The sequence below is a fragment of the Xanthomonas cissicola genome (assembly GCF_008801575.1).
Lineage (GTDB): Bacteria > Pseudomonadota > Gammaproteobacteria > Xanthomonadales > Xanthomonadaceae > Xanthomonas > Xanthomonas cissicola.
Genome location: NZ_VZPL01000029.1, coordinates 1 through 57671, shown reverse-complemented (window position 1 = coordinate 57671; position 57671 = coordinate 1). Strand labels below are relative to the sequence as shown.

Annotated in this window: 49 protein-coding genes, 2 other RNA genes and 2 pseudogenes; 23 read left to right on the top strand and 30 right to left on the bottom strand. The window is 66.3% G+C overall.

What is annotated here, in order from left to right; genetic code table 11:
* Nucleotides 1-381: 381 nt before the first annotated feature.
* The 4 genes from F7R02_RS13755 (at nt 382) to wecB (ending at nt 5307) form a co-directional block, all read left to right on the top strand.
* The gene (locus F7R02_RS13755; RefSeq protein WP_078589094.1) at nt 382-1524 is read left to right on the top strand and encodes a glycosyltransferase family 4 protein; all 1143 of its coding nucleotides are present in this window, start codon (nt 382-384) and stop codon (nt 1522-1524) included.
* Nucleotides 1521-2693 carry a glycosyltransferase gene (locus F7R02_RS13750; RefSeq protein WP_276526724.1) on the top strand — a complete coding sequence of 391 codons (1173 nt, stop codon included), beginning with the start codon at nt 1521-1523 and terminating at the stop codon, nt 2691-2693. Before F7R02_RS13755 ends, F7R02_RS13750 begins: the two co-directional genes overlap by 4 nt.
* A gap of 66 nt (nt 2694-2759) precedes the next feature.
* Complete coding sequence (locus F7R02_RS13745) at nt 2760-4169, top strand: undecaprenyl-phosphate glucose phosphotransferase (RefSeq protein ID WP_005932958.1); 1410 nt, start codon at nt 2760-2762, stop codon at nt 4167-4169.
* A gap of 19 nt (nt 4170-4188) precedes the next feature.
* A complete protein-coding gene (gene wecB / locus F7R02_RS13740) occupies nt 4189-5307 on the top strand; it encodes a non-hydrolyzing UDP-N-acetylglucosamine 2-epimerase (protein ID WP_078589090.1) in 1119 nt (372 codons plus the stop codon).
* A gap of 88 nt (nt 5308-5395) precedes the next feature.
* Here wecB and F7R02_RS13735 read toward each other — a convergent pair whose 3' ends face one another.
* The 16 genes from F7R02_RS13735 to F7R02_RS26375 all read right to left on the bottom strand — a co-directional run bounded on the left by F7R02_RS13735 (nt 5396) and on the right by F7R02_RS26375 (nt 24683).
* Nucleotides 5396-6664, bottom strand: a complete 1269-nt coding sequence (locus tag F7R02_RS13735; protein WP_078589088.1) for an O-antigen ligase family protein — start codon at nt 6662-6664, stop codon at nt 5396-5398.
* Entirely contained in the window at nt 6661-7401 is a 741-nt protein-coding gene (locus tag F7R02_RS13730) for a WecB/TagA/CpsF family glycosyltransferase (RefSeq protein WP_208789122.1), read from the bottom strand. Before F7R02_RS13730 ends, F7R02_RS13735 begins: the two co-directional genes overlap by 4 nt.
* 38 nt (nt 7402-7439) lie before the next feature.
* On the bottom strand, nt 7440-8519 hold the full coding sequence (locus F7R02_RS13725; RefSeq protein WP_005929055.1) for a glycosyltransferase family 4 protein: 1080 nt from the start codon (nt 8517-8519) through the stop codon (nt 7440-7442).
* A 3-nt stretch (nt 8520-8522) separates the two neighbouring features.
* Nucleotides 8523-9854, bottom strand: coding sequence for an O-antigen ligase family protein (locus F7R02_RS13720; RefSeq protein WP_078589086.1), 1332 nt, complete (start codon nt 9852-9854; stop codon nt 8523-8525).
* On the bottom strand, nt 9851-11107 hold the full coding sequence (locus F7R02_RS13715) for a hypothetical protein (protein WP_003482103.1): 1257 nt from the start codon (nt 11105-11107) through the stop codon (nt 9851-9853). The genes F7R02_RS13720 and F7R02_RS13715 overlap by 4 nt, the downstream gene beginning before the upstream one ends.
* Nucleotides 11094-12122 (bottom strand): class I SAM-dependent methyltransferase, encoded by a 1029-nt coding sequence (locus F7R02_RS13710; RefSeq protein WP_078589084.1) that lies wholly within the window; start codon nt 12120-12122, stop codon nt 11094-11096. Before F7R02_RS13710 ends, F7R02_RS13715 begins: the two co-directional genes overlap by 14 nt.
* Complete coding sequence (gene asnB, locus F7R02_RS13705) at nt 12115-13956, bottom strand: asparagine synthase (glutamine-hydrolyzing) (protein WP_078589082.1); 1842 nt, start codon at nt 13954-13956, stop codon at nt 12115-12117. The genes F7R02_RS13710 and asnB overlap by 8 nt, the downstream gene beginning before the upstream one ends.
* A gap of 52 nt (nt 13957-14008) precedes the next feature.
* Nucleotides 14009-15355 (bottom strand): hypothetical protein, encoded by a 1347-nt coding sequence (locus tag F7R02_RS13700; RefSeq protein WP_078589080.1) that lies wholly within the window; start codon nt 15353-15355, stop codon nt 14009-14011.
* On the bottom strand, nt 15352-16104 hold the full coding sequence (locus F7R02_RS13695) for a TylF/MycF/NovP-related O-methyltransferase (RefSeq protein WP_003482096.1): 753 nt from the start codon (nt 16102-16104) through the stop codon (nt 15352-15354). The genes F7R02_RS13700 and F7R02_RS13695 overlap by 4 nt, the downstream gene beginning before the upstream one ends.
* Before the next feature lie 337 nt (nt 16105-16441).
* Nucleotides 16442-17395 (bottom strand): NAD-dependent epimerase/dehydratase family protein, encoded by a 954-nt coding sequence (locus F7R02_RS13690; RefSeq protein ID WP_005921813.1) that lies wholly within the window; start codon nt 17393-17395, stop codon nt 16442-16444.
* On the bottom strand, nt 17395-18696 hold the full coding sequence (locus F7R02_RS13685; protein WP_223301004.1) for a hypothetical protein: 1302 nt from the start codon (nt 18694-18696) through the stop codon (nt 17395-17397). The genes F7R02_RS13690 and F7R02_RS13685 overlap by 1 nt, the downstream gene beginning before the upstream one ends.
* Before the next feature lie 60 nt (nt 18697-18756).
* On the bottom strand, nt 18757-19986 hold the full coding sequence (locus F7R02_RS13680) for a lipopolysaccharide biosynthesis protein (RefSeq protein WP_003482089.1): 1230 nt from the start codon (nt 19984-19986) through the stop codon (nt 18757-18759).
* The gene (locus tag F7R02_RS13675) at nt 19983-21755 is read right to left on the bottom strand and encodes an ABC transporter ATP-binding protein (protein WP_235857273.1); all 1773 of its coding nucleotides are present in this window, start codon (nt 21753-21755) and stop codon (nt 19983-19985) included. Before F7R02_RS13675 ends, F7R02_RS13680 begins: the two co-directional genes overlap by 4 nt.
* Nucleotides 21752-22240: a lasso peptide biosynthesis B2 protein gene (locus F7R02_RS13670; protein WP_078589078.1), complete on the bottom strand. Its 489-nt coding sequence runs from the start codon at nt 22238-22240 to the stop codon at nt 21752-21754. Before F7R02_RS13670 ends, F7R02_RS13675 begins: the two co-directional genes overlap by 4 nt.
* Nucleotides 22241-22577: 337 nt before the next feature.
* The gene (locus F7R02_RS13660; protein ID WP_078589076.1) at nt 22578-24503 is read right to left on the bottom strand and encodes an asparagine synthetase B family protein; all 1926 of its coding nucleotides are present in this window, start codon (nt 24501-24503) and stop codon (nt 22578-22580) included.
* 24 nt (nt 24504-24527) lie between these two features.
* Nucleotides 24528-24683, bottom strand: a complete 156-nt coding sequence (locus F7R02_RS26375; protein WP_164513525.1) for a hypothetical protein — start codon at nt 24681-24683, stop codon at nt 24528-24530.
* 145 nt (nt 24684-24828) lie between these two features.
* Between F7R02_RS26375 and F7R02_RS13655 the strand changes: the two genes are divergently transcribed.
* The 4 genes from F7R02_RS13655 to F7R02_RS13640 all read left to right on the top strand — a co-directional run bounded on the left by F7R02_RS13655 (nt 24829) and on the right by F7R02_RS13640 (nt 27814).
* Entirely contained in the window at nt 24829-25701 is an 873-nt protein-coding gene (locus tag F7R02_RS13655) for a class I SAM-dependent methyltransferase (protein WP_235857272.1), read from the top strand.
* A gap of 144 nt (nt 25702-25845) precedes the next feature.
* Complete coding sequence (locus F7R02_RS13650; protein WP_235857271.1) at nt 25846-26049, top strand: PqqD family protein; 204 nt, start codon at nt 25846-25848, stop codon at nt 26047-26049.
* A gap of 23 nt (nt 26050-26072) precedes the next feature.
* Nucleotides 26073-26993: an HPr kinase/phosphorylase gene (locus tag F7R02_RS13645; protein ID WP_078589074.1), complete on the top strand. Its 921-nt coding sequence runs from the start codon at nt 26073-26075 to the stop codon at nt 26991-26993.
* Nucleotides 26990-27814, top strand: a complete 825-nt coding sequence (locus F7R02_RS13640) for a sulfotransferase domain-containing protein (protein WP_003482072.1) — start codon at nt 26990-26992, stop codon at nt 27812-27814. Before F7R02_RS13645 ends, F7R02_RS13640 begins: the two co-directional genes overlap by 4 nt.
* 15 nt (nt 27815-27829) lie before the next feature.
* Here F7R02_RS13640 and F7R02_RS13635 read toward each other — a convergent pair whose 3' ends face one another.
* From F7R02_RS13635 to F7R02_RS13620, 4 genes are read right to left on the bottom strand one after another with little or no spacing between them, the layout of a single operon-like run.
* The gene (locus F7R02_RS13635; RefSeq protein WP_016849753.1) at nt 27830-28309 is read right to left on the bottom strand and encodes a GNAT family N-acetyltransferase; all 480 of its coding nucleotides are present in this window, start codon (nt 28307-28309) and stop codon (nt 27830-27832) included.
* A 44-nt stretch (nt 28310-28353) separates the two neighbouring features.
* Nucleotides 28354-28941 (bottom strand): phage tail protein, encoded by a 588-nt coding sequence (locus tag F7R02_RS13630; RefSeq protein ID WP_003482068.1) that lies wholly within the window; start codon nt 28939-28941, stop codon nt 28354-28356.
* 24 nt (nt 28942-28965) lie between these two features.
* Nucleotides 28966-29517 (bottom strand): phage tail protein, encoded by a 552-nt coding sequence (locus F7R02_RS13625; RefSeq protein ID WP_003482067.1) that lies wholly within the window; start codon nt 29515-29517, stop codon nt 28966-28968.
* 24 nt (nt 29518-29541) lie between these two features.
* Nucleotides 29542-30087, bottom strand: a complete 546-nt coding sequence (locus tag F7R02_RS13620; RefSeq protein WP_016849752.1) for a phage tail protein — start codon at nt 30085-30087, stop codon at nt 29542-29544.
* Between the two features lie 369 nt (nt 30088-30456).
* Between F7R02_RS13620 and F7R02_RS13615 the strand changes: the two genes are divergently transcribed.
* From F7R02_RS13615 to F7R02_RS13605, 3 genes are all read left to right on the top strand, one after another.
* Nucleotides 30457-31644: a nucleotidyltransferase family protein gene (locus tag F7R02_RS13615; RefSeq protein WP_005912544.1), complete on the top strand. Its 1188-nt coding sequence runs from the start codon at nt 30457-30459 to the stop codon at nt 31642-31644.
* A gap of 485 nt (nt 31645-32129) precedes the next feature.
* The gene (locus F7R02_RS13610) at nt 32130-32516 is read left to right on the top strand and encodes a BlaI/MecI/CopY family transcriptional regulator (RefSeq protein WP_003482061.1); all 387 of its coding nucleotides are present in this window, start codon (nt 32130-32132) and stop codon (nt 32514-32516) included.
* Nucleotides 32517-32519: 3 nt separating this feature from the next.
* Nucleotides 32520-34274, top strand: coding sequence for a M56 family metallopeptidase (locus F7R02_RS13605; protein ID WP_078589072.1), 1755 nt, complete (start codon nt 32520-32522; stop codon nt 34272-34274).
* Nucleotides 34275-34592: 318 nt separating this feature from the next.
* Here the strand turns inward: F7R02_RS13605 and F7R02_RS13600 are convergent.
* A non-coding RNA gene (locus F7R02_RS13600) (sX9 sRNA) lies at nt 34593-34669 on the bottom strand.
* A 577-nt stretch (nt 34670-35246) separates the two neighbouring features.
* Nucleotides 35247-35441 (bottom strand): annotated as a pseudogene (locus F7R02_RS27535) (hypothetical protein); the annotation flags it as partial.
* Nucleotides 35442-35488: 47 nt separating this feature from the next.
* On the opposite strand from F7R02_RS27535, the gene F7R02_RS13590 reads away from it, so the two are divergent.
* Both F7R02_RS13590 and F7R02_RS13585 read left to right on the top strand, forming a co-directional pair.
* Nucleotides 35489-35998 (top strand): hypothetical protein, encoded by a 510-nt coding sequence (locus F7R02_RS13590; RefSeq protein ID WP_078589070.1) that lies wholly within the window; start codon nt 35489-35491, stop codon nt 35996-35998.
* Between the two features lie 32 nt (nt 35999-36030).
* Nucleotides 36031-37212 (top strand): saccharopine dehydrogenase family protein, encoded by a 1182-nt coding sequence (locus F7R02_RS13585; protein ID WP_167521030.1) that lies wholly within the window; start codon nt 36031-36033, stop codon nt 37210-37212.
* Nucleotides 37213-37351: 139 nt separating this feature from the next.
* Here F7R02_RS13585 and F7R02_RS13580 read toward each other — a convergent pair whose 3' ends face one another.
* A complete protein-coding gene (locus F7R02_RS13580; protein ID WP_078589066.1) occupies nt 37352-38137 on the bottom strand; it encodes a DUF1868 domain-containing protein in 786 nt (261 codons plus the stop codon).
* A gap of 10 nt (nt 38138-38147) precedes the next feature.
* Entirely contained in the window at nt 38148-40805 is a 2658-nt protein-coding gene (locus F7R02_RS13575; RefSeq protein WP_172397191.1) for a TonB-dependent receptor, read from the bottom strand.
* 102 nt (nt 40806-40907) lie between these two features.
* Here F7R02_RS13575 and F7R02_RS13570 point away from each other — a divergent pair, with 102 nt between their 5' ends.
* Nucleotides 40908-42065 carry an ROK family protein gene (locus F7R02_RS13570; protein ID WP_078589062.1) on the top strand — a complete coding sequence of 386 codons (1158 nt, stop codon included), beginning with the start codon at nt 40908-40910 and terminating at the stop codon, nt 42063-42065.
* 153 nt (nt 42066-42218) lie between these two features.
* Entirely contained in the window at nt 42219-44408 is a 2190-nt protein-coding gene (avrBs2, locus tag F7R02_RS13560; protein WP_172397190.1) for a type III secretion system effector avirulence protein AvrBs2, read from the top strand.
* Between the two features lie 489 nt (nt 44409-44897).
* Here the strand turns inward: avrBs2 and F7R02_RS13550 are convergent, their stop codons facing one another.
* Nucleotides 44898-46361: a ribonuclease H-like domain-containing protein gene (locus F7R02_RS13550; protein ID WP_078589060.1), complete on the bottom strand. Its 1464-nt coding sequence runs from the start codon at nt 46359-46361 to the stop codon at nt 44898-44900.
* Complete coding sequence (locus F7R02_RS13545; RefSeq protein ID WP_167521029.1) at nt 46358-48853, bottom strand: DEAD/DEAH box helicase; 2496 nt, start codon at nt 48851-48853, stop codon at nt 46358-46360. The genes F7R02_RS13550 and F7R02_RS13545 overlap by 4 nt, the downstream gene beginning before the upstream one ends.
* 178 nt (nt 48854-49031) lie before the next feature.
* Here F7R02_RS13545 and trhA point away from each other — a divergent pair, with 178 nt between their 5' ends.
* The 4 genes from trhA (at nt 49032) to F7R02_RS13525 (ending at nt 50442) form a co-directional block, all read left to right on the top strand.
* Nucleotides 49032-49694: a PAQR family membrane homeostasis protein TrhA gene (gene trhA / locus F7R02_RS13540; RefSeq protein WP_005912558.1), complete on the top strand. Its 663-nt coding sequence runs from the start codon at nt 49032-49034 to the stop codon at nt 49692-49694.
* A 66-nt stretch (nt 49695-49760) separates the two neighbouring features.
* Entirely contained in the window at nt 49761-50018 is a 258-nt protein-coding gene (locus F7R02_RS13535; RefSeq protein WP_005912560.1) for a type II toxin-antitoxin system Phd/YefM family antitoxin, read from the top strand.
* Nucleotides 50006-50305, top strand: a complete 300-nt coding sequence (locus F7R02_RS13530) for a type II toxin-antitoxin system RelE/ParE family toxin (RefSeq protein WP_033479617.1) — start codon at nt 50006-50008, stop codon at nt 50303-50305. The genes F7R02_RS13535 and F7R02_RS13530 overlap by 13 nt, the downstream gene beginning before the upstream one ends.
* Nucleotides 50306-50365: 60 nt before the next feature.
* Nucleotides 50366-50442, top strand: a non-coding RNA gene (locus F7R02_RS13525) — sX9 sRNA.
* Between the two features lie 41 nt (nt 50443-50483).
* Here the strand turns inward: F7R02_RS13525 and F7R02_RS13520 are convergent.
* Nucleotides 50484-51383 (bottom strand): SDR family NAD(P)-dependent oxidoreductase, encoded by a 900-nt coding sequence (locus F7R02_RS13520; RefSeq protein WP_078589058.1) that lies wholly within the window; start codon nt 51381-51383, stop codon nt 50484-50486.
* A 58-nt stretch (nt 51384-51441) separates the two neighbouring features.
* Nucleotides 51442-52179: an SDR family oxidoreductase gene (locus F7R02_RS13515; protein WP_033484701.1), complete on the bottom strand. Its 738-nt coding sequence runs from the start codon at nt 52177-52179 to the stop codon at nt 51442-51444.
* Between the two features lie 125 nt (nt 52180-52304).
* Between F7R02_RS13515 and F7R02_RS13510 the strand changes: the two genes are divergently transcribed.
* The gene (locus F7R02_RS13510; RefSeq protein WP_078589056.1) at nt 52305-53216 is read left to right on the top strand and encodes a LysR family transcriptional regulator; all 912 of its coding nucleotides are present in this window, start codon (nt 52305-52307) and stop codon (nt 53214-53216) included.
* 165 nt (nt 53217-53381) lie between these two features.
* On the opposite strand, the gene F7R02_RS13505 is transcribed toward F7R02_RS13510, so the two are convergent.
* Complete coding sequence (locus F7R02_RS13505; protein WP_078536486.1) at nt 53382-54455, bottom strand: ATP-grasp fold amidoligase family protein; 1074 nt, start codon at nt 54453-54455, stop codon at nt 53382-53384.
* A 577-nt stretch (nt 54456-55032) separates the two neighbouring features.
* Between F7R02_RS13505 and F7R02_RS13495 the strand changes: the two genes are divergently transcribed.
* The gene (locus F7R02_RS13495) at nt 55033-55761 is read left to right on the top strand and encodes a hypothetical protein (RefSeq protein ID WP_078589055.1); all 729 of its coding nucleotides are present in this window, start codon (nt 55033-55035) and stop codon (nt 55759-55761) included.
* Nucleotides 55762-55797: 36 nt separating this feature from the next.
* Here the strand turns inward: F7R02_RS13495 and F7R02_RS13490 are convergent, their stop codons facing one another.
* A complete protein-coding gene (locus tag F7R02_RS13490) occupies nt 55798-56415 on the bottom strand; it encodes an NAD(P)H-dependent oxidoreductase (protein WP_078589053.1) in 618 nt (205 codons plus the stop codon).
* 384 nt (nt 56416-56799) lie between these two features.
* On the opposite strand from F7R02_RS13490, the gene F7R02_RS26370 reads away from it, so the two are divergent.
* Both F7R02_RS26370 and F7R02_RS13485 read left to right on the top strand, forming a co-directional pair.
* On the top strand, nt 56800-56943 hold the full coding sequence (locus tag F7R02_RS26370; RefSeq protein WP_164496994.1) for a hypothetical protein: 144 nt from the start codon (nt 56800-56802) through the stop codon (nt 56941-56943).
* Nucleotides 56944-57352: 409 nt separating this feature from the next.
* Nucleotides 57353-57671: pseudogene (locus F7R02_RS13485) on the top strand (transposase); the annotation flags it as partial.

The window sequence follows — 57671 nt, the reverse complement described above, 5'->3', positions numbered from 1 at the left end:
CGAGTGAGCTAGCGCGCCAACATGCGCCGATAAGCACAGACGGCAGGTTGACCGGCTCGCCGTTGTGCAATGCAGCGGATTGCTCCACGCGCGGCCCTGACGTTGGTCGCTGCGCCGGCCGGATGGATTTTTTCCATGACCGACGCGCTCCTTGGGTGAAGATACCGCGCAGCCTGCATGGATGGACGTCGGCGTGGCCACCGAGATCGCTTCGGTCGCCGCGGTCTCCGGCAGCGGGTAGACTGAGCTGGTCGCTACGAGGAGCATGGAATGGGCCGATGCCCGTCGTTATATCCAGGTATCGCTAGATGGCCTATGCCACAGCGCTCCCCGGGCAGCCGCGCTGACGCCTGCCACCGGCCCTGATCGCCGCCACTCGCCTTGCACATCATTCTTGCCACCGAGTCGATCCGGCACCCGCTGACCGGCGTTGGACGTTATACGCAGGAGCTGGCGGCGCACTTGGCCGCACTGCCGCAGATCGAGTCGTTGCAGTACCTGCATGGGCGACGCCTGCTGCAGCAGCGACCGAGTCCCGGACCGGCTTCGGCCGCGGCATCGTGGATGCGCGATCGTTTTTCGCGTATCGAAGTGGCGACCGATGCCTATCGACGCCTGAGTAATCTGGCCAAGGCGCGTGCCCTGCACGGCCAGCGGCCGGCGCTGTTTCATGGCTGCAACTATTACCTGCCTGCGTATGACGGTCCCAGCGTCGCGACCTTCCACGACATTTCGATTTATCGCTGGCCGCAATGCCACCGCGCCGACCGGGTGCGCTACATGCGCAAGGAGTTGGCACTAGCGGTGCAACGCGCGCAATTGATCCTGACCGTCTCGGATTTTTCGCGGCGGGAGATCGCCGCGCACTTTGCCTTGCCGCTGGAGCGCATTCGTGCGATCCCGCTGGCGGCGGATGCTGCGTTCCGGCCGCATACCCCGGCCGAACTGGCAGCGCCGTTGCAGGCGTTGGGCCTGCAGACCGATGCGTATTGTCTGTGCGTGAGTACCATCGAACCACGGAAGAACATCGATGTTCTGTTGACGGCGTATGCAGCCTTGCCCGCCGCAGTGCGTGCACGCTACCCGTTGGTGATCGCTGGCCACAGCGGCTGGTCCAGCGAGGCATTGCATGCGCGCATGCGTAGTGCAGAACAGGCCGGTTGGCTGCGCTATCTTGGCTACGTCCCACAAGACGGCCTGCCTGCGTTGGTGGCCGGTGCCCGCCTGTTCGTGTTTCCCTCGTTTTACGAAGGATTCGGCCTGCCGGTGCTGGAGGCCATGGCGAGCGGTACGCCGGTGATTTGCGCATCGGCGTCGTCATTACCGGAAGTGGCCGCCGATGCGGCAATGCTGTTCGATCCTGCCGACGTCAGTGCGTTGACTCTGGCGCTGGCACGAGGCATCGACGATTCGGACTGGCGTGAGGCCGCGCGTCAGACAGGCTTGCAGCGCGCAGCGCAGTTCAGTTGGCAGCGTTGCGCTGTGGCGACGGCTGACGCGTACCGCGACGTGTTGGCCGCTTGAGTCTTACCTCCTCGCCGCTACGGGTGCTGCAGGTCTACAAGACCAGCTTGCCGGAGACCATGGGCGGCACCGAACAAGTGGTGCGCACGCTTGCCACTCAGTCGCATCAGCATGCTGTGGAGAGCGAGGTGGTGACCCTCTGCGCCGATGGGCGTCTGGCGGGCATCAGCATACAGGGGCCTTATACGCTGCATCGCTTTCGACGCGACTTCGAAGTGGCGTCGATGCCGGTGTCGCTTCGCTTGCTGCGCCAGTTCGCAGCCCTGGCCCGCCGCTTCGATCTGATCCATTATCATTTTCCGTGGCCGTTCATGGATGTGTTGCACCTGGCAGGCGCAGCTCGAACGCCGTCGGTGCTGACGTATCACTCCGACATCGTGCGGCAACGTCGTTGGCTGCGCCTGTATCGACCGCTGCAACAGCGCTTTCTCGAGCGCGTCGAGCATATCGTCGCGACATCGCCGAATTACCGCGCCACCAGTCCGGTCCTGGCCAACTTTCAAACCAAGTTAAGCGTGATACCGATCGGACTGGATCCTTCCAGTCACTACACGCCGGATGCCGAGCGCGCACGGGCCTGGCGCACCCGATTGGGCCCGCGGTTTTTCCTATTCGTCGGTGTCCTGCGCTATTACAAGGGTCTGCAGTATCTGCTGCAGGCCGTCCGCGAGACGCAGATCCCGGTGGCCATCGTTGGTGACGGACCAGAGGGCGCGCGCTTGCGCCAGCAGGCGCGGCAGCTCGGCCTGAGCCACGTGCACTTTTTGGGCGTGCTGGACGATGCCGATAAGCATGCCTTGCTGTCGCTGTGCGATGGGCTGGTGTTTCCATCGCATCTGCGCTCGGAAGCGTTCGGCATTACGTTGCTGGAGGCGGCGATGCATGCCAAACCCATGATCTCGTGTGAAATCGGCACCGGGACCAGCTTTGTGAACGTGGCGGGACAGACCGGCCTGGTGGTGGCACCGGCAGATCCGGTGGCCTTATGCGATGCAATGCGTTATCTATGGAACCATCCGCAGGTGGCCAACGCATTGGGGCAGGAGGCGTTGCGCCGTTATCGGCAGTACTTCACCGGCGCAGCGATGGTGCGTTCCTACGCCGCGCTGTATCGCCAAGTGCACAGTGCCGCTGGCGGAGCTGCCACTCTTGGAGAAAAGCAGGGATGAAGGGAGAGGGATGCTGATCGACCCATTCGCAGGCGTGCCGGTCCACCTCCGCGCTGCGGTCGACGAATGAGCGCGCTCGATCCACTGCTGCCGCGTGTCGCCATCGCGCCCAGGCGCTCCGGCGATCTGCTTGGGTCGGTTGCCGCTCTGGCGAAGATCGCCGACATGGGCGTCGTGGTCGGCAGCGGCTTGCTTGCCTATGCCATGCGGGTCGGTCGACCTGCGTGGCCGGAGGCGCCCCGCTATGCCTACGCGCTGCTCGCCGCCGCAGCACTTACGCTACTGGTGTTCGGGCGCCTCTCGCTCTACCGGCAACGGCCGCACCTGGCAGCGACGATGGTGGCCGGGCGCGTGTTGACCGGGTGGGCAATCGTGCTGAGCGTGTTGATGTCGATCGGCTTTCTGAGCGCAACCGGTGCGGGATTCTCGCGGCTGTGGTTTCTGTACTGGGCTGGATGCGGCGGTGCCGGTCTGCTCTGCGTGCGGTCTGCAATGAAGGGGGCGCTTGCCTGGCTGCATCGACACGATATCGGGCGCCGGCGCATCGCGCTACTCGGGCCACCCGAACGCAGCGACGCGTTGGTGGCAAGCGTCCAGCAGCACCCATGTGCGGGGGTCGAACTAGTGCAGGTGCCATCCGAACTGGCGCTTGGTGGCACGGCCGGGCTGTCCTGCTGGCTGGAAGCTCGGCACGTCGGCGAAGTGTGGGTGACATGGCCGATGCGCGAAGAGGCCCAACTTCGCTCCAGCATCGCGCAACTGGATGCCTGCTGCGTGGACGCCTGCTGGATTCCGGACCTGTTCGCATTTCGCCCGGGGGAGTCCTGCCTGGAGGAGATGACCGGCCTGCCGATGGTGGCATTGTCGGTGCGCCCGCTGACGGGCCTGTCGCGCGTGCTGAAGGAGGCGACCGAGCGTGTGCTGGCTTGCGCCATCGTGCTAGCGAGCGCACCGCTCATGCTGGCCCTGGCCGCGGGCGTCAAGCTCTCCGGCCCTGGACCGGTATTGTTCCGGCAGATACGGCAGGGTTGGGATGGCCGCCCGTTCGAATTGTGGAAGTTCCGCAGCATGCAGGTCCACGATGCGGCGACCGCCGCGCCGCAGACCAGCCGCGGGGATCAACGGGTCACGCGCTTCGGCGCCTTCCTGCGACGCACCAGCCTGGACGAATTGCCGCAATTCCTCAACGTGCTTCAGGGGCACATGGCCATCGTCGGGCCGCGCCCGCATGCGCTGGCGCACAACGCTCAATATCAGGAATTGGTGCCGAACTACCTGCAACGCCAGCGGGTCAAGCCGGGCATCACCGGCTGGGCGCAGGTCAATGGCCTGCGCGGCGAGACCGATACGCTGGAAAAGATGCGCAGCCGCGTTCAACACGATCTCGCTTACATCCAGCATTGGTCGCTTTGGCTGGATATGAGCATCATCGCGCAGACCTGCGTGATCGTGCTGTTCGACCGCGACGCCTACTGAACTCGGATCCGGAAGTCCCATGCACATCACTTATGTCCTCGGTACCCGCCCGGAAATCATCAAGCTGGCATCGCTGATCGCGGCCAGTCTGCGCGATGGATTGAACTTTTCGATCGTCCATACCAATCAGCATTACGACGAGGCGATGGACCGGGTGTTCTTCGACGAGTTGGGTCTGCCCCCGGCCGATTACAATCTCGGCGTGGGTTCGGCGCCGCATGGCGTGCAGATCGGACGCATGTTGTGCGGCATCGAGCCGGTGCTTGCGACGTTGCAGCCGGATGTGGTGGTGGTGCAGGGCGACACCAATAGCGCCTTGGCAGGCGCCATGGCCGCCAGCAAGCTGGAGATCGCCGTTGCCCATGTCGAGGCGGGCCTGCGCAGCCGCGACCGCAGCATGCCTGAAGAAGTCAATCGCGTGCTGATCGATCACCTGTCCGACTACCTGTTCTGTCCCACCGCACTGCAGGCGCAGATCCTGCGCGATGAAGGCCTGACCGGCGCCCGCATCCGCATCACTGGCAACACTGTCGCCGACGCGACCCTGGCGCATGCCCAGACCGCACTGCGCCGCTCGACCATCCTGCAACGGCTTGGCCTGCGCGAAGGCGGCTATCACTTGCTTACCTGCCATCGCCGTTCAAATACCGAAGATCCCGCGCATTTCGCGGCGCTGATGCAGGCCGTCACCTCGATCTCCGAGGATCAGGGGTTGCCGCTGGTCTTTCCGATGCACCCGCGCCTGGATGCGCTGGGGAGCGTGGCGGCCGCGCGGCATCGCGTGCTGCGGGCGATCGGTCCGGTCGGTTACCTGGACATGCTGGCGCTCCAGCAAGGCGCGGCCTTGATCATGACCGACAGTGGCGGCATCCAGGAAGAAGCCTGCATCCTGCAGCGCAAATGCCTGGTGCTGCGCACCAACACCGAGCGGCCGGAGACCCTGCAGATCGGCGGGGCGGAACTCCCCCACGGCCTGGAACAGGACGCCCTGCGGAGTGCCGCCGATCGCCTGCTGGCGCGTTCGGTGGCATGGCGCAATCCCTTTGGCGATGGCCATGCGTTTCGCTGCATCCTGGACACGCTCCTGGCGCGGGACGAACACCCCAGCGCGTCGCGTCCGCGCCTGCAGCACGCGTAGGCGGCGCGCAGCGAAGGGTCTCAGCGCGCAGGCGCGCGATGGCATGGCTGGTTCTAGACGCGACGCAGAGCCGAGCGCTGGGTCGGCCTCATGACATCCCGGATTCCGGTGCGCCGTTGAGCTCAACGTGGTGGGCGTACAGCAGCGCCACCGCCAGGGCCGCATGCAGGGAAAAGGGATAGAACAGCGGATAGAAATCGAACACGTTCAAGCCCAGTAGGAACAGCAGCCAGATCAGCGCCCAGCCATGTTCGGCAGGGTTGCGCAGCAACGGCGCCCAGAGCACCCAAAGCAGGCACACGCAGGCGAGCAGCCCGCACAGCCCGGTTTCCGACAACACCGCCAGCAGGCCGTTGTGTGCGTGCAGCTCGCCGCGATCGAAGCGACCGCCGGTGTAATCGGGCACCAGAAACTGGAAGACACCGGCGCCGAGCCCGAACCAGGGGTGGCTGCGCCATGCCTCGATCGCGCCGGACCACAGGTAGGTGCGCCCCAACGAGAATGCGGCCAGCGGGCTTTCGTGCACTGCGCTGGTCATCTCCGCGTAGCGCTGCCAAAGCACGAAGCCAGCAACGGCCAGCAGGCCGAGCGCGGCGGCCCAGACCGTGCGGCGGCGAGGACGTTCGCCAGCGCGGCGCGACCACGCCCACCAGAGGATCAACCCGGCCACCGGCAGCAACGGGTTACGTACTTCACTCAGCGCCAGCGCGCCGATTGCAGCCAGCACGGCCGCCGCCAGTTGCGCGCGCCCGACCGCGTGCCGCTGATACAACTGGATCGTGAGCAACCCGACGATGACGGCAGTTGCGGCCAGCAATGCGGGATGGTCGTACATGCCCGACACCCGAGGCAGGTACTTGAAGCTGCCCTGCGCATGGAAGGCCAACGACCACTCCAATGCCGGCGGCCACTGCAGCCGTACCGCCATACCCAACGCAAGATTGATCCACACCGCGATCAACGCCGCCAGCGCCGCCGCGCGCGGCCACTGCGGCCACGCCACCGCCAGATTCAACAAGGCCCATAGCCACAGCAAGGCAGTGGCATAACGCACGGCGTACTTGAATGCCAAGGCCGAGTGGTCGGACGCCAGCACCGACGCTGCCAGCGCAGTCATACACAGCAGGATCGACAGCAATGGCCAGCGCAGGCATGCCGGAACGCCGTGCCGCCATAACGCCCATGCACTCAGGCCAAGCGCAACGCCACGGATGGCCATCGATCCTAGCGACAGACCGACCCCGAAGTAGCGGCCGGTCAACACCACTTGCTGCAGACAGAACAGCAGGTAGAGGCCCAGGCACACGGCCACCAGCCCGGTCTGCGCAGGCTGGCGCGCAGGCGCGCCAGCGGTCATGTGGGCCAGGTCGTCAGCGCCTGCGCGCGGTAGCGTCGGCTGAGGCGGGCGCGCAGCAACAGCAGCAGATACGCCGCATTGGTGCGCAGATAGCGCCAGGCCAGCCGGCGCGGTTCCAGCGCCAGCCGAAACAGCCACTCCATCCCACAGCGCTGCATCAGCCGCGGCGCACGCGGCAGCATGCCCGACAGCACATCGAACGAACCGCCCACGCCCATCGCCACCGGCACGCCCAGGGTTTGCCAGTGTTTCTCCAGCAGCAGTTCCTTCTTCGGCGAACTGATGCCGATGAAGAGATAGCGTGCACCCGACTGGCGAATTGCCGCGATCACCGCGTCCTCCTCGGCGTCGCTGAAATAGCCATCGCGCATGCCGGCAATGTGCAGACCGGGCCAGTGCGTGCACAGGCGTTCTGCCGCGGCCGCGACCACCGCCGGGCGCGCACCGAGCAGATAGACCCCTGCACCGCTGCGGGCGGCCTGGCCGCACATGTCCTGCATCAGGTCGATGCCGGCCCTGCGCGGCGGCACGTCCACTCCGAACCAACGCACGCCCAGGCTGATGCCGGCGCCATCGATGTGCACCACTTCGGCCTGTTCCAGCGCCTGGCGCAGCGGCAGCTGGGCGCGCGCATCGATCAGTTTGGCGACGTTCAAGCCCTCCACCCGGATCGGCGCGCCGCCCTCGGCGGCGTGCTGCGCACGCAAGAGAATCTGATCGGGGGGGAGGAGGTCCAACGGACATCCGAGAAAGGACAGGCGAGCCGGCGATGTGGTCAAGTTGCGGGTTCCTTTACGACCTGAGCATCGTACAGTGCCAGCACCTGCGCTCGCAGGCCCTCCCAGGTGAAATCTGCCCGGACACGCGCGATGCGTTCCGGCCCAATCCGCTGCTGTCGTTGCACGCGAATGCATCCCGCCAACGCGGCGCTGTCGCCGAGCCGGTGCAAGGCCGCCTGCAGGCCGATCTGGGCCAGGATCGAGCGATTGCCGGGAATGTCGCTGGCAACCACCGGACACCCATGCAGCAGCATTTCGATCAAGACGGTCGGCATGCCCTCGACGGCCGATGGCAGCACGAAGACATCGGCCTGTGCCGCCATCGCTGCAACCTCGGCATCGCTGACGAAGCCATGGAAGTGCACGCGTGCAGCAACCCCCAATGCCACGGCGCAGGCTTCCAGGCGTGCCCGATCCGGGCCACGTCCGACCACGTGCAACACGGCTGCGTCCATGTTCGGCTGGGTAAGGGCTGCGATCGCATCCTGTAGCCGTTTGACCGCGTCCAGGCGGCCGACCGACAGCAGCGCCGGAGCACCGAGCAACGGCTGCCGTGACGTCGCGGGCAGGCACTGCTCGGCGGCGAGCACGGCATTGGGCAGCAGCAGGGCGCGCTTGGGCGGCAGCCGACGCTGTGAGAGGTATTGCTGCCAATACGCCGACAGCAGCACGGTGGGTTGTGCGCTTTGCAGCAGCGGCTTCTCGATCAAGCGATCCCAGCACCACTTGCGCGCGCGCTTGCTCGCCGCAAGATCGTCATCGTAATAACAATGCGGTGTATAGATCACACGCTTGCCGCGCAGCCGGGCAAGCGCACCGGCGATCGCGGCGATTGGCGTGCGCGCACCGTGCACGTGCACCACATCGGCCCAGCCGACGTGATGCCAGAGCTGCGATGCGGTGGCGCGGACTACCGTATAGCCGTGTGGCGAGATGCCGTCCTCGGCCAACGGGGCCACGATCCGCAGCGTATGCCCGGCATCGGCAAGGGTCACTGCCAGCCCATGGATGTGCCGCGCCACCCCGCCGCCGCCGCTGTGCGGCGCGAAATCCTTATAGACGTGCAGGATACGCATCGCTCAACCTGCGGCCATGCCGGCGGCGGGCGCGGTGTGGTCCCTGCGTGTACGCGCGATCGCTCGTCGGGTTGGCAGCGGACATTGGCAATGACGCAACGCGCCGCCCAGTAGCAACCAGAACCCTCCAGCGCCAGACACGGTCATTGCGTTGTCTGACGAGATCAAGGTTGTCGCCATGCCGCACAACAGCCAGAACATCGCCAATGCCAGGTGATTGTCGCATTGGCGATAGGCGCGCCAGAGCGCGCGCAGGCTCCAGCCGATAAAGCCCAGAAACAGCAGGGCCGCCGGTAACCCCATCTGATACGCGATGGTAAAGATGGCACCTTCGCCACCGCCCAGATCGGTCAACGCCTGACGCGCAGCAACCGCCCCCTGGCGACCCAACCCGCCGCCCCACAGGACCACTTGGTGCAGATCGGCCAGATTGCGCTGCAGCGCGTACCAGTGGCCGATGGTGGAGCCGTCGCGGAAATTCACCGACGTCACCACAATGCCGTAGGACGCGGCCGCCAGCATCGCCGCGATTCCGCCCACCAGCAGCAGCCGCGCCCAGGGCGATCGCACCAGACCGCGTGAGCTGACCAGGTAGCCCAGCACCCCGACGATGCCGGCCAGCATGGCGCCCCGTGTGCCCGACATCCACACCCCCACCAGCAAGCCCAGGCACGTAAGCAGGGCGCGCCACGGCCAGCGCCGCTGCCACAGACCCAGTGCCGCCAGTGCCGCGGTAATCAGGAACTGGCCCTGCGCCAGGGGAGCTGCCACCAGTCCACCGGCACGGCGCGCGTAATCCTCGCCGCCGAAGAAGTTCCATGGCAGCCCGGTGTCCGGGTCGGTGTCCTTGGGAAGCACGCCTTTCACCTCGGCCAAGTAGTCCGGCAACCGCACGGTCTGCACCCAGAAATCGGTATGCGCCAAGTCCCACGCACCGAACAGAGCACTGACGATGCCCAACCAGACCAGCCAGCGCGCCCCGCGCCTGACATCGTGCGGATGCGGCATGCACCAATACCCGGCAAGCACCAGCAGCATCGGCAGCAGCAAGGTGCCAAGCGAGCCGACCACGATGCCGGCCGGCAACCCGTGGGCGTACCCGACCGGCGCATAGGCCAGCCCGATCATGCCAAACACCAGGATTATCGCCAGCAAGGCGCGCGGCATGCGCACCGTCGCCAGTGCAATGGCGGCCAGCACGATGAGCGTGCCATCGCGCATCGGCCGCAGCAGGGCGGCCGCCGGCAGCGCCCCGCCGTGGTACAGCCAGGCCACCAGCAGATCGCCCAGGTGGATCGCCAGCAGCACCGCCAGCAGCAGATAGGCGCGTTTCACGGGGTCGCTTCCAGATGGTGCGGCCATCGCGCATCGGCCGCGAAGGTCTGCTGCAGCCAATGGCGTTGCTGCGCGGCGAATCGCGCTCGCGCACCCGCATCGCTGCGCAGCGCCCGGACCAGTGCAGCCAGCGCGTCGGCATCGGCGACCTGATGTGCGGGCCGCCCGACCGCCAACGCATCGTGGGACGCGGAGGCGGGCCAGGCCATGCCGATCACGTAGTGACCGCGGCAGGCGGCCTGCAGCAGCGCGGTGGAACAAAATCCCACCACCAGTGCCGGACCTGCATCCGCCTCCAGGATCGCGTGCGGGGGCGCCTGGCAGCGTCGTTGCAGTGCCGGCTCTGCATACGGATGGGTACCGCGCACTTCCTCCGGATGCAGCAGGATGCGCACGGCCACGCCGTCTGCCTCCAGCGCCGGCAGCGCGTGCGCCAAGGCCAACAGATGCGCGGCAAGGGTGGGTCCATAAATCGGTGTGTGGCTCTGCGACATCAGATACAGCGTGGTTGGCACCGTTGCGGTATCGAGATCGGTCAACGCCATCGCTGGCCCATAGCCGATGGCCGCCGGTGCGACGCCGTGCTTGCGGTAGACCTGCGCACTACTAGGTCCCCACAGCAAATGGTGCCGCGCCCGGACCGGGAAGAACTCGTCGGTTGGCAGACCATGCTGGACGCATACGCTCCGCCAGCCGTCGCCGGCAGCGTGCAGTGCCGCCGCCGCATACATGTCGAAGTCGTTGTGCAGCAGCAGTGTTGCTCCTGCCGGCGCGGCGCCCAGCGTGCGTTGCCATGCGCCGTGCCACAGGCGCTGGCGCAAGACGCAGGCGCGCACGATCCAGAGCGAGGCGACCGCCGGCCCGAGCGGCGTGCGGCGCAGGGCCAGCGCGCGCAACGCCGCCTGCCAGCCGGCCCAGGTTGGTCGTGCGGGCAGCTGTCCCTCGACGCTGCCGCGCAGGCGCGGATGGATCAGCACCGTGCATGCCGCACCCTGCCGCTGCAGATCGGCCAGGTACGGCGCCAGTGCGCCCCAGCCGTTGCTGCCCGGCAGGGTTGCCAGCGCCGTCCACTCCGAGAGCACGGGCGGGCGTTGCGGCAGCCGCAGGCACAGCCATGCATCACGCAGGACAGCCAGAGCGGCACGCAGCCCTGCACCGCGTCGGCGGGTCAGGAAGTAGATCTCATGGCGTACCGCGGCCGCCTCCGCGCCGAACTGGGCGTGCACGGCCTGCTGGAAGTCAGCGAAGTCCATCGTGCACCTGGTCCTTGCGCAGCTGGCGGTAGCCACGCCAGCGCTGCAGTTCACCGAACAGACCTCTGCCGAGCACCCGGATCAGGCCGTGCTTGAGCCGCCGCTGCAGCCGGTCCCGCCGGCTCCACCGGACCATGTCCAGCCGTGCGTCGACTGCGTCGACCTCGTGCGAATCGGCCAGCGCCAGCGCCAGCGACGCCGCGGCGTGCGGTTGCGCAGGCTGCCGCAGATGCAGCCAGATGTTTCCAGCCAACACACCACGATCGGAATACGGACCGCAGGAAACGACCTCCAGGCCTGCCGCATTGGCCAGCCGTCGTAGCAACGGCGCCGAAAAATAGCTTAGATGGGCCGGGTGGACATAGTTGCGCGAACGCCATCCACTCATCAGGTCCGGGACCTCGATCCACGCCTGTCCCTCGGGAACGAGGATGCGCGCCAGCGACGACAGGAACGCGCGCGGGTCGGTCAAGTGCTCAAGCACATGGAAGGCGACCACGGCCTCGAACTCCCCGTCGGCCAGCGTGTCCAGCGCAGGCAGGAAGGTGACCGCCGCGCCATCCAGCAAGACGTGGCGATGCGTCACATCCGGCTCGCACGCCGACAGGCGCAGGTCTGGTCGCGTGGCGGCAGCGGCGCCAAGAAAGGCACCAAAACCCGAGCCCACCTCCAACACCCTGGCTGCCGGTGCAAGGGCGGGCGCGATCCGCTGTAGCCGGTTGTGCGCGATCCAGCGGTCGCCGCGCCACGCAAAGAAGCGCCGCTGGCTACCCCACGGGATTTCCGCGGGAAACAGCTGCCGATAATCGTGGGCATAGAAGTGCTGTAGCGCCGCTTCGGTGAGGTCAGGCGCCAGATACACCGCCGCACACGCACCGCAGCGGCGCAGCTCCTGACCAGTCCCTACATAGACTTCCGCCCAGACCGTGCGTTGCGCTTGCGTGCCGCCGCAACAGCGGCAATGCCCGTGGTCGGGCGTCCACAGCTCCTGTACCGTCGGCGGCGCGTTACGCATAGACGCTCCGATACCACAGCGCGACCGAGACCGCGAACCACAGCGTGCTGTGCGATCGTCCGCTGGCAAGCTCCCGGCGCAGCCTCGCGACATTCAGCAGTTCGTTCACGCCTTCCGGCAACGTCGCCAGCGCCTGCTGCAACGGCATGCGATCGACCAGAAACTGTTCGGCATGTCCGAAGCCGGTGCTCTTGCGCTGCGTGGTCACGCGTGCCGGCAGGCGCTCGGCGAACGCGTGCCGCAACATGGCCTTGCCGTGATAGTCGCCCATCCGCTGCAGCGCAGCCGTCGACAACGCGCGTTCGACAACGCGATAGTCCAGGAACGGCGCGCGCACCTCGATGCCGGCGGACATGCTGTTGCGGTCGGTCATGCGCAACACCATCGGCAGATTGGTCGACAGCACGTCGCGACGCAAACGCGCCTCGATATCGACGCGGCGATCAACCTGCAACAACTGCAGCCGGGCGGCTTGGTCGTGCCACAGTGCCGAGGACATGCAGGCCACGCTCGGCCGCTGCCGGCGCAGCAGTGCGCCCAGCGCGCCGGCTGGCAGATCCCATGCAAGACGATTGAGCAGCAGACGCGGGTCCACCGCACCGGTGGACAGCAGCCTGATGGCGGTCGGCAGTCGTGCCTGGTGCAGCGCACTGCGCGCGCTCAAAGCCAGGTACAGGCGCACGTAGCCACCGAACAGCTCATCGGCGCCTTCACCATTGAGCACCACCTTGTAACCGGCGGCGCGGATGGCGCGATACATACGGAAACTGGCGAGTATCGACGGCGTACAGAACGGCTCTTCCTGCGCCGCCACCAGTGCCAGCAGTTCCTCCTCGTCCGGAATCGCGCGGGCGCGATGCACGAAGTGACGCTCGCTCTGCCCCAGCGTTTGCATCAAGCTCGCTGCGGCCTCGGTTTCGTCGAAGCCGGCCTGCTCGGTGTCGTCGTAGCCGTAGGTGAAGGCGCCGGCGAAACAGGTGCGTGGCAGCGCACCGGCCTGCACGCTCAGGGTGGTCAGGATTGAGCTGTCCAATCCGCCCGACAGCAGTGACACCGTGGGCGCATCCGAGCGCAAGCGCAGGCGGGTGGAGTCCTCGAGCAGCTCCAAGGTGGCCTGCGCATCCAGCGGAGCAACCGCTCCAGGCAATGGCCACTGGTGGTACGGCGTGCGCCGGCTATGGCCGGCTGGCGATACCCGGTACAGCCAGCCGGGAGGAACCGCGCGGATGCCGGCATAAAAGGTTTCGGTGGTGTGGTCGGACATGCCGGTGACCAGGAAATCGAACACCGCGGCGGGATTGGGTGGCGGGTAGCCCCCCAGGCTGGCAGCGATGGCGCGGATCTCGCTGGCCAGCACCAGCTGCCGCCCGTCGTGGTGCAGATACAACGGTTTGACGCCCAGCCGGTCGCGGCAATAGATCAGATCGCCGCTTGCCTGCTCCAGCAGCACCAGCGCCCACATGCCGTTGCAACGCGGGAACAGCCCCTCGCCCCATGCGCGCCAGCCATGCAGGATGACCTCGGTATCGCTGTCGGTGCGGAATTGATGACCCAACCCTTCCAGTTCGCGGCGCAGCTCAAGAAAGTTGTAGATCTCGCCATTGAACACCAGCACGTTGCCGGTCTCGGCGCAGCGCATTGGCTGGGTCGCAGCAGCGCTCAAGTCCAGGATCGCCAAGCGACGGTGGCCTAGCGCCGTCGGCACTGGCTGCTCCAGGCACAGCAGACCCTGCGCATCCGGGCCGCGACGTGACAAGGCGTCTAGCGCGCGCTCGGCCAGCGCCTGCAACGGCACCTCCGCAACGAAGCTGCGCAGCGCGACTATGCCGCACATGATGGCCCCCGATGCCGAAAGCAGAACATCGCAATCAAGGCGCAATCATGCATCACGCGCGCGCTGACAACGTGGTGTGCAGCAGGCTGCGGCGCTGCCATACCGTCCACGCCACCGGCACCAGCAACAACGCCGCCAGTGTCATGGTCACCGGGCCGCCACCGAGCGAGACCGCGAGCACCGCCGACAGCAAGGCCGCGTAGCCGCCGGCGTTCAAGCGCAGCCCGCACAGGTGCAGACTCGCCGCCGCCATGGCGAGCACGCACAGGAATCGCAGCCATAGCATCCACTGTGGTGCATGCGCCGCCGCTGCCGCGACCTGCAGGAGCGCGCTGCAGAGCGCGCCGCCCAACAACAACGGAACCATCGTCGCTTCGCGATGGCGTCCGATCAGCAAGGCCGCCAGCACGCTGCTGAGTAGTGTGGTCGCGCCTGCGGCCAGTACCGGGGTGACCCATGGCAGCCACGCGCGCTGCTCGGCGCTGCCCCAGGCGGCTGCAATCACCAGCAGCGCCAACGCGCCCACAGCGGCTGCGCCCAGCACCAACGAGACCAGCGCGCCTGCCCAGTGTTCCCCGGCCGGGCCGCGCGCGTCGGCCACCAACAGGCGGTTGAACTGGTTGAATACACCACTGGCCCCATTGAGCAGATAGTTCAGGAACAAATACACCGGCAAAAATGCCGGCGCGACCGACGCCAGCAAGAGCGGTGTCAACCGATCGTGCAAGGTGCCGGCGATGCTCAGCAAGGACAGTTGCAGCGCGGGGCGCAGCATGCGCCGGCCGCCACCGCGACGCGGCCATAGCAACTGCAGCGGTGCACCGAACACGGCGATGTTGACCAGGGCCTGCAGTAGATAGCCCAAGCTGACAGCCAGCCCGGCGCCAAGCCCGCCGTTCCAGCCTGGCAGCTGTTGCAGCACGAACCAGGCGAGGATCGTCGCCGGCATCGCCACCTGCTGCACGATGAATCCGGCCAGCATCCGCCCGCGGGCGAGCAGCGGCGCCGAATAGCCCACCAAGCCAAACACCGTCGCCGAGAGCACCGCCAGCAGATAGCGGAACCCTTCGCCTTGGCCGCGACCGGACCACCAGACGCCGGCGATCCACAGCAGATCCAGCACCACGGTGGCGAGCAAGCGGTGCCACAGCGCCTGGCGCCAACGCGCGTTCCAGCCAGGTGCCGCAGGATCCTCGCGCAGAAAGAGCGAGGCATAGCCCAGATCGGCCAGGAACAGCACAGTGACCAAGCCAAGATGCGCCAGCCCTACGTCGCCATAGCCCTGCAGGCCGAACCGACGTAGCAAGAGCCACTGGAATAGCAGCGCGCAGCCCTGACCGAGCGCATACAGCACTGCGCCGGCAACGAACCCCGCGCGCATGCGTTGCGCGGCGATCATGGCTGCGCGGCGGATGCAGGCGTCGGTACATGGCACAGAAAAGCGCGCGAGGCGGCGCCATAGGCAAACCAGGGCTCAAATGCGATGCCGACGTGGTCCGCGCATTCCTGTAGCGCCCGGCGTTCGCCCTGTCGGTTGTCGGCGCGAAACAGATCGTAGTCGTCGCACAGCAGCACACTGCCCTGCACCAGACGCGGTGCGATCAAGGTCAGTGCGTCGTGTGCCGAGCTGTAGAGATCGCAATCCACATGCACGATGGCTGCGTGCGTGTGGCCGATGGCTGCAGCATTGTCGGCGAACAAGCCTTGCACCAGCTGCAGATCCGGTGCTTTCAAACCAACGGCGGCACAGCGTGCCTGGGCCTGGGCCAGTGAGGCGAGAAAGCTGCCGCCCGCCAAGCTGTCTTCGCCTTCCAGATTGGCCGGCATCCCGGCAAACGTATCGAAACCGTAGAACCGTGGACGCTGCGCCAGAAACGCCGACACCGTTCCCTGCCGACGGTAGGGCAATCGCGCACTGCGCTCGAGATGGCGTCGGTGATGGCGGTAGCACAGCCACGCGTGAGCGAGACTGTTGCCGCGATAGACGCCGAACTCGTAGTAGTCGCCCGTCAGCTGCGTGGCATGTGTATACGCCCATGCCCGAAACAGCGCGCCGAGCGCATCGTTACGGTGCAGGTTCGCGCCGACGCGCAACCGACGATAGGCGAACTTAAGGCGTTCAATGGTCGTCGCAGACAAGCCAGACACCTTCGCAAGAACGGGGAAGACCGCAGTGGGAGTATCCGGGCTGGGGACGCGCTAACGCAATTGCAGGCCGCACTTTCCATACAGACAATCGGGCGCATTTGGCCAGCGCCAAAGCTAATGGGCTGCAGCGCCTGTGCGGCGGTGAATGCCTGGTCGGTATGGCGCCGGATTTACGCACTGAGCAGACCCATCTCGAGATGGGCGCGTGGTGCCGCCGCCGCAACCGTTCGACCTGCGATGGTGATGCGCCGATGGTGTCGCACGACAACGCGGGCTGTTTGCACCGCAGGCGTTGCGATCAGCGTGGCAGCGGGCGACGTGATCGCATCGCGCGGGCTCACGCATGTTGCCCGGCGGTGGGCGCATCGGTGACTCCCAATACGCGCTGCAGTGCCTCGCGCAGACTCCAGCGTGCACGCCAACCCAGCACGCGCGCCGCCTTGCCCGGATCGCCCAACTGATGGAGACGGTCGATACGCCGCTGACGCTGCGGGTCGACTTCCAGGCGCGGCGATCGCCCTAGCACGGCGCCGATCTGCTCCACCAGTTCGGCAACCGAATGCTCAACGCCCGAGCACAGATTGAAGACATCGAAGGCCGGGTCCGGCCGCGCATCGTCGAGCAGTGCGATCAGCCCTGCCGCAGCGTCGTCTGCGTGGAGATAGTCCCGGCACGGTTGCAGGTTGCCCAGGCGCAAGGTTGGCGTCGCGGCCGGATCGGCCGCCAGTTGCGCCAACACGTCCGGTATCAGGTGCGCATTGGGATCGTCATGGGCGATGGTGTTGAACAGCCGCGCCGCGCGCCCGCGCCGGCCGTTCGCGGCAGCGCACCACAAGCGCAATTGCGCTTCGTTGCAAAGTTTGGACAGCGCATAGTTGTCGCGCGCGTCGGTGGCGCTGACGTGTTCGTCCAGCGCGCCGTCGCCCCAGGCGTAGACCGCGCCGCTGGAGGCGATCACGACCTGCCGCAGCGCCGCGTCGCTGGCGGCGTGCAGCACGCTCTCGGTGCCGACCACGTTGACCTGCAGGCAACGCATGCGCTGCGTCTCGCAGGTGGGAATATGGTGGATGGCGGCCAGATGGATCAGCGCATCGGCGCGGAACTCGCGCAACGCGACGGCGACCGTCTCACGCTCGCCCACGTCGGCAACGATGGCCGCATGCAGGCCGTGCGGCAGGGACATGCCGCTGGACAGATCGTCCAGGCCTGCCACCGCGTCGCCTCGCTGCAACAGCGCGCTCGCCACGCGTCTCCCGATCATCCCGGCCGCGCCGGTGACCAGCACCCGCATCATCCAGACCCCAGCGGGCGCGCGTCGGTCGGCCCGAGCAACAGGCCACGCATGCGCTGCGGCAACCACGCAAACAACGGATCGGCGTGCGCCGACCAGGATGCATGCCGGTCGCCATGGCGACGCGCGATCACATACATTGCCAATCCCAACGAGGCGACCAGCAACACCCCAAGAAACACCGCCAGCGCGACCAGCGCCGGCCGGCGCGAGGGTACCGGCGCCGGCGATAACGCCGGGATCGCCCGGTAGCGCACCAATTGCGCGCGCCAGCGCTGTTGCGACAGCGCCAAGTCTATTTCGCTGGCGACCTGCGACAGCGCCGAGCCGGAGGGGGTGCCGCTGCCGAAGACGGCGCGTCGGCAGCTCTGCACCCAGTCTGCCAGGGCCCGGCCCAGATGCAGGCCCGGCGCGCGCTGGTCCACCCGCGCCAGAAAGCGCTGCTTGCCGTCCAGCTGTTCCAGCTCGCGTTCCACCTGACGCAAGGTGGTCCGCGTCCCGGCGATGGTCGACTGCAATGCGACGATCTGCGCCAGCGGCGAAAGGTAGCGTCCACCGCCATCGCCGACCGACACGACCGTGTTGACCTCGTTGCGCCGCAGTTCCGGATAGCGCTCCAGCAACTGCTGCATGTCCGCAGCCTGGCGTTCGTTCTGTTCGATCGCGTAGCGTTGCTGGATCTGGTCGATCTGCAACTGCGGGCGTTGTTCGAGCGTCTGCTGGCGCAGGCTGTCCAGGTAGTCGCGCAACCCGCCCCACAGCACGACCTGGCGCACGTGCTGCGCGATGGCGTCCAGCTGCTGGTTCGCGGCCGCATCGTCGCGTGCATACAACGACACTTCCAATCCCAGCGCGCCGACGCTTTTCGCATCGATGTTGACCTGCTGGCGGATGTCGTCGCGTTCGACCGCGCTGCGGTAGGTCACGCGCGTGTCCCAGTATTTCTTGAGCACGAAGGCGCGTTGCAGGCGTTCGCGCTGCTCCGGCGGCAGCTCGGTCATGCTGGCGAGCGAGGCCGCCACCAACTGACGGTCGGCCAGCATGGGTTGCAGCTTGCGCCATTGTTCCAGGCTCATCTGCGGCGTTTCCAGCAGCGCGGTGAGCGCATACAGGGGCCGCGTGGCGACGACCACGCCGGCCAGTACGCCGCACAGCACGGCCAGCGGAATCAGCAGGCGGCCGAACTGTTGGTAGAAGCGCAGCACTTCCAGCAATAGATCGCCCAGGGAGACCTCGTCACGGCGTTCAGGGATCTCGTCTATACCCGGCATCAGATCGTCGCTGCGGTTCAAGGGAGGCATGGAAGCGCCACGCCGTATCGCCAGCACTGTGCCACAGCGATTGCGACGGCGGCAACGCGACTATGCGCGCGCGCGCCCTGCAGTCCGCAGCCCGCACCACAAGGTGGCGGTCAGCACCGCCTCGGTGGCGATCACAGCGATCGCTGCGCCGTGCACACCGTAGCGGCGGGTGAGCAGCAGATTCAGCGCGATGTTGACCACCGCCGCCACACTCGCGCCGAGCACGTACCAACGCTGCTGGTCGCAGGCGATGGCGGCCTGGGTCAGCACGTAGTTCGGCAGCACGAACACGAAGGCGGCAAACAACCAGCCCAGCAGTTGCCCCGCCACCGCGCGATAGGACGCTCCGTACAACAGCTCCATCAGCCAGTTCCCGAGCCAGGCGCCGCTGGCCGCCAGTGCCAGCCCCGCCGCAGCGGCCAGCCACAGGGCGCGATCTTCCAGCCGACGCGCGCGGCCTGCCTGCGCGCGCGCCAGGCGCAGCTGGCGGAACAGCAGCAAGGCGACCGGCATCGCCAGCAACAGCACGCCATCGAACACGCGATACGCGGCGGCATACTGGCCCACCTCCGCCGCAGGCACCGTGTGCTGCAGGATCACCACGTCGCTGCGACGGTACAGACCGGTGGCGGTGTCGATCCAGAAAAAGCCGGCGGCCGCGCGATACGCCAGCGGCTGTGGCCGCCAGTGCGGTCGCTCATGCAGGCCTCGCCCCAGCCAGACATAGGCCAACAGCAGGCCGCCTGCCCACGCAGCAAAGACCACGCCGGGGGCGTGACCGAGCAGCAGCACCGCCGTCACCACCAGCAGCGCGCTGAGTGCGCGCGCACCCGCCAGCCAGCTGGCGTCGCGTTGCCACTGGCCCGCCGCCTTCAATTGCGCCGACACCAGCTGGGTCAACGTGACCGCACCGAAGCACAGCACCGCCCAGACCAGTGCCGGATCGCTGCCGGCGCGCGTCGCCGCCAGGGTTGCGGCGACCAGCAGCAGCGTGGACCACAGCAGATGCCCGCGTGCCAGACCAGGCAGCGCGCGCGCCAGCGTCGCCGGGATGCCGGCCGCAACCCCTTCGCGCAATACCAGGGTGCGCATGCCGGCATCCTGCAACAGCGCCAGCAAGGTCGCCAGATTGAGCAGGTAGGCGTAGCGGCCGAAGCCGGCCGGGCCCATCCCGCGTGCCAGCCACACCGACAGCGCCAGCGAGACCGCAGCGGTGAACAGGATCGACAGCCACTGCGCCGACAAGCCGCGCACAAGGCCACGCCATGCAGGCGACAGATGCGGCGTCACCGGGCGCCGATCCAGACCGGCGCCACTGCCTGGCACGGGCCCTGCGCCACTGCCTGGCACGGGCCCTGCGCCACCAACCGCCCCTGGTCCAGGACCAGCACGGTGTCGGCCTGTTCCAGCAAGGCCAGCCGATGGCCGATGAGCAGGACGGTCAGCTCGCCATGCAGGCCCTGGATGGCGCTGCGGATGCGCGTCTCGTTGTCGTGGTCCAGCGCGCTGGTCGCCTCGTCCAGGATCAGCAATGCCGGGCGTTGCAGCAGCGCACGCGCCAGTGCCAGCCGCTGGCGCTCGCCACCGGACAATGGCATGCCGCCCTCGCCGACCGGCGTATCCCAACCCTGCGGCAGGGCATGCACGAACTGGGCAGCTGCCTGCTCCAGCGCAGCGTGTAGCGCCTGTTCGCTTGCATCCGGACAGGCGATCAAGAGGTTATTGCGCACGCTGTCGTTGAGGAGGAAGGCGTCCTGCGAGACATAGGCCACCGAGCGGCGCCAGGCCCGTCGCGCGGCTGCATCCAGCGCCACGCCGTCGATTTCCAGTGTGCCTTGGTCTGGGCCAAGCAGGCCGCTCAGGACATCGGCCAGGGTGCTCTTGCCTGCACCGGAGGCGCCGACCACGGCGGTGGTCGTCCGCGCCGGCAGCAGTAACGACAGATCCTGCAGCGCGGGCGTGCCGCGTCCGGGGTACTGGACCTGGACTGCAGACAGCGCAATCGAGGCTGTCAGCCGGATCGGCGGTGTGGTCTCGGGTAACGGCGGCTCGGCCCAGGTCCGGCTCTCCTGCAGGCGGCCTTCGATCTCGTCGAACGCGGCCATTGCATGCAGGCAATACTGGCGTTGCTGTTGGATGTTGCTCACTAGTGGCAACAGCCGGGCGAAGATTGCGACCAGCACCAGAAGTTCGGCCATGGCCATGTGCAGGAGCTGCAGGCCCGCATAGACGTAGCACGCCAGCAGGACCGCCCCGGCGCCATGGAGCAAGGCCTTGGAACTGCTCAGGCCATGGGCGAACCGCAGCTGCTGGTCGTGCATGGCACGCGCCGTGCGCCCGAATGCTGCCAGGTGGCGCGCTTCGGCGCCCAGGATCTTGGCCAGGCGCAATCCCGACAAGCGGTCATGCAGACCGGCGTGCAAGCGCTGGTTGGCCTGCGTCAGTTGGCGACCCAGCACGACCGTCCCGCGCCGCCGCTGGTCCGTGGACAACAACAGCACCGCCCCACTCAGCAGCGCGACCAGCGCCAGCTGCCAGGACAACGCAATCGCAGCGAGCAGGTAAAGCAAGGCGGTCGTCCCGGCGGCAAGCAGCGCCAAGCCTTGTCCCAGACCCACTTCGGCGCGGCTGACGTCGCTGAGCATGAGGCTGGCGTGGTCGGCGGTGCGCTGACCGACCAACCAGCGCCACTGCGCCCCGAGCAGCGCCGCGAAGCTGGCCATGCGCAGCCGCTCGCCCACATCTTGTTGCAGCTGTGCTGCCGCCCGCTCGCGGCCGAGCTGGATCGCAGTGCGCACCAGCACGACCGTACAGAACAGCAGCAGCAAGGGAATCGGCGAGCTTGTCGGAAGTCCGAGGGCGATGGGGACGCGCAGCAACTGCCCTGCCAGCCCGTCCGTGGCGGCGGCGTCGCCTTGCAAGGCACCGAGCAAGGGCACCAGCAACAGCATCCCGATGCCCTCCGTCGCGCCGGCCAGCACCATCAGCACGAACAGCCCGAGTCGCTGGCGACCTGGCGCCCACCGCAACAGGCGCGCCATGCCGTGCACGACCCTCATCGGGCCTGCCGTGCGCGCGGCACGAAGCAGCCGACGCGGGTGAACCGCTCGCTCGCGCGGCCCCCGGTGACGCGCGCGCTACCAGCGAGCACCCAGGCATGCGCCTGCAGTTGCGCGCCATCGTCGCTGCGCGTCACCCCCAGGCACAGCAAATGGGCGACCCGGAACAAGCCCAGCAGGTAATGTGCGGCCAGCGCCTGCGCCAGACAATTGGAGTCCCAGTACGTGTAGCGGGCCGCCAGACGGACGGTCCGGCCGATCTGCAGGGCGCGACGTTCAGCACGTGCATCCAGGCCTGGCAGTGCCGGTGGCACGGACACCTGGTCGCCTAGCCAGGGCGCGAGGCGGCGGAAGCCAAGCCAGCGCACTGCCGCACGCACCAGGCCCAACAGAACCCAGGCCGTCACCAGCAGCAGCCGTTCGAACCGGGGCAGCCGGCCGACGGCCGCAAGCATGCGGCAGCCGCGCACGAGCAGGCGCGGCATGCTCACTGCCAGCGGTCCGCGCGCGCTGCGGACCGCTGGCGCAGCACGGCGGTCTCGGCGTCGATGGCGGTGCGCGCGAGCAGACGCGGCTGCGGTGCCTGCTTTCGCGACTGCAGGGCCGACGATGAAGAGAGCATGGCAGAGGGCACGTGTGGGGGAAGGTGGTCGAGCGGATCACGCCTGCGCATCTCCGAACTGGCGCGCGTGTCGAGGCGTTCTCGCTGCCCGCTAGCCTAACAAACGCCAGCGCGGGCAAGCCGGGCGTGCGGGTGTGGCTTCGATCACGGCGCATCGTCCACCAGGATCCAGCTGCTGCTGGCTCGGGCATGCACCGTACTCACGCACCGCCGCGCTCGTGCCAGGCCAGGAAACCCGCCATCTGCAAGCCGGACGCCAGCAGCTGCAAATACTCAAAGCGGCGCGCTTCGGCCGCTGCGGCATCCTGCGGCCAGTGGTCCAGCAGCGCCTGCAAGCGCTGCAGGTCCACGACCCGATTGGCCAGCGGCGAAGTGCGCGCTTTGCTCAGTTGCGCGTGCAGCGCATCGCGCTGCGCATTCAACCGCGCGAACCAGTCGCCTTGTTGCACGCCGACCGCACGGTTGGCGTGGATCTCCGGCGGCGCGCCGCGTGCGGCCAGCAAGCGGCGTGGCAACGACCGGCTGACACCATCGCGCAGGAATTGATCCAACGGCAGGCTGCCGAAGAATTCGATCACCCGTCGGTCTACAAGCGGATAACGCGTGTCGACCCCGGACACCGCGCGCAGCGTGTTGACCAGGTCCATCGGACCGGCATCGCCCAGCATCCACTCGCGGAAGGTCGGCAGGGACGTGTGGCCGCCGCCGAGGCGCAACCGGTATCTGGACCGATCCAGCGACTGCTGCATCCCAAGCGACTGCGCCAGCGCCGGCTGGAGTGCGGCCTGCGCTTCCCAGACCGCGGCAGGCAGGCCATGCCACAGGCGCAGCAGCGCAACCGGCGCGAAAGGACGCAGCAGATAGCGCTGCACGGTCTTGCGCCGACTCAGGCCGAGGCTGCCGGCAAGTGCATCGACCTGTCCGGCCAGCACACGCCATTGCCGCTGACGCGCCAGCTGCGGCAGACGCAACAGGCCGTCGTAGCTGAAGAAGGCGTTGCCCAGTTCACCGCCCAGCATCACCTGGCTCCCGCGTGCGTGCAGGAACCGGTAAAACGGAAAGAACCAGGCCATGTTCGAGGGCGAACGGACCGGCTGTGCGCCCTCGCGCCACCAGCATGCCGGATCGTGTTCGCCCCAGTCCGCGTCGTCGTCGCCGACCAAGTGCCAGTCGATGCCTGGATGGCTGGCGGCCAGCCGCCGCGCGCGCGGCGACTCGTCGTAGTAGTGGGTCGCAGTGGCAGCGGCAGTCGCAGGCAGCGGTTGACGCGTGAGCACCAGCAACGGCGACGGCGCCTGTTGCCGCGCTGCCGACAGCGTGATCGAACCGCTATCCAGTCCGCCGGTCAGACAGGTGGCCACCGGTCCGCGTGCGCGCAGCGCATCGGCCACGGCACGGTCCAGTACCTCGGCTGCCGCAGCTTCCACTTCGGCATCGTTGCGCAAGCGCAGCGATCCGGCCTCGGGCGGCGACCACCAGCGCTGGCAGTGTGTCGCCTCCGGGGTCAGCACGACCGCATGCGCCATGGGTACCCGGTCGATCGCGCGGTAGATGGTGCGCTCCGGTCGAGCACGGTCCATGATCAGTTTGTCGGCCAGGGCGCGCTCGTCCAGGTCTTTCGGCACCTGCGGAAGTGCCAGTAGCGCCCGCAGGCGAGTGGCGAATGCGATCAGGTGCGGTCCGCGATGCACGAACAGCGAACGCAAGCCAATCGGATCGCGGGCCAGCAAGAGGCGATGCCGGTCCGGCCGATACAGCGCCAATGCATAACACCCGTGCAGGCGCGGCAGCGCCGCGGTATCCCAGCACTGCAAGGCCTCCAGCAGCAGCACACCATCGGGCAGGGTGACGTTGGCGGGGTGCTCCAGCGCAGACGCAAGTTCCTGGCGCGCGGCCAGCCTGACGTCGGCCGCCAGGACCGCGCCGGATGCCCCCACCCAGGGCATCGCCTCATCGGCATCCTGCGGGGTAAAGACATGTTGACGATGCACGATTGCGACCGACCCATCCTGCCAGACACGCACCGGACCTATCCCGCGCGCGTCCAGCGCCTGGCCCAAACGCTGGATGTCGCCCGGGGCAACTGGCGCGCCATCCAGCCGCCAGACGCCGGCGAAATCACTCATGACGCCAGGTGATGCCGATCAGGCTCAGGAGCCGGTAAACGTACCGTTGCCGTCGTCGCCCACGGTTGCGTTGTTCGCCGTTTCATCGATCGACAGGAAGGACACGACGGGTGCTGACCATGCTTTGCGTCCACCCTCGATCGACGTATCGGACAAGACAGCCGGTTGGTTCTCGTGCATCGCGCAATCTCCTTCTTGCCAGTGATGTGACACGGTCGCGTACAACCGAAGGTTCGTGCGCGTCAGCCGCAGGATGCGACCCGGCACACATCTCTACCACGTTGATCTACCGTTCGCTCGCCACGCTCGGCGGTAAGCTACACGGGTGGCTCAGGTTACCACCACATGCGGTTCGCGACACCGGCACGTCCAGGTGCGGGGAGCTGCCGCCGTCACGGTGCTGAAAAGTGCTCTTCGTTCCGTTTTGCTTCACGCCCCACGCATCGGCCAGATGACCATCCAACGCTCCCGCTGGCGCAGGCTTTTGCCGATTCCCGTTGCAGTCCGGCTGCTCTATCGCGCGCTGCGCAGCCGCCAGGGCCGCGGATATGCGCGGCTGCAGCTCAGCTCGCCAGTGCCCTTGTTCCAGGATCATGCGACCACCTCAATGGATCGCTATCCCGCGCTGTTCGGATTCGTCCAGCAGACCCTTGGCGCCGACAGCCAGGCGCGACTGCTGTCGTTCGGCTGCGCCAGCGGCGAAGAAGTCTTCAGCCTGCGCAGCTACTTTCCCAAGGCGATGATTACTGGGCTGGACATCCATCCCGATGCCATCCGCGCCTGCTACCGTCATCTTGGCGCCAGACCCGATACAGGGTTGGGGTTTCGCGTGGCCGGCAACACGGCAGAGGAGGGCGACGGCAGCTACGACGCCATTTTCTGCCTGGCTGTCTTACGTCGCGGCGACCTGGCCGCCCATCGCGGCGATCGTTGCGATCACTTGATCAGGTTCGAGGATGTCCAGGCACAGCTGCTGGATTTCGTACGCTGCCTGCGCCCCGGCGGCCTGCTGGTGCTGCGCCATGCCAATTTTCGCCTGCGCGACACCGAGGCGGCGCGTTGGTTCGACACGGTGCTGTGCCTGCCGACGCCTGCGCGCGCGGACACGCCGCTGTTTGGTCCGGATAACCGGCGGCTGCCGGTGCAGGCCGATGAGCAGAGCGTCTTCCGCCGCCGCGCCACCGCCTGGCCGCCGTGACCAGCCGCGCTTTGCAGCGCGATGCATCCTGGTAAGCTCCTGTTTCCCTATCGACTTGGCCCATGGATGCGCATCGCACCGAGCACGATCGTCGCCAGGACATCCGGTTGTCTAGCCGCAGAGATGGGCGATGAACTCGTCCTCATGAGTACCGAGCACGGGCTGTATCTGTCGCTGGATGCCATCGGCAAGAACATCTGGTCGCACCTGGATCCGCCTTGCGCGTTCGCCACGCTGTGCGATCGCCTGAGTGCGGAGTATGCGGCGCCCAGGGCCACCATCGAAACCGACGTGACCGCGATGCTGCACACCTTGCGCGATGCCGGGGCGGTGGAGATGCGCGCCTGACCGACGCATCTGCCCACCAGCCAATGCCCACCACGCAGCTACATCACCACTACGTGCTGTGCGGCTGGCACGTCCGCAGTGCGTTGACGCTGCCCGAGCTGCCGCCTTGGTCGGCGACTGCGACGCCTGTCGATGCGGACGTGGTGATCGAAGAGGGAGAGGTTCCGGATCGCCTGGACCTGCACGACCCGGTGGAGTCGTGGTTGAGCGTTGGTCGCGATGGCTCGGTCCTGCTGCAGGTGCCGCAGGTGGTGCGTATCCATGTGCACGCCGGTCGGGCGATGCGCGTGCAGCGGCTAAATCGGCACGATGAGAGTTGGCGGCTGTTTCTGCTCGGTTCGGCGCTGGGCTATCTGTGCCTGCAACGCAGCCTGTTTCCGCTGCATGCTGCCTGCCTGCGCATTGGCACACAGACCGTGGCATTTGCCGGCCACAGTGGTGCGGGGAAATCCACGCTGGCGGCGGCTTTGCTCAAACGGGGCCATGGACTGCTCAGCGACGATCTCACCGTCATTCGCCCCGACTCGGCCGGTGCCATCATGGTGCTGCCTGCGTTTCCGCGGCTGAAGCTCTGGCGCGACACCCTGGAGTCATTGCAGTTGCCGGTGACCGATGCCCCGCCGGTGCGGCCAGGCATGGAAAAGTTCGATCTGCGCCCAAGCGCAGGGTTCGATGCGGCACCGGTGCGCCTGGACGCGGTCGTCGTCCTTGGCGACGCTTCCGAACCGCATCTTCAGCGCCTGTCGCCGCAGCACGCATTGCCGCTGCTGCATGGGTATCTTGCACGCCCGCAGGCGGCCGTGCGGATGGGTCTGCATGCGGCGACATTTGCGCACGCTGCTGCGATCGCCCGCCAGGTCCGTGTCTGGCGCTTGCGGCGTCCGCGCCGCTTCGACGCGCTGGACATCACCGTCGACCTCATCGAAGCCCATGTCGGCGCATGAGCCGGCGCGGGATCGTCTGGCTCGCCTCGTATCCCAAGTCGGGCAATACCTGGGTGCGTTGCCTGATCGCCAGTTTGCGTAGCGGCGCCGCCGCGATGCAGCTCGAAGAGCTGGCACCGGCGCTGCCCAATGCCGCATCGCGGGCATGGCTGGAGCGTCATCTTGACGTGGATATCGGCGATCTGACCCCGGACGAACTACATCTGCTGCGCGGCACGGCCTATCGTCGTTGCGCAATGCAGGCCTCGAGCGTGCTCAAGGTTCACGACCGCTACGATGCCGCGCTGTTCCCCGCCGTGGCGACGCTGGGCATCGTCTATATCGTGCGCGATCCGCGCGACGTCGCACCGTCCTGGGCCGACCACGCCGGCATCGATCTGGATGCTGCCATCGGGCAACTGGGCCAGAGCGCAACCACCGTGAGCAGTACCCTGTCCAGATACCGGCCGCAGGCACGTCAACGCTTCGGCTCATGGTCCGAACATGTGGCCTCCTGGCTGCATGCGCCTGGTCCACGCCTGCTGCTGCGGTATGAAGACCTGTTGGACAACCCGTTGCGGGAAACCGCGCGGCTGGCCGGCTTTCTGGGGCTGTCCACGCAGCCGGTACAGATCGCGCAGGCCGTTGCGGCCTGTCGTTTCGAAGCGCTACGCGACAGCGAGGAGCGTCATGGATTTGCCGAGCGCCAACACGGGCAGGCGCGCTTCTTCCGTCAGGGCCGCGCGGGGGCGTGGCGCAGCGCACTCAGCGCGGCACAGGCGGCACGTGTACGTGCCCAGCATGGCCCCACCATGGCCTGGCTGGGCTACCGGGATGCCTGAGCACGTGCACACAACTCAGCGTGCGTGGGACACGCCGTGCGACCACGCCATCTTCCAGGCAACGCCGGTCTCGTCGTAAGCGCGAAAGCCGAGCCGACGATACAGCTCGAGCGCGGGATTGTGCTTGTCGACCTGCAAGACCACGTTGCGGCCGTCGCGGGTCACTTGCGCCACCAGCGCCTCGATCAACGCCGTGCCGATGCCTTGCCCGCGACGACACGCCAGCAGCAGGATATCCAGTAAGCAGACCGTCGTTGTCGCGTCGCTACCCAAGTACAGCCGCCCGATCACGTGGTCGCCCTCGGTGACGACCAGGAACAGCACCTGCTCCTGACCGAGGATGTAATGACGCCGCTGTGCGTCGAACTGCTGGTCGATGAATGCCTCTCGGGCTGCATCGTCCCACGGCAACAGTGCGAACTCGGCCCAGCGCTGGGTGCGGAACAGCGCGCGCAGCGTGGGCAAGTCCGCCTCGTGCTCGGCACGGATCGCCATGCCCCGTGCCACCAGGGACGCAGGACAGGCGAAGCGCAGCAGTATCACGGCCTTGGCGGGTAGATGCCGTCGGTAGCGCAGATGCAATAGCGGATCGTCGTGAACGGCTGACGATTCTCGTGCGCCTGCACCGCCTGCGAGCCCGACGGAAAGGGGGCCAGCGCGTTAGGCGACAACTGCACCATGGGTGTGGTCGTTGCCGGTGCATACGCCTTGTACGAGGTCGGCGGCGAGGTTGTCGGATTGAGCAAGCGCGACAGATACGAGCTCGAACTCGGCGTGTTGACCGCAGCACCCGGCGCGGTCGCCGGGGGCAGGAACATGGTGGTAATGGAGTGCGTGTGGGCGGGCAACTGCGTCGACGACACCAGGGCCACCGAATCGGTACCCTGCAACTGGCCAATGGTGTAGTTGCTCAGGCCGGGCCCCTGTCCCTGTCCGGTGACCGCGCGGCCGCGCAGGTCCGGTAACCCGAACGTAGTCTGCTTGTCGCCTCCGTAAGCAAAACCGATCACCCCGAACAGCGCCTGATACTGATTGATGCTGACCGTCTGCCCCATGCAATCGAGCCAGCCCTCGGGCGCGAAGTTGTAGGGAAACGCGCGCACTTCGCCGATGAAGCTATTGGACATGTCGAACTCCTTTGCGATAGCCGATCACGGCCGCTGCGGGTAGAACCCGTTCAAGCAGATCAGATAGCTCAGCGTCTGCGTCGCCATGTGGTTGTCGTGCGGCTGGCTGGCGCCGGCCACGTTCACCGCATTGGTCGCAAGCGTACTGGCGGCGGGAGTGGAGCCGGCAGGAGGCGTGAGGTACCCCGTATTGCCGCCCTGAGTGACGGCGGGCAACTGCCCGGTCGGCGTCAGCGAAGACGCTGGCGAATTGAACGCCTGCAGGGTATGGCGATGCGCCGGCATTTCCGCCAGCTGCAGCGACACCGTCTCGGTGCCGAATTGCTGCCCCAGCACGCGCGCGGTCAATTGCGGCGTCGGCGCACGCGCGATGCCCTGCCCTTGCGAGATCGCCACGCGGCCGCGCAGATCCGGCAGGTTGAAGGTGGTCCTGCCGTCGCCGCCGTAGGTAGTACCGATCAGCGAATACAGCGCCATGTAGGTATTGATCTGCAGCTGGCGTCCGTCGCAGAACGCCCAACCCTGGGGTTCGTAGTTGCCGGCGAAGAGGATGATTTGACCGGTATAGGCATCCATGGTGTGGTTCCTTTGTGGCCCGCGTCAGGGGCGCTGCGGATAGATGCCGACCGTGCAGATGCAGAAATTCAGCACCAGCGATGGCTGCATGTTGTTGTGGGCGGCACCGGCACCTTCCTGACTCACCGAGTCGCCGGCCAGCGGGATCAGCGCACCGACTGGCGCGTAAAGAAACTGCGGCGTTGGGGTTTCGGCATGCAGGACGTTCGCATTGCTGGCCACCGCAGCGGTCGTGGCTGCCGCGGCGACGGCATTCACCATGTGGGTATGCGGCGGAACCTGCGTCGCAGTCAGCGCCACGCCCTCCAATCCGCCATAGTTGCCGACCGTGTAGGACACCGGCGGCGTGGTGAGCGGATTGACGCCCTGGCTGACCGGCGTGCGGCCACGCAGATCCGGCAGGTTGAACGTGGTCTTGCCGTCGCCACCGAACTGGGTGCCGAGCAGCGAGGCCAACGCGACGTTACTGGTGATCGGCAAGGTGCGGCCATCGCACGGCAGCCAGCCAGCGGGCGCCCAGTCGATCGGGAACAGGCGAATTTCGCCCACAAACGCTTCTGTCTCATTCATAGAACGGCTCCTCGACGATCGGCAATATCACGCGCATGTAGGTGGAACCCGGGACCGCCCCAGGCCATAGCGAGGACCTTGCACAACGCTTCCGCCACGCGTCCGCGCAAGCCGCGATACGGTGAACGCTGTGCTATTAATAGTGCGGGGCATGCACAGCGCATCGGCGCTGGGCCGGCATGAAAGACACGGCCGTCAGGCGGCGCAAAACGGTGTGCATGGATTACCACTTCGCTCAGTTTTCCCCGCAATCCGCAAACGCGGATATGGCCCCTGGCAGCGAACGTAACACAGGCTACCGACGCGCTGGGGTGCGCGCGTTCACCACTTGCGATTCTCGTGCGCCCGCGCGTTGAAGCGCATTGCGCCGTGACGGTCGAGAACGCTTGCGCGACGTGGTCGCCCGCGTTCGGCTACCTGCTGTGGCTCTGGCGGCAACACGATCCTGCTGCTGCAAAACTGCCAGCGGTGGCCACGCCCCCCGATGCGGTTGCCTTCGAACGTTCGCTTGCACAGCATCGAATGGCATTGGCGTTGCCTGCTGCCGACACCCTGGGGCCCAGCATTCCTGTTGCGTTGCGCCAAGCGCTGCGGCGGCGGCAGCGACGCCTGCTGCTGCAGTCCTTGCAGCAAACAGCGGCCATCGGCGAGCTGGTGACGGCGCTGCAGCAGGCGGGTATCCGCTGCTGCCTGCTCAAGGGCTTGGGGTATGTGGCGCAGTTCGGCCGACTGCACCGCCGCGAAGCGTGCGATATCGATGTGCTGATCGAGCCGCAGGCCAGCCAACAGGCGCTGTCCGCACTGGCCGCGTTGGGTTATGTGCTGCAGTCGGACGCTGCATGCGATCCAGTGGAATACTGCCGCTACAACCATGCCCTGCCGCTGCGCCACCGTGACACCGGCGTGGTGCTGGAATTACATCTGCGGTTGGCCAACCACGAGCGCCAGTTCCCGCTCGGCCAACAGATCTGGCGCGATCATCTCGGTACGGTCGAATTGGGCGGTGTGCACGTGCCCACGCTGTCGCCGCCAGCGGCCGTGGTCTATGCCGCGTTTCATGGCACCAAGCATCACTGGCATCGCGCCTTCTGGTTGGTGGACATGGCGCACGCGATGGGCAGTGCGGAGCTGGACTGGGAGGCAGTGCTCGCGCTGGCACGCCGGCTTGGGGTGGAGAGACAGCTGGCACTGAGTGCGTTGCTGGCCGAAGCCAGCCTGGGAATTGCGCTGCCGGCGGCGCTACGGCAGCAGACCGCATTGCTGCGCAAGGCCCGACCGGTCGCCGCTGCGCTGCTACCGTGTTTGGATGCGCTCGGATCTGACCGCGGTGCGGACCTGGCGGTGCGGCTGGGACTGTTCGCCTACCTCAGGCATCTACTGTCGCTGCAATCGACATGGCGCGGCCGCTTGCACGTGCTGCCGGTGCTGCTCGTTCCCACCGACATGGATCGCCAGGCCGTGCCACTGCCCCGCGCATTGCACTGGGCCTACTTCGGTGTGCGCATGGTCCGGTTGGTCAAACAGCATCTGCTCAAACGCCGCCAGATGCAGGGATAGCGCACTCGCTCGAACGACGATTCCTTGGCTTGGCCGGCATTGAAACGCAACGCATCGCCGGGCCGGCCGGACGCTGCGCCCGACGCACGCACGCAGTTCCCAACGCAGATGCGATCGCTCCCGACACAGTCCGCATGGTTGTGAACATCCGCGGTCGCCAACGATGGCCCACCACGCGTGGCTGCCGTAGCGCCATGCGGCCAATCCGTCCAAGACGCAGAGCGTTGGCCACGCGCCATGAGTTGGCTGGCAGTACCCGTTAATCCTGCAGGTCGTGGCGCTTCGGCGTCGGTGCTTCGGTGGTACGGGATTGGTGGACCTGGCGGCATCCATCCAGGGGCGGGCGATGTGTCCAGGCTGTCGCCGCCCGGTCATCCCGATCGGGTGTCGGTAGCACGCACTTGGCAGCACCCCTGCCATCCGGCCTATTGACGACAGCTGTAGTCACGTCTACCGTGGCGACAACTGTAGTCAGGGAGAGCGCCATGCGCGGCAAGACCATCGGGGACCAGGAGCTGGCCCTGCTGCAATACATCGAAGAACAGCGGCATGCCAGCGTGGGCGAAGTGGCGGCCGCGTTCGGTGAGCCGCGCGGACTCGCGCGCTCCACCGTGCTGACCATGATGGAGCGGCTGCGGGCCAAAGGTTTCCTGCGCCGCAAGCAAGTCGACGGTGTATACCGCTACAGCGCCACCGCCGGCCAGGACGACGTGGTGCGCGGGGCGGTGGGGCAGTTCGTCGAGAAGACCCTGCAGGGCTCGGTATCGCCGTTCGTGGCGTGGATGTCGCAACGCGCCGAAGTCAGCGATACCGAACTGGCCGAACTCGAAGCATTGGTCGCCAAGCTGCAGTCGCAGCGCAAGGAGGATTGAGTCATGTCGCCCCTGATCGAAGCGGTGTTATGGAAGCTTGGCGCCACCAGCGTGCAGACCGCGGTGCTGGTGCTGGTGGTGTGGGCGCTGTGCCGCGGCGTGCGCCGCCTTCCGGCAGCCACGCAGACCTGGTTGTGGTGGCTGGTGGGCGTGCAGGCGATGGTGGGCCTGGTGTGGAGCAACCCGGTCCAACTGCCGGTGCTGCCGGCGCACAGCGTGACGAGTGCGCTGGGCTCGGCCGACAGCCTGGCGCCACTGGCAAACGCCACCGCCGCGGCATCCACGGCCGCGCATGCCGATGCCACCGCGCAGGCGGTGCAGGTCGGCTCTTGGCCCACGTTCGCTGTGGTATTGCTGGCGCTGTGGGCGGCCGGCGTGCTGGTGCTGGCCGCCGGCACGGCGCGCGCCTATCTACGCAGTCGTGCATTGGTGCGCGCGGCGCAGCCCTGCAATGACCAGGCCTTGGTGCAGGCGTTGCAGATGGCTGCTGAGGCGCATGGCTTGTTGCGCCCGCCGGCGCTGCGGCTGTCATCGCAAATCGACTCGCCGCAGTTGATCGGCCCGTGGCACCCGGTGTTGCTGTTACCTGCTGCACGGTTGCCGCACATGGCCGATGACGATCTGGACATGGCACTGACCCATGAGCTGATCCATCTGCGTCGTGGCGACCTGTGGTGGGGCCTGCTGCCGGCGCTGGCGCAGCACCTGTTCTTCTTCCACCCGCTGGTGCATCTGGCCGTGCGCGAATATGCGATCGCCCGCGAAGCCGCCCGCGAAGCCGCCTGCGATGCCGCCGTGGTCGCCGGGCACCGCCATTGCCGCCACGACTACGGCCGCTTGTTGCTGCAACTGGGTGTGGCCCCGCGTCCGCGCGGTGGTGTGGCAAGCGCCTCGCCTTCGTTCATCAGCTTGAAGCGCAGGCTGTCGATGTTGCAGGACACCCACGCGTTTCCGCGGCTGGCCGCGGCGATGATTTTGGCCGCGGTGGCCGTCTGCGGTGTACTGCCGCTGCGCCTGGTGGCCATGCCGGTGCCGGCACCGGTGACGTCTGCCGGCATGCAGCCGGTTGTGGTGACTGCCCCGCCAGCGCCACGTGCACAGGTCAGCAGCACGGCAGAGGCTGCCGACGCCGCGGCGCCGATGCGCGCGTTGCCTGCACCGGCGCTGCCGGCTGCGCCTGCGGAAGCGGCCGCCCCTGCCACGCACGGTGTCATCGCCGATGTGCTGGGCGCCGAACCGCTGCATGACGAGGACGCAGACCCCATAGACAGTGGCTGGAATCTCGACCTGGACCGCATCCGCCGCGATGCCAGCCGTGACGCGCAAGCCGCCGTGCACGATGCGTTCGCTGCCGACAACCACGACCTTGAACGACAGCAAGACCGCATGCAGGCCGCACAGGACGCATTGCAGGAAGCACGCGAACAACTGGCCTCCCTCGGCCCGGAACTGGCGCAGGCCAAACAGGAGGCGCAACAGCAAGCACGCGAAGCCCAGCAGCAGATTCGCGACGTGGCGCAGCAGCATCGTCAGGCGCAATACGCGTATGCCGCCGCGGTGCGACAAGCGGACGCGCTGTCGCGGCACCAGGTCGAACTGGCCAAGCAGGCCGCTCTTCAGGGCCGCGCCAAGGCCAGACGTGGGCAACGGGAAGCGGCGCAAGCGCAACGCGAGGCAGCGCAAGCGCAGGTAGAGGCCGAAAAAGCGCAAGCAGAGGCAGACCAGGCGCAAGCAGAAGCAGAACGCGCGAACAACTAGACACCATTGACGAAACGCCTGCGCTCACGTCAGGCGGGCGTGGTGGTACGAGGAGTGAGCATGCACCACGCACAGGTTCGGGGACGCACTGCTTCTTGGCGTGCAAATTGCGCCAGCTGCCCGCCATAGCCGACAGCTGTTCGCACCGGCTTGTCGGCTGTTGCAGCGATCCAATCGCGAGAACCAGCGTGGGTCGCGGTAGACCGCAGGTGACCGCGGCGATGGGTTCCGTTGGCCACGGAGCAGCACGGCATGGCATGCAGCGTCACTCCGCATCCGGCCGTGCACGGCCGGCAGACACGCCGCCGCAGCAAGAGCGGAGAACATAACGCAGCGAGCAGTCGTCAGGTGGGCGTGGACGGCGCGATCGGAATCGCAGTGCACGCGCAGTACATGCCGATTCAGCGTACCGGCCGCACTCACCGGGCGTTGAGTGAAGTCACTTTTTGCTGCTTTTAGCCCAGGTCTTGACGCCAGGCACGTGCCTGCGCAATGCGCTGGCATCGCTTCGGTAAAGGCAGCACTTGCAACACCACGGGCCCGCCACAGCCCTGCACTCCTGCGTCACGACGCCTGCAGCGTCAGCAACGCCGTGGCCGCGTGATCGCTGTTTCCATCCGCCTGCGTGCCCTGCGCAGGCGCACTCAACTCACTGTGCCTTTCGTGGAGATCTCATGATCCAGACCACTTCCCCTGTGCTGTGCCTGCGTTCGGCGTTGCTGGTGGCCCTTGCCGCAGTTGCCGGCAGCGCGGCCATCGTACACGCCTCTGCCGTGCCTGCAGTTGCCGGTGTGCGCACCTCACCTGCTGCGCCGGTTTTTGCTGGTTTTGCTACGCCTTCAACGACGCAGGCTGCACCCATTGCCGATGTCGTGCGTGTGGGTGGCATCGCAACGCCTGTGCCAGTAACACCGGAGATGAACTTTGCACGAACCGCGCCGGTTGTCGCTGCGCTGCGCGCGCCTGCGACCACTCCGATAGCCGCGACCACACCCACGGCACCTGCGCTTGCCATTGCCGGTGCCGGTGCCGCCCGGGCAGCACCAGCAGCGCCCCCGGCCAATGCAGGACCTGCCGGACCTGCTGCACCTGCCATTTCTCCGGCAACACCGGTCGCTCCCACCGCAGCCGCTGCACCGGCACGGCCGCGCGTCGGCACGCATGAATCCTGCGGCCATGCCACTGTAAACACGCAGAGCCAAGGCGATGCCTACGTGCTGGTGCATGGCGAGGGCGAAGTGATGCACGGCACGCCCGATGACCTGCACACGGCGCGCCGCTACGCTGGCGATGGAAGACGCGTGCTGTGGTTTCGCGCCGATGGGAAGCAATACCTGGTGCGTGACCCGACCTTGCTCCATCAACTGGCTGTGGCGTATCTGCGCAGCCAGCAACTGGCCGATGCTCAAGCCAGGTTGGCCGCACGTCAGCAAGCCTTGAGCGAACGGCAGGCTGCACTCGCCGCGCAGCTGTCTGCGCATGCCGAGCCGCGCCTGCTGCAGGCCTCGACACGCACAGCATCTGCCACGACGTCCACCGCGGCGCAGCCGCCTGCAACGCCCGATGCGCTGCAGGCGTTGGCCAGGCAGCAACAGGCACTGGCGCAGCGACAGGCCGTGTTGGCGAGCAAGCAGGCCGATGCATCCCGCCTGGCCACGCAACAGGCATTGAAGGTATTGCGCGAAGCACTGAGAAGCGGGCTGGCGACGCGTATCGACGGTTAGCCGGACTGCGCCGGTCGCGTGCATGTGCGTGCATCGTGGTGCGCTCGCCGATACTGTGCACAGACACAGGCGGCGAGCAGGCCATGACGTATCGGGTAGTGGTATTGGGCGGCTTCGGCCACTTCGGTGCACGCATCGTGCGTGCGTTGGCGGCAACCGCGCAGATCCACGTCATTGCCGCGGGCCGGCGTCCGGGCGATGCAGCGACCACCTGGCCGGGTGTCGCACCCGGCCGCATCTCCACCTGCCGCCTGGACATCGATGCAAGCGACTTTTCCGCGCAGCTGGCGGCCACCGGGGCCGATGCGGTGGTGCATACCGCCGGGCCGTTCCAGGGACAGCAGTACGCGGTGGCCCGCTGCTGCCTGCAGGCCGGCATGCACTACATCGATCTGGCCGATGGCCGCGCCTTCGTCCGCGATTTCGCCGCGGCGATGGACCCCGCCGCGCGCCAGGCCCAGCGCGTGGCGATCAGCGGTGCCAGTACCTTGCCGGCGTTGTCCAGCGCGGTGATCGATGCGCTGTTGCCGCGCTTTTCGGCATTGCACGAGATCGGCATCGTCATCGCGCCCGCACAGGGCACGCCGTTGGGTCTGGCCACCGTGCGTGCGGTGCTGTCGTACTGCGGCACGCCTTTCAACTGGTGGCAGGCCGGCCGCTGGCAGCAGGTGGTGGGTTGGGCGCGCCCCACGCGCGTGCAGTTCGCGCAGCTCGCCCCACGCCTGGCCTCGCCGTGCGATGTGCCCGATCACGACCTGTTGCCGCAGCGCTATCCCGGCGTGCAGACCGTGCAATTTCGTGCGGCGCTGGAAGTGCCGTTCCTGCAGCGCTGCCTTGCTGGCGTCGCCTGGCTACGTCGACGCGGCGTGCCGCTACCGATGCAGCGCCTGGCCGATGTGTTTGCCAACGCCGGACGCTGGTTCGACCGCTTCGGTACCGACCTGGGCGGCATGCGGGTGGAGCTGCGCGGCACCTGCGATGGTAGAGACGGGACAAGCCGCCCGCTGGTGCTGCGCTGGGACCTCACCGCCGCGATGCTGCACGGCCCGGAAATTCCGTGTTTCGCCGCTGTTTTGCTGATACGCAAACTCGCTGCCGGGCATCGGTTGCCGATCGGTGCGCATGCCTGCATGGGGCTGCTGACGCTGGCCGAGTTCGAGCAGGAGTTTGCCGCGTGGCAGATGAGCACGGCGGTGACGCAAGCGCACCGGTAATCGGGCGAGGCGCAAGACCAGCGCAGCGCCAGGCCTTTGCCGACCACACCAGGCGGGAAACCAAGCTCTCTGTACGCGGCGGGGAGTTCCGAAACCAAGTGGCCGGCGCACATCGCTGCGTCGCCGTCCCAACGCAACGTCAGACCTCTAGCACCGTGCGAAACGCGTCCATGTCGTTGAACGTACAAAAATGAAAGCGTGGCACCGTGATCGGTCCCGCGGCTGCCAGCTGTGTGAGCCAGCCGCGCACCGCAGTGCGATACGCCGTCTGCTCTGCCGCATCCAGCGTGTCGCACAGGTAAGCCAGCGAAATATGAAACTGGAAGTTGGTGTAGTCGGGGCGCTGCAAGCGTGTCAGTTGCATCAGCGCTTGGCGCGCAGCTTCCAGGCGCTGCGCGGTTTGCGTGTCGGCCGGCTTCAACGGAATCAGCAGATTGTCGTTATTGCCGGTCCTGACTGCCGTCGGGTTGACCAGGAAGCGGCAAGCGCCCAACGGCGGCGCGGCGCGCTCCTTCAGCCGCGCCAGATAGGCCACGTTGATATCCGCCAAGGCATGGTCGCGCGGCAGATCGCTCGGCCAGGGCCCACGCGCACGGTCGATCTCATTGACCCCGCCCAACAAGGTCACGTGGTAGCTGCTCGGCGGCAGCACGGCGAACTTGTGGGCAAAGCGCTGCTCGGGGAATTGGCGGTAGATATTCAGCACGCGGTCGAAGCTGTCGTAGCCATCGCCCTGTTGTTCCAGGTGACCCACAAAGGTATTGCCGGCAAACGGCATCGGCCGTCGCGAGCGCAGAAACTTGCGGCCCACATCCGAGGGCGGCGGCGTCATGGCCCGTGTGGGCAGACCGGTGGTCAGCAGCGAGGCGCCGGTGGCAGCCATCAGGTGACGGCGGCTGATGCGTGTGTCCAGAAACGACGACATGGGAAGACCCTCAGAGTTTGACGTTGACGCCGAGCATCACGGTGGGTGCCATTTTCCAGGCCGATTGCACGTATTCCTGGTGGCGGCCGATGCGGTATTCGTAACCCTGGCCGGTCAGGTTGAGCACATCCAGGCTCACTGCCACTGCCGGCGAGACGTCCCAGGCCAGTTTCAGGTCGAGACGGTCCAGCGGCTGTTGGTAGCGGTTGCGATAAAACTCCTGCTGGTTGCTGTAGTTGGGGTAGCGGTCGTCCCACAGCTCGCCGGTCCGGCTCCAGGCCAGGGTGCCGCGCAGCGGCCCACGGGCGTAATTGAGGGTCAGATTCCACAGCTGCTTGGGCTGCTGCGGCAGCACCGACAAGGTGGTGCGGCTGCCATCGCCGAGCACCACCGGGTAGTCCACGTCCAGGAAGGTGACATTGGCACCGACCGACAGCCCGGCCAGCGCGGGCAGCCATGGGCCCAGTTCCTTGATCGCGCCGAGTTCGGCGCCGCGCATGCGGACCGGCCGGTCGGTATTGCGCGGTTGGGTCACCAGCACCTGCTCGCCGTCGATGTTCTGCAGCTGGCCGTAACGGAAAATCTCGTTGTCGATGGTCTTGTGGAACAGCGCGATCGACAGCAGGCTGCCGCGGTCGTCGAACGTCCAGTCGTGGCCAAGGTCCAGATTCTGCGAGCGACGCGGCTGCAGGTCCGGGTTGCCCTGGTTGAGCGTGGGCGGGTTGCTGCCCAGCGCGAGCACGCCGCCGTTCAAGGCCATCTGGTCCAGGCGCGGTCGCCCGATCGAGCGCGAGGCGCCGAAGCGTAACGTGCCGTTGGCACTGGTCTGCACCTGGCCGGCCAGCGATGGCAACCAGTTGCGGTAGGTGCGTTGCGCACTGACAGGCGCCCAGACGGTGCCGCTCAATTGCTGGCCGCTGCTGCCAAAGCGGGTCTGCTCCAGGCGCACGCCGCCGGCCAAGCGCCAGCGCTCGCCGCGCCACTGTGCTTGTGCGAAGCCGGCGCGCACCTGCTCATCCACGGTGTAGGTACCGCTGTTCTGCGCGGTGATGTCCGCCACGCCGCGCGCCTGGCCGGACGCCGCATCCCAGCGCGCGTCGGCCAGGTCCGGGTCGATGGTCAACATGGGCGCGTTGCAACCCAGGGCGCAGGTGGGATCGTCCAGCACATCGGCCAGCGAATAAGGCAACCCGCTCCAGGTCGTGCGCTGGAACGCGGTCTGCATGTGCGTGCGCACCTGTCGCAGGCCAAAGGCCAGCCCCAGCCCCCGGCTGTCTTCGTCCATGTTGCGACGTAGCTCCAGTTGCAGGTCGCTCACCCGTTCGGCGTAGGTGGTGCGCTCCTGCTGGTGGTTGAGGTTGGCGTAGCGGGTCGGGTCGTCCGCCAGAGCCGGGTCCAGGGCCGTGAATGCCGGCAGGGTGCCGTTCCAATCGAAGCCGTAAGCCAGGCGGTTTTGCTGGAAGCGGTCCCAGGTCTGCGGGTTGTCCACCGTGGCGCGCGAGGTGCTTGCCCGCAGCGCGCCGCGCCACTGGCCAGGCAGCTCGGCCAGCAGTTCGCCGTTGATGCCGGACAGCCCCCGCTTCCAGCGCAGTTGCCCCAGCTCGACGAGCTGGTTGAGATTGTCCAGCGTGCCGCTTTGCGCGCCGCTGCGGGTCAGGCGCGCGCTGTTCTGCACCTGGGCGACCTGGGCATTGCGGTCGGAGGCTTCGTGCTGGTTGAACGTGTAGCCGGACACATGGCCGCTGAGCGGACCGTCCGGCTGCCAATCCACGCGTGCGGTCACGCCGCGCCGTTCGCGGGTGTTGTCGTAATTGTACCAGCGCCGTTCGCTGGGCACCGCAGCGCCGCTGCCACCATAGGCTGACGGCGCGCGCGTGCCATCGGCGTTGTACCAATTGAGGGCGCCGCCATTTTCCTGCTGCGGCACCGAAATCTCACGGCGCCAGATGCTGGCCGCACCCAGAAACGCGAATTGGCCGTCACGCCCGAAGCGCTTGCCCCATTTCAGCTCGCCTTCGCCCACCGGCGTGCGGCCGCCATAGCGGCTCCCCATGAGATTGGCGCCGCCCTTGGCTGAGGCGGTCAGCAGCCCATCGGGCCGGGCAAAGCCGGTGGCGGTGACCAGATTGGTCACGCCACCGATCGCGCCGCCGTCGTTTTCCGGCAGCAGCGACTTCACCACATCGATGCGGTCCACGAAGTTCGCCGGCAGCACATCCATCAGTGCCTGGCGGCTGCCGATGTCGTTGCTGGCGAAGGCAAAGCCGTCGATCAGCATGCTGTTGTAGTTGCCGTTGAGGCCGCGCACCGTCACATAGCGCGGTTCGCCCTGGTACTCCACCGTGCTCACGCCGGTGACCCGGCGCAGCGCATCGCCCACATTGAAGTCCGGCAATTGCCCGATGCTGTCGGCGGCGACCGAATCCACGATGGTGGGCGCCGCCTGCTTGGTGGCGATGGCGCGCGTGTTCTGCGACTGGAACGGGTTGCGCACCTGCACCGCATCCATGGTCAGCGCGTCGGCTCCGCCGGACATGTCGGCAGCGGTGGATTGCCAGGGAAGCCAAGCGATCAAGGCCAGCCCCAGCGCCAGCGATAGCGCATGCGGATGCGGCGGGGGAGACAGGGCAGCGCAATGGGGTCGGGAAGGGGGATGCAACAGGCGCATGGCACGATACCAACGTCGATGGCCCCAACGCAGGGCCGCGGACGGATTAAATTAAGCTGCTTAATTAAAGCGATTATGACAACGACGGACGTTTCGCCCTGCATGCCCTCTTTGTTCGCAAACGCGGCCATTCGTTCGCGTTACCGCCGCCGCAGCGATGGGCAGGCCGCCGGGTCCAGCGAGCGCCTGCTGCTGGATCTGATCCGCAGGACCGGGCAGTTCGAGCGTGCGGATCTGCCGCGCGCCAGCGGGCTCAGCGTGCCCGGCATCAAGGGCATCGTCGACCCGCTGGTGGCGCACGGCCTGCTGCAGCTGCGGCCCTCGTTGCGGCGTGGCCGCGGCCAACCGAGCGCGCAGGTGAGCCTGGTGCCGGGGTATGCATACAGCGTGGGGGTGTCGGTGATGGTCGATGGCTTCGCGGTGGTGCTGATCGACTTCGCCGGCCAGGTCCGTGGCATGCGCCAGCTTACGGCCTTCCCGCTGACGCTGGCGGTGGTGCGTGCACGCCTGCCGGCCTTGGTGGAGGCGCTGCTACGGACGGCCGGCGTGGATCGGCAGCATGTGTTCGGCGTCAGTCTGAGCATGACCGGCCCGCGCATCGGCGATGGCACCCGGGTCAATCCGCCCTTGTCGCTGGCAGCGGAATGGATGCAGGTGGAGCTGGACCGGTTTGTCGCCGATTGCCTGCAGCTACCGGTCTGGATGGACAACGACGCCCATTGCGCCGCCCTGGCCGAGGCCGTGTACGGCATTGGCCGCCAATCGCCGGATCTGGTCTATCTGTCGATCTCCGATGGCTTTGCTGCCGGCGTGATTGCTGCCGGCAACGTGCGCCGCGGCGCACACGGCAATGTGGGCGAACTGGGGCGCATTTCGGCCATCACCGGCATGGCGCGGCCAACGCTGGAAAGCCTGCGCCAGGCGCTGGTCGCCGATGGCCACGCGCTGCCAGACCTGCACACCATGCTGCAGCACTACGATGCGGCGTGGCCGCAGATCGACGCGTGGCTGGATGCAGTGCAACCGACCGTGACGCTTGCGGTGGCGGCGATCATTGCGTTGATCGATCCGCGTGTGATTGTTTTTGGCGCGCGCCTGCCATCCGATCTTGCGCAACGGCTGATCGCCCGCATCGCCTTCGAACCTGCGCCGCGGCGTGGCGTTGCATTGCCGTATCCGACCCTGCAGGTCGGGCAGGTGACGGCGCATGCCACCGTGCTGGGCGCGGCCATGCTGCCGTTCAAGGAAACGCTGTTCTAGCGCGCGTCATGCGCGGCGATGTGCGCGCCAAGCGCTGTGCAACGCTTCCAAACGAGGCATGCGCTGCCCGCTTGCACAACCCGCACAACGCGCGTAACGCAGGCATCGTTTCGCATCCCGGCGGTACTTTTCGCCTAAATCGCGAATTGTCATATGCCACGCGCTTTACTGGCCGCCCGCCGCGTTTTCGAGGTCATCATGCGTATCGGTCCTCTGCAACCTTCTGTCGCGCACACCGCTGCGCCGGCATTACCAACGCACACCAGTGCGGTCAGCCCGACGCAGGTGCCGCACATGCCGGGCGACACCCCGCCACTGCGAGAAAGGCCGCGTCGCCGAGCCGGCAGTGCGCCTCCGCTGGTGCCGTTGAACGACAGCGCGATGACCGGCAAGCCGGCCCTGGTGGCGCTCGACAGCGAATTCTCCGAGCAGCGTCTGGCCGAAGTGCAGGCGCGCCAGATCACCGTGCAGACACTGCAAACCAAGCTTGCCACGCATCTTGCGCAGGCCGGCACGGCGCTCAAACCCGACAGCATTGCGGCACGCTTTGCCGCCGGGCCACTGGAGCCGGTGTATCTGGATACCGCCGCCTTCAATGCCATGTCGCGCGGGCTGCCCGCACGCGCACGTGCGGCCGCTGGCCCGGTGCTGATCGATGCGCAACAAGGCCGCATCATCTTCAATCTGCAGCGCGCGTTTGCGCCTGGCGACAGTTTCAGCGACGCGGCGCTTGCCGCACTTGGCAAGCAGTTGAATCTTTCCGGCCATGGGCTGGCGATGCCGAACTGGCTGCAGCCTGCCGCACGCACGCCGGCGCGGCGCAAGTTGCAGCAAGCCGCGCGCTACCACGGCCACGAGGTGCCGGCCCGCGACGGTGGCGCCGGGTTCTTCAAGGCCAACGACCATCGTCTGCTGGAAGGCAAGCAAGCGCTGTTGCGCAATCATCGACAATCGCTCGTGCACGACCACTACTTCGAAGCACCCAGCACGCGTGCGTTCGGAAAGGACGTCATGGTGCATCGCGGGCTGTTCGATAACCACGCCGGCATCCCGGAAAACTCACTGGCATCCATCGATCATGCCTACGAGCAGGGCTACCGCAATCTGGAGCTGGACGTCGAGGTCAGTGCCGATGGCGTGCCGGTGTTGATGCACGATTTCAGCGTTGGCCGCATGGCAGGCGACCCGCAGAACCGCTTAGTGTCGCAGGTGCCGTTTGCCGAGCTGCGTGAAATGCCGTTGGTGATTCGCAACCCGTCTGACGGAAACTACGTCAAGACCGACCAGACCATCGCCGGCGTGGAGCAGATGCTGGAGCACGTGCTCAAAAAGCCCGAGCCGATGTCGGTGGCGCTGGATTGCAAGGAAAACACCGGCGAAGCGGTGGCGACGCTGCTGATGCGCCGGCCGGACCTGCGCAAGGCCGCGGCGATCAAGGTCTATGCCAAGTACTACACGGGCGGCTTTGACCAATTCCTGTCCAATTTGTACAAGCACTACCAGATCAACCCGGTGCACTCGCAGGATGCGCCGCGCCGCGCCGCGCTGGAACGTTTGCTGGCCAAGATCAACGTGGTGCCGGTCTTGAGCCAGGGCATGTTGAACGACGAGCGCTTGCGCGGCTTCTTTCGAAGCAATGAGCAGGGCGCTGCGGGGCTCGCGGACACCGCGATGCAGTGGCTGGACAGCTGGACCAAGATGCGCCCGGTGATCGTGGAGGCGGTGGCCACCGACGATAGCGATGCCGGCAAGGCCATGGAAGCGGCGCGGGCGCGGATGCGCCAGCCGGACTCGGCCTACGCAAAGGCCGCGTATTCGGTGAGCTACCGGTATGAGGACTTTTCCGTACCGCGCGCCAATCACGACAAGGACTACTACGTTTACCGCAACTTCGGCGAGCTTCAAAAGCTCACTGACGAAGCCTTCGGCGTCAAGCGCACCACGGCCGGTGCGTTTCGCGATGATGGCGAAAGCCTGTTGACCGATCAGCCCGAGGCGGAATTGCTCGCCATCCTGGAAAACCGCACGCTGGCCCGGGGCCATACCGGCAACGAACTCGACGTGCCGCCGGAAACGCCCATCGATATCAACCGGGACGCGGAGATCGTGAAGCAGCGAACCCAGCAATTCCAGGCCAGCTCCATCCCCGCCGACCCGAACCACATCGCCGCGGTTCGCGAAGGCAGACAACGCGATCACACCGCAGACATGGTCAATGACCCTGCAGCAACGCGTGCGATGGACAAGCGCGCCAAAGCGCTTGGTGTGTTGACCGACAAATACCGTGGCGCTCCTGTGACCCACTACCTCAATGAGCAGGCCAAGCAGACGGAGACGGATTGAGCCTTCCAACCTCACGGCTTCGGTTGGTAGGTTGAGCGCTTTGGGCGGCATGCAAGCGCCCAAGCCACGCTCGGGCAGCGTCAGGGATTGCGAGAGCTCATGCGCCCGCCGGCAAGCCAGCGCGCCGGGAGCGATTGGGCGCCTGATCAGGCGCGCTGCAGGGCACTGCGTCCACGTGCCGCGGCGTAGGATGTCGCGGCACGTGGACCTGCATCCGCACTTGCTTCCCATCGATTCATCGGTGGAGGCAAGTGCGTGATCTCTTCGGAGTAACCCCGCAGCCGCCTGCAGTGCGCCATCACTGGGTTGGATGCTTTGCATCGCAAGCATCCACCCATGGCGGATGCGCCATATGCTCGACACACGGCAATGAATGACCGGACGGGTGGTTGTGGATTGCACGCAACGTGCGCCAAGCGCCCTGTAGTGGGGTCAGTCAAGCCGACGTTCTGCCCCGCACCACCGACTCACCTCAATCGCTAGACCCGATCAAGGCCTGCATGCCAACGTCAGTGCGTTGCGCTCCTGCGCGTCCACCGCCACCAACCGTTGCATCAGTAGCGACAGCGTCACCACATCCTGGTGGTTGTGCTCGGCCACGCGGCGCAGGTTGCGCGCGCTGCCGCCACGCAGGTAACTCAACCAGGCGGCCGGGGCCTCGGAGCCGGGCAGGTCGTCTTCGCGTACCACGCGCAGCAGTTGCCGTTCGATGGTGGCGAGCTTGCAGTTCTCCCAGGTGCCGCGATAGCGCCGGCGGGTGGGGAACAGCAGGTCCACATGGTCCAGTGCAGAAAGCGGATCGCCGCGACGTGCCAGGCGGTAGCGCGTCTTCAGCAGCGGGGCGTCGTAGCAGCGACCGTTGTAACTGGACAGCACGGTGCGCGGTGTCAGCCAGGTGCGGAACAGATCCAGCATCGCGCTTTCGGCTGCCATCGTGGACATCATCAGTTGACGCACGCGCAGGCCGCTGCCTTGCACGGCATCGACGACCCAGTCGGCCACGCCGATCATGAAGGCGCGGGTGCCGGTACCGCCGGCCAGGCCGGTGGTTTCGGTATCGAAGAACAGCAGGTCCATCGGGTCGACGGCATCGTCGCGTTTGGCGAAAGCCAGCGAGAGCGCCTCGGTGGGAATCGCCTGCGGCAGGAACGCTTGGATCAGATGCAGGCCGGGCGCGATCTCGTTGCCGGGCAGAGATCGGTCGGTGGATGGCTCGCGGACCGGTGCGTGCGCCGAGACCGCGCGCTCGCGCAGGCCGATCATCTTGCGCAAGCCGGCGATGTCGGTGCGGCGTTGTACCGCATGTGCCGGCGACATCGATGCGGGCGATGCCGTCGTTGTGCCGCGCACTGTCGGCCAATGGCTTGCGCCATCCGCATCCACAGCGATGATTGCATCTACATCTACATCTACAGTCGACGGCAGCGCCGGCTTGTGGCGCACATCGTGCTCCACCCACGCAAATACCGATGCGTCGCGCGCAGGCGGTGCAGGTATGGACGACTGCAAGGCGCGGGGCGTGCGTGTTGATGCGGCGCGTGCCTCGTTCGGGCGACCGGCCACGGCGCCATGACGTGCAGCCGCGTTATCTCGCAGCGGCGGGCGCGCAGTAGGTAACGCGGCGCTGGGGACCGCTGCCCGCTGTGCGCGTGTCGGCATGACCGCATCGGCCTTGCGCGCGGCAGGCGTCAGCCCGCCAACCTGACGGCGCAGCAGGCGCAGACGTTCGGCGCTGACGCCTGGGGCATGACCAGGCGCAGGCGACCTGCCCTGCGTGTCCGCGCCGGCAGCCGGCGGCGCAACCTCACCGACAGGCGCAGCATCCACGGCCTTCGCATCCACCGCCGCCGCATCGTGCAGCGCATCGCCATCGTCAGCCTTCACAGGCGCAGGCACATCCGCCTGCCCGGCCTGACGCCGCAGCAAGCGCAGCCGGTCCGCACTCACACTCATGCAAGCACGTCCAGCGCCAGGTCGTCGTCCACCTGCGCGGCATGCCGCAACGGCGCATCGGCATCGAACAACAACGCCAGCACCGTCAGCGCCAGCGATTTGGGCGATTCGTCCTTGGCGGTCTCGTGCGCGGCCAGCACCGGGCCCACGCACGCCGGGCAACCGGCGCTGCAATCGCAACGCCGCACCAGCTCGTCGGCGCGCTGCAGCAGCTCGGCCTGGCGCAGCCACAGCGGCTCGCTCAAGCCCACCCCGCCAGGGAAGTTGTCGTACAGATACACCGTGGGCACGAACGCCTGCTGCAATTCCACCGTGGCCGCATCGCCTTCTTCCACGCCGCGCAGCTGCCCGCGCCCGGTCTGGTCGGCTACCGCAAACCACGCGCCATCGCCATTGCCTACGGCCTTTTGCAGATCGCGCGCATCGGCCATCACCGCCACCGTGGCGACCACGTGCAGCGCGTAGGCAGCACCGAGGAAGCCATCCAGCGCATCCTGCTTGGACGCAAAGGCCTTGCCCAGGGTCGCCTGCGGCAACTGCCACCATACCGCGGTGGTGTGCAATTCCTGGTCGGGCAGATTCACCGGCCCGTAGCCGATGTTTTCGTGCGTGTAGTAGCGGATCTTCTTGTAGCCGGACACGCGCCGCACCACATGCACTTCGCCGTGGTGCGAGTCGCCACGGCCGGCCACGCCGCCGTCGAAGCGGTCCAGCACCTTCAACTTGGTGTAGTCGATGCTATCGGTGTAGTAGTCCACATGCGTGCGCGTCACGTACGCCTTGCGGCCTTCCCAGTCTAGCCGCTCCACTTGGTACGGCGTGCTCTGCACCATGTGGATGGCGCCTTCGTACAAGGTGAGCGCAGCGGCCGAATAATCCACCTCGGCGATGATCTGCTGCTTGCCGTCGCTCTTGTCCACCACCACGAAATTGCCGTCGGCCACCGAGCGCAGGCTCACCGCATTGGCCGGGTAGCTGTCGGCGATCCATTCCCAGCGGTCGCCTTCCTGGTGGATCACCTCGCTTTCGGCCAGCGCTTCCAGGAACACCAGCGGGTCGATCGGGCCGAATGGCTCGTCGGCGATGAACGGCAGCTCGAAGGCCGCGCAACGGATGTGATCGAACAGGATCAGCGGCTGATCCGGCGCGGTACGCGCATGTTCGGGCGAGGCATCGGCGAAGAAATCCGGGTGCCGCACCACGTATTGGTCCAGCGGTTGCGAGCTGGCCACCAGCACGCCGAGCGCCGGTTGCTGGCGGCGCCCTGCGCGGCCGAAGCGCTGCCAGGTGGCGGCCACGCTGCCGGGGTAGCCGTTGAGGATCACCACGTCCAGTGCGCCGATATCCACGCCCAGCTCCAGCGCGGAGGTGGAAATGATGCCGTCGATATTGCCCGCACGCATCGCACGCTCTACCTCGCGACGCTCGGTGGGCAGATAGCCGCCGCGGTAGGCGCGAATGCGTGCCGGCTTGCGCGGGTCGTGGTCGAAGATGTCCTTCAGATACTTGGTCAGCACTTCCACCATCAGGCGCGTCTGCGCGAACACCAGCGTCTTCAGGCCGCTCTTGATGGCAATGCGCGCGATGCGGTTGCTCTGCGAACGCGCCGAGGCACGCAGGCCCAGATCCGCATTGACCACCGGCGGGTTCCACAACAGCACATGCTTGTCGCCGGTGGGCGCGCCGGATTCGGTGATGGCATGCACCTGCTCTTCGATCAAGGCCTGCGCGTGCGCATGCGGGTTGCCGATGGTGGCCGAGCACAGGATGAATTGCGGGGTGGCGCCATAGAACGCGCAGATGCGCTTGAGCCGGCGCAGCACGTTGGTGACATGGCTGCCGAATACGCCGCGGTAGGTGTGGATCTCGTCGATCACCACGTAGCGCAGGTTTTCGAAGAACTGCGCCCACTTGGTGTGGTGCGGCAGGATCGCCTGGTGCAGCATGTCCGGGTTGCTCACCACGATGTCGCCATGCAGCCGAATCGCCTGGCGCGCATCGCCGGGCGTGTCGCCATCGAAGGTGAAGGCTTTCACGCCCAGCTCGCCGGCGCGGTTCAACTCCAGCAGCTCGGCCACCTGGTCCTGCGCCAGCGCCTTGGTCGGGAACAGGTACAAGGCCTTGGCGCCGCTGGTCATCGCCGCGCTCACCACCGGCAGCGTGTAGCACAGCGATTTACCCGAGGCGGTGGGCGTCACGATTGCCACATGCTCGCCGCGCTGGGTCGCCGCCCAGGCATCGGCCTGGTGGCTGTAGAGCTGGCTGATGCCGCGCGCCTGCAGCGCATCGGCCAGCGCGCCGGGCACATCGCCGGGGATCGGCGCATAGCGGCCTGTGCGCCCGGGAATGGTGAAGCTGCCGGTGATGCGGTCGTGGTAACGCCGTTCCAGGCGCTCGGTGAGCAAGGCGCCATCGCGGCTGGGCCGGCCGTAGGTGGTGGCCAGCGCGCGTTCGGCGGTTTCGGTGCGGGGAGCGAGGGCAAACGGCGGCATACGGCAAGGGCTCCCAAAGAGGGAGATCAAACGAAAAGCATGTCTCAGGGTATGAGACCGGCGCGCCCGCGCCCAGCCTGCCTCACTGAGCGGATTCAGCAAGCCGGGTATCCTGTCGCCCCCACAGCAGTCACGGCTGCCTTGCACGCTGGGGGATCCCCCACACCGAAGAAACGCCGTGCCCGTGCCTGCCAACGTCACTGCTCCGCATTACAAGTCCGTCTCTGCCCGCCGCGCCGATATCGCGGTACATGCCGCCGGCCTGTTGCTGGCCATCGTCGGCGGCGCCTGGATGGTGGTGCGCGCGCACGCCAACCAGACCATGCTGCTGGCCACCTGCATCTATGCGCTGGGGCTGCTGGTGATGTTCGCCTGTTCGGCGGCCTACAACTTCGCCCCGCCGCAGCGCCAACCGATGCTGCGCAAGTTCGATCACGCCGGCATCTTCGTCATGATTGCCGGTTCCTACACGCCGTTTTTCCTGGTGGCACTGGACGGCAGCTGGCGCTGGGTGATGATCCTCAGCGTCTGGTGCGTGGCCTTGTTCGGCGTATTCGCCAAGCTGTGCCTGCCCGGCATCGCCAAGGGCTTCTGGGTGGCGATCTATCTGCTGCTGGGCTGGGCCGGCATCGTGGTGATCAACCAGATGATCGCCGGGCTGGACAGCGCGGTGCTGTGGCTCATCGTTGCCGGCGGCGCCTTCTACACCGTGGGCGTGGCGTTCTACGTGCGCAAATCCATGGTCTACAACCGCGCCATCTGGCACGCCCATGTGCTGGGCGGCGCATTGTCGCACTGGTGCGCCATCTGGCTGTGCCTGCGGCCGTTGGGCGAGGGGTGACCACGCAGTGTGGCGTCCTCGGGCCGGCCGCTTGCCTCGCCCGAAGTGATACTTTAATGTCACTGCATGCGCACCGAACTTGTCACCACGCTCAAGCGTCAGGCGACCGAACTCCTTGCAGCTGCAGAGCGCGACAAGGAGCCAATCCTGATCACACAGCACGGTTTACCCAGTGCCTATCTGGTGGATGTTGCCAGCTATGAGCGCATGCAGCAGCGCATTGCGCTCCTCGAAGGAATCGCCCGTGGAGAAATGGCAGTCGCGGAAGGCCGTACGCTGAGCCATGAACAGGCACAGCAACGCATGGCGCGATGGCTGAAATAATCTGGTCGGTGCCGGCATTGGCTGATCTGGACGCAATTGCCGACTACATCGCAATCGATAACGCACCCGCTGCAGCGGCGCTGGTGAAACGGGTGTTTGCGCACGTTGAGCAATTGATCGAACACCCGGACAGCGGAAGCCGGCCACAGGAACTCAAGCGCTCGCGCTATCGCCAGATTGTCGAACCACCTTGCCGCGTGTTCTACCGCGTGGATGGGCAGCGCATCGTGGTGGTGCACGTCATGCGGTCGGAGCGCGCGCTTCGCGGGAACCGTCTTTCACGCTAAGAGCGGCCAACAAGACCGCGGCACAGCCGCCAGGCAGGCGCGGCCGGTGCTCGGTGCGGCATGCACCACGCCGACACTGCGGTTGTGAGTGCGCCGTCCACATCCAGCGGACGACGGCTCGCCACGGTCTGTGCGCCGCTCTATGGCCGGCAGGCGCTCCAAGCCCTGCCGCATCCCATCATTCCACCACGCGCGGTGCCAACAGGTCGTCCAATCCCACACGGTGCAGCATCTCTGCACGCAGGCGATCGAGGACCGCGAAGCCCACGTCGGCGCCATCGCCCGCCGGGTCGATATGCACCCGGAACGGCCGCTTGCCGAACGGTGCGTTCACCACCTGCACGATCGCTTGCGCCACCTCGGCCACGTCGGCGTCTTCGGGCACCAGGCGCGCAAACGCCTGCTGCACCTGTTCGCCAAAGCCTGCATACGGGCCGGCCTCGTACGCAGCGGCGCGCGCGGCATCGTCCGGCGTCCCGGCATGGGCGAAGTGGTTGGTGCCCTTGGTGAAGGCGCCGGGCACGATGATCGAGGTCTCGATGCCCCAGCGCGCCAACTCGCGTGCGTACTGCACCGCCAAGGCATCCATCGCCGCCTTGGCCGCGAAGTAAGGGCCCAGATACGGGGGGGTGCCGCCTGCCGAGCTGCTGCTGGACACCCACACCAACAGGCCCTGCTGCTGTGCCCGCAATTGCGGCAATGCCGCGCGGTTGACCCTCTGCGTACCCAGCACGTTGATGTCGTAGACCTGTGCCAGCTGTCCGGCGGTGAACGCTTCGGCCGGGCCGAACACCATGTGCCCGGCGTTGTGCACCACCACGTCCAGCCCACCGGCCTGCGCCACGATGGATGCCACCGCCGCGTCGGCCGAGGCCTGCGATTGCACGTCTAGCTCTAGCGCGTGCAAGGCCAGCTGCTGCTTGCCCGCCAGGTCGGCCATCTCCTGCGCCACGCCGGCATTGCGGCCGGCGGTATCGCGCATGGAGGCGTAGACGGTGTGGCCGGCGGCGGCCAGCGCTTGCGCGGCCAATCGGCCAAAGCCGCTGGACGCGCCAGTCACCAGAATGCGTTTGCTCATGTCATTGCTCCTCGAGGGGGAAACCAGCAGCGTGCGCACTGCCGCGCGCCGCAGCGGGTCAGACCATGCCGCCGTTGGCGCGCAGGACCTGGCCATTGATCCAGCCGCCATCCGGGCCGACCAGGAATGCCACCGCCGCCGCGATGTCGTCCGGGCAGCCAAGACGTTCCAGCGGGTTGGCCTTGGACAAGCGTTCGATCAACTCCGGCGACTTGCCGTCCAGGAACAGCGCCGTGCCGGTCGGGCCAGGCGCCACCGCGTTGACGGTGATGGCACGCCCGCGCAATTCCTTGGACAGGATCGCTGTCAGCGTTTCCACCGCCGCCTTGGTGGCCGCATACACCCCGTAGGTTTCCAGCTTCAGGCCGACCACGCTGGTGGACAGGTTGACGATGCGGCCCCCGTCGCGCAGCCGTCGTGCGGCCTGGCGCAGCGTGTTGAAGGTGCCTTTCAGATTGATCGCGATGTGTTTGTCGAACAAGGCATCGTCGCTGTCGGCCAGCGTGGCCAGCTGCATGATGCCGGCGTTGTTGACCAGCACATCCACGCCGCCGAACGCAGTCTCGGCCGCGGCAAACAGGCGCGCGACGGCGGCCGGGTCGCTGACATCGGCCTGCACGCTGATCGCGCGGCCACCGTCCGCTTCGATGCTGCGCACCAGTCGATCGGCCTCATCCGCATGGCCGGCGTAATTGAGCACCACGGCAAAGCCATCGCCGGCCAATCGCTGCGCGATGGCAGCGCCAATACCGCGCGAGGCGCCGGTCACCAATGCAACTTTATGCTGCTGAGTCATGCAAGTTCTTCCGTCATGCCGCGGGCTGCGGCGTTGCGGAAACTATCCAATGCAATGACACGACGATCATCACACTAAACTGCACAGCATTGTTTCCAGCGCCCGAACAGTGGGCAGGGAGTGCCATGGATCGGTTCGACGCCATGCGGTTGTTCGTGCGGATCGTGGAGCGGCGCAGCTTCACCGCAGCGGCCAACGACATGGAAATTCCGCGCTCCACCGCCACCAAGGTCATTGCCGAGATGGAAGCGCGCCTGGGTGTGCGCCTGCTACAGCGCACCACGCGCGTGGTGCGGCCCACGCTCGATGGCGAGCTCTTCCATCAACGCTGCATGCGCATCCTGGACGACGTGGACGATGCCGAAGGCGGCTTCCGCGGCGTGGCGCCCAAGGGGCTGTTGCGGGTGGACGTGCAGGGCACGCTGGCGCGGCACTTCCTGCTGCCCGGGTTGCCGGCATTCTTTGCGCACTACCCGCAGATCCAGCTGGTGATGAGCGAGAGCGACCGCTGGGTGGATCTGGTGGAAGAAGGCATCGACTGCGTGCTGCGCTATGGCCCGCTGCGCGACAGCGAACTGGTCGCACGCCGCGTGGCCATGCTCGAACGCCTCACCTGCGCCACGCCGCAATACCTGCAACGTTTCGGCATGCCTACACAGCTGGAAGCGCTGGACCAACACCGCATGGTTGGCTTGCGTTCGATCACCACCGGCGTGGTCACGCCGCTGGAGTTCCAGACCGCCCAGGGGCTGCGTACCTTCGCATTGCCCAGCCCGCTCAGCGTCACCGGGACCGAAAGCTATCTGGCCGGCATCCGGCTTGGCCTGGGCATCGCGCAGGTGCCGCGCTTCCATGTGGCGCACGACCTGCAGCAAGGCACGCTGGTGGAAATCCTGCGCGATACCCCGCCGCCGTCCAATCCGGTGTCGCTGCTGTATTCCCGCGCCCGCCAGCCGTCGCCACGCGTGCGCGTGTTTCTGGACTGGGCCGCTGGCGAATTTGCCAAACAGGCCGGCGTGGCGCAGCCAATCGGCTAATCGCACCGGCGGGCTTTGTATTGCAGGTGGTCGGTGGCATCCGCAACACGGCGCGCGGCGGCAACCTGCACCATCCGCGCATCGCTGTCAGCCATCATCGGCCGCCGTGCACCGCGTGCCGGAGCACTGCAGGCATCGCATGGGCACTGCACCTGCGTTGACGCCTCACCGCTGTGGCACGCGCACACCCACACCAAACCCTTGCATCGGCAGACACGGTTCCCCAGGCGCGCGCCGCTGCACCCACATATCGCCCATCATCCGGTCCAGCCCACGGTCCAATCCGGTTACCAACCCGGCGCCCGGGGTAAAGGTGAGTTCGCCGAAATACACCTGCCCGTGCTGGATATACCAATCCACTCGCACATAGTCGAAGTCGCTGGCCAGCACCTTGCTCAGTTCCAGCGCCTGCTCAAGAAGTTCCGGCGCACATGGCGGCGCGCGACCGTCGTCGCGGATGCGGTGAAAGGCATCGTGCAAGTTGCCGACGAAAAACGTCATCGACAATTTCGGCGTGTCGAAGCGGCCGTAAATCACCTGCAGCACGTACTTGAAGGTGCCATCGGCCTGCCGAAACATATGGAACTTGTAGTCCACCGGCACTTGCTGCGCATCGCCGATGTATTTTTCCACCAGAATGCGTGGCGGAATATCGCGGTAATGGATCTCGCGCACCATGTCGGAAAAATCCGTGCGCATCCATTGGCCGCAACGCGCGATGATGCGGCGTTTCTGCTGCGCATCCGGCTCTTCGCGCACCACTTCCACCATGGCCGCGCCGTGGTTGGCCTTGATCACCGTCTGCTGCCATTGCGGCAAGCGCAGCAAATCTTGCGGATCGGTGGTGTCCAGTAATAGCGGGATCAGATGCGCCTGGCCGATCTTGGCCGCCACATACGGCCGCACCGCAAACTTGTCGGCCAACCGCTGGTATTGCAGGTAATCACCGTGCACACACTTGCGGTAGAGGATCTTCTCGTTGAAGCATTTCGGCGCGTACAGATCCGGCAGGCGTCCAAACGTATGCAGGAAGTACAGCCGGTCCTGATGCCGCCAAGGCAGCGTACGCACCAGGCTGCGCGCGCCCTTGCGCAGCAGGCGCTTGAGGGTGGCCGCATCTGCCGCGGTGCGCGGTAATGCGGCCGGGCGGGCAGTGCCCACGGCCAACGCTGGCAGCAACGCGGCCCATGGTTGCCCTGCGGCCCCATGCGCACCCATCGGCTGCGTCTGCAGCCCCATCCTGTTCTCGGCCATATCCAGATCTTTCTTCCGCTATAAAGTGAGATATCCATCACATTTTGCGTGATGTCAGTCACGGTATACGGAAAAAATGAGACGAGGGTTGCGAAACGTCTCAAGCGACCTGATTACGCAAACATCGCGTTGCTTTTGGCCTAAAACAGCCGAATTTCGTGTTTTGTTGCGTCTGCTTTGACGCGTTGCAGGAGCCAACGCGAGCGTCCGCGCCGGTTGAGTGCCTATGGACGTAAACACATGGGAAAAACCGGACTGAGTCGTATGGTGAGTGCTCGCCAATACCCGAGGATGTCAGTGCGCGCCAGCATTTAAAGCAGCACGTTGTCGCGTGCTGATGCGCCTGCGTTAGTCGACGTCGAAGCTAGTAGACGCTGTTGTACAGATCGGCGTGCATTGCTTGCGCGGTGCGCGGTCGACAGCCTGGCTTACACACCCGGCTGCATCTCGCGCAGCTGTCTTGACCGCGTCATCGCCGCCACGCAAGGTGCAGGCTCCAAGGAGCAACGCAGATGCGGCGATGTGCAACCCGGCATATCCCGCACGCCAACAGGACAGCCTCATGAAATTCGCCAGCATCGCACTGACCGCACTCACTGCAATGGCAGTCATTAGCTGCACAAATGCGCCAACGCCAACGCCAACGCCAACGCAAACGCCTGCACATGCAACGTCAGTCGCCGCGCCGACAGTCCACGCACGCACCGCCAACGACAGCGCCGCCTCGAATAACACGCCGCAGCCATCGGTTACACGCGCAGCGCCGACCCATGCCGACACCACGCCGTATCTCCGCCAGCCCGGCGCCTATGCCTGCATCGCTGGCGGCCCGCTGCTGGCCAGCTCGCAGGCAGAAGCGCACTGGCTGATTGCCCACGGCTACCCATCGCCGGCCGAGCACGCACGCTTGAGCAAGCTGGATCTGGCCCAGTTGCAGGCCGAATCGCAGGCGGGCAATCCGGCCGCCATAGTGTTCTACGGCAGCAAGACCGCACTCAGCGGCAGCTTCCAGAGCGGCGTGGCGATCTTGCGGAAGGCCGCAGCCACCGGAAGTATCTACGCCTACTACGGGCTGTCCGAGACCTACAACGGCGACACCCCGCAAAAGAACCTGGTCGAGAGCGCAGCGTATCTGCGGCTCGCCTATTTGCTCGGCGATCGCAAGGCATCGGCAGCGATGGCAGAACGAGGCTTGAGCACAATTGAAAGCATCGCCGCAGACGAGCGCGCTGCAGTGCTGTATCAGACCTTTGCCAACTCCCCGCGCCCGTCTCCACGGCCGTTTGAGTGATGTGTGATGGTGGGCGACAGCAGCTGTAGCCTGGAGTCAGCTGGGTGCGCTATCAGCAGATGCTCTTGCGGCAAACAACCGCGCACCAATCGCGCGCGCTGCGTCCAAGTGCGATTGCGGAAAGCCCGCATCCGGCACCGTCAGCAACTCTGAGGTGCGCACCGGCGCACCGCAAAAATCGAAGATGCCGTGGTTGATCTGCGTCTTCATCGCACCGAAGTAGCCGTGCCGCGCGTAGGTGCGCTCGTCCGCACCGCCAATGGCCAGCAGGTGCACATCAAGATGCTGCAGCTTCTTCACGATCTTGCCATCGGCACTTTCATCGAACGCCCAGCCCAGCGTAAACACCCGGTCGATCCAGCCTTTCAGCAGCGCCGGAAACGACCACCAGTAAATCGGAAACACCAGCACAAGCGCATCGGCGCGGTCAAGCCGCGCGTGTTCGGCCGCCACATCCGGCGCAGGTGCAGCGCGCTGCTGAAAGAGTGCGATGTCGGCTTGGTTGAAGCGCGGGTCGAAGCCTTCCTGCGCCAAGTCGGCCAGTTCAAACGTGTGGCCGCCGCCGGCCTCCTGCAGCCCCGCGCTCACCTGCGCGGCAATGGCGTGGGTCAGCGAGCGCGGCTCGGGGTGTGCGACAACAATCAGTGCATGCATGTAGGTATCACTCCAAAAATAAGCGCGGCTTCTCGTGCATCCGCATCAATGCGGCAGCAGCTACCGGCGTGTTGCAAGAACACTGGCAGCGCGAAGTGTGGTGGGGCCAGGTAGCGAGCAAGGCAAGTGATGCATGCTCACTTGGGGTAACGCACGGGGGCGCTTCTCGTGCGCCGCTGCAGTAATCGCTTGGCATAGTGTTGATATGCGGGGACTCTAAAAAGCAGGCACACAGTACGGCGCATATCGCCAGATAACTGGCCCAGAAAGCACCATCGGTCTAGTAGTATCTGCCTTATCGCGCGCTGCAACCAGACTTGTGTGAGCGAGATAATCGGCCTAATTTCGCCACGCCACCACTTGGGTGACTAGAAGGTCAAGCACATGGCAACCAACGAGAAAACCGGCCCGAAAGCGGCCAAGGCCGCAAGCAAGGTCTTGCGTAGCGGCAGCACCGGAAAGGATTCAAAAACAGCGGCCGCGTCCGCTTTGAGTCAAGCGCCGGATAAGAAGGGCAAAAAGAAATAAGCGAGCGCTGCAGTAAATCGGTAGAGGCGCTACAGCGACGAGGAGCGTTTCACCGCACGATTTGGCACATTCAATTACAGTGATGACATCACTGATGAAAATTTCAGGTATTTCACTGAGAAAAATTTTGCATAAATAGAATGTGCAATTGGAGTGAATTTTTAGACGGATGACAAGCAGACAAGGTTAGCTAGATTACTGTTTGGCGCTTATTGCCATGGCCGCTTGAGATAGCTAAGGAAGCATTAAACCAAGGATTGTTTTATGTCGATAGCTAACGGTAACTCAGAGCCTGTATTTCTGAATAATATTATTTACCTGAAATTAATCTCTCGCTGCTCCGACGTCCCCCCAATTTTGAGTAGCACCTCAGTTTGGAGTCCAATTCCCTACCCCAAGGAGATTGGACGTGAAGAAGCGTTTTTCCGAAGAACAGATCATCGGCTTCCTGCGCGAAGCCGAAGCGGGCATAGCGATCAAGGACTTATGCCGGCGGCATGGCTTCAGTGAGGCCTCGTACTATCTGTGGCGCAGCAAATTCGGCGGCATGAGCGTGCCCGACGCCAAGCGGCTCAAGGACCTTGAGGCCGAGAACGCGCGGCTAAAGAAGTTGCTGGCCGAGCAGTTGTTCGAGAACGACCTGATCAAGGATGCGTTGCGAAAAAAGTGGTGAGCGCACCGGCGCGTCGTGCGCTGGTGCGCGAGTGGATCGGGCGTGGTGCTAGCGA

What these genes read in the sequence shown, in the direction of transcription:
- F7R02_RS13745 (WP_005932958.1), top strand. Translation starts at nt 2,760, where the DNA reads ATGAGCGCGCTCGATCCACTGCTGCCGCGTGTCGCCATCGCGCCCAGG.
- wecB (WP_078589090.1), top strand. Translation starts at nt 4,189, where the DNA reads ATGCACATCACTTATGTCCTCGGTACCCGCCCGGAAATCATCAAGCTG.
- F7R02_RS13735 (WP_078589088.1), bottom strand. Translation starts at nt 6,664, where the DNA reads ATGACCGCTGGCGCGCCTGCGCGCCAGCCTGCGCAGACCGGGCTGGTG.
- F7R02_RS13725 (WP_005929055.1), bottom strand. Translation starts at nt 8,519, where the DNA reads ATGCGTATCCTGCACGTCTATAAGGATTTCGCGCCGCACAGCGGCGGC.
- F7R02_RS13715 (WP_003482103.1), bottom strand. Translation starts at nt 11,107, where the DNA reads ATGGACTTCGCTGACTTCCAGCAGGCCGTGCACGCCCAGTTCGGCGCG.
- F7R02_RS13710 (WP_078589084.1), bottom strand. Translation starts at nt 12,122, where the DNA reads ATGCGTAACGCGCCGCCGACGGTACAGGAGCTGTGGACGCCCGACCAC.
- asnB (WP_078589082.1), bottom strand. Translation starts at nt 13,956, where the DNA reads ATGTGCGGCATAGTCGCGCTGCGCAGCTTCGTTGCGGAGGTGCCGTTG.
- F7R02_RS13700 (WP_078589080.1), bottom strand. Translation starts at nt 15,355, where the DNA reads ATGATCGCCGCGCAACGCATGCGCGCGGGGTTCGTTGCCGGCGCAGTG.
- F7R02_RS13690 (WP_005921813.1), bottom strand. Translation starts at nt 17,395, where the DNA reads ATGCGGGTGCTGGTCACCGGCGCGGCCGGGATGATCGGGAGACGCGTG.
- F7R02_RS13685 (WP_223301004.1), bottom strand. Translation starts at nt 18,696, where the DNA reads ATGCCTCCCTTGAACCGCAGCGACGATCTGATGCCGGGTATAGACGAG.
- F7R02_RS13675 (WP_235857273.1), bottom strand. Translation starts at nt 21,755, where the DNA reads ATGAGGGTCGTGCACGGCATGGCGCGCCTGTTGCGGTGGGCGCCAGGT.
- F7R02_RS13670 (WP_078589078.1), bottom strand. Translation starts at nt 22,240, where the DNA reads ATGCCGCGCCTGCTCGTGCGCGGCTGCCGCATGCTTGCGGCCGTCGGC.
- F7R02_RS13660 (WP_078589076.1), bottom strand. Translation starts at nt 24,503, where the DNA reads ATGAGTGATTTCGCCGGCGTCTGGCGGCTGGATGGCGCGCCAGTTGCC.
- F7R02_RS26375 (WP_164513525.1), bottom strand. Translation starts at nt 24,683, where the DNA reads ATGCACGAGAACCAACCGGCTGTCTTGTCCGATACGTCGATCGAGGGT.
- F7R02_RS13650 (WP_235857271.1), top strand. Translation starts at nt 25,846, where the DNA reads ATGAGTACCGAGCACGGGCTGTATCTGTCGCTGGATGCCATCGGCAAG.
- F7R02_RS13645 (WP_078589074.1), top strand. Translation starts at nt 26,073, where the DNA reads ATGCCCACCACGCAGCTACATCACCACTACGTGCTGTGCGGCTGGCAC.
- F7R02_RS13640 (WP_003482072.1), top strand. Translation starts at nt 26,990, where the DNA reads ATGAGCCGGCGCGGGATCGTCTGGCTCGCCTCGTATCCCAAGTCGGGC.
- F7R02_RS13635 (WP_016849753.1), bottom strand. Translation starts at nt 28,309, where the DNA reads ATGGCGATCCGTGCCGAGCACGAGGCGGACTTGCCCACGCTGCGCGCG.
- F7R02_RS13630 (WP_003482068.1), bottom strand. Translation starts at nt 28,941, where the DNA reads ATGTCCAATAGCTTCATCGGCGAAGTGCGCGCGTTTCCCTACAACTTC.
- F7R02_RS13625 (WP_003482067.1), bottom strand. Translation starts at nt 29,517, where the DNA reads ATGGATGCCTATACCGGTCAAATCATCCTCTTCGCCGGCAACTACGAA.
- F7R02_RS13620 (WP_016849752.1), bottom strand. Translation starts at nt 30,087, where the DNA reads ATGAATGAGACAGAAGCGTTTGTGGGCGAAATTCGCCTGTTCCCGATC.
- F7R02_RS13610 (WP_003482061.1), top strand. Translation starts at nt 32,130, where the DNA reads ATGCGCGGCAAGACCATCGGGGACCAGGAGCTGGCCCTGCTGCAATAC.
- F7R02_RS13605 (WP_078589072.1), top strand. Translation starts at nt 32,520, where the DNA reads ATGTCGCCCCTGATCGAAGCGGTGTTATGGAAGCTTGGCGCCACCAGC.
- F7R02_RS13580 (WP_078589066.1), bottom strand. Translation starts at nt 38,137, where the DNA reads ATGTCGTCGTTTCTGGACACACGCATCAGCCGCCGTCACCTGATGGCT.
- F7R02_RS13575 (WP_172397191.1), bottom strand. Translation starts at nt 40,805, where the DNA reads ATGCGCCTGTTGCATCCCCCTTCCCGACCCCATTGCGCTGCCCTGTCT.
- F7R02_RS13570 (WP_078589062.1), top strand. Translation starts at nt 40,908, where the DNA reads ATGCCCTCTTTGTTCGCAAACGCGGCCATTCGTTCGCGTTACCGCCGC.
- avrBs2 (WP_172397190.1), top strand. Translation starts at nt 42,219, where the DNA reads ATGCCACGCGCTTTACTGGCCGCCCGCCGCGTTTTCGAGGTCATCATG.
- F7R02_RS13550 (WP_078589060.1), bottom strand. Translation starts at nt 46,361, where the DNA reads ATGAGTGTGAGTGCGGACCGGCTGCGCTTGCTGCGGCGTCAGGCCGGG.
- F7R02_RS13545 (WP_167521029.1), bottom strand. Translation starts at nt 48,853, where the DNA reads ATGCCGCCGTTTGCCCTCGCTCCCCGCACCGAAACCGCCGAACGCGCG.
- F7R02_RS13535 (WP_005912560.1), top strand. Translation starts at nt 49,761, where the DNA reads ATGCGCACCGAACTTGTCACCACGCTCAAGCGTCAGGCGACCGAACTC.
- F7R02_RS13530 (WP_033479617.1), top strand. Translation starts at nt 50,006, where the DNA reads ATGGCTGAAATAATCTGGTCGGTGCCGGCATTGGCTGATCTGGACGCA.
- F7R02_RS13520 (WP_078589058.1), bottom strand. Translation starts at nt 51,383, where the DNA reads ATGAGCAAACGCATTCTGGTGACTGGCGCGTCCAGCGGCTTTGGCCGA.
- F7R02_RS13515 (WP_033484701.1), bottom strand. Translation starts at nt 52,179, where the DNA reads ATGACTCAGCAGCATAAAGTTGCATTGGTGACCGGCGCCTCGCGCGGT.
- F7R02_RS13510 (WP_078589056.1), top strand. Translation starts at nt 52,305, where the DNA reads ATGGATCGGTTCGACGCCATGCGGTTGTTCGTGCGGATCGTGGAGCGG.
- F7R02_RS13505 (WP_078536486.1), bottom strand. Translation starts at nt 54,455, where the DNA reads ATGGGGCTGCAGACGCAGCCGATGGGTGCGCATGGGGCCGCAGGGCAA.
- F7R02_RS13495 (WP_078589055.1), top strand. Translation starts at nt 55,033, where the DNA reads ATGAAATTCGCCAGCATCGCACTGACCGCACTCACTGCAATGGCAGTC.
- F7R02_RS13490 (WP_078589053.1), bottom strand. Translation starts at nt 56,415, where the DNA reads ATGCATGCACTGATTGTTGTCGCACACCCCGAGCCGCGCTCGCTGACC.
- F7R02_RS26370 (WP_164496994.1), top strand. Translation starts at nt 56,800, where the DNA reads ATGGCAACCAACGAGAAAACCGGCCCGAAAGCGGCCAAGGCCGCAAGC.